Here is a 42,490-nt window from a genome sequence, read left to right as displayed (position 1 = left end):
CGGCGGTGGTGGGAGCGTGGGGCAGGGTGACGGCGAAGACCGAGCCGCGGCCGACCCGCGACCGGACCTCCAGCGGGTGGCCGAGCAGGCGGGCGGTGCGCTCGACGATGGACAGGCCGAGGCCGGCGCCGCGCGACCCGTCGCGGGCGGGGTTGCCGATCTGGTAGAACTCCTCCCAGATCGTGCCCAGCTCCGCCTTGGCGATGCCCTGGCCGCTGTCCCAGACCTCCACCCGCAGGCCGTCGCCGCGCCGCCGCACCCCGACGACCACGCCGCCGCGCGCCGTGTATTTGACGGCGTTGGACAGCAGGTTGCGCAGGATCGGCTGGAGCCGCGCGGGATCGCTGCACACCCAGGCTTTGGTGGGCATCACGGTCAGCCGCAGGCCCTTGCCCTCCGCCTCCGCCCGCAGTTCGGCGGCGAGCTGGTCCAGCAGCGGGGCGAGCGGAAAGGCGCCGATCTCCACCGGCACCACGCCGGCCTCCAGCCGGGACAGGGTCAGAAGATCGTCCAGCAGCCGCTGCCCGGCCTGGAGCGACGCCGAGGCCATGGCGCCGAGCTGCTGGAGCGTCGGGTTCGGCGCCTCCTTCAGCAGCAGCTCGTGGAAGGCGGCCAGACCCTGCAGGGGTTGGCGCAGGTCGTGGCTGACCGTCGCCAGCACCTTCATCTTGGCGAGGCTGGCCGTCTCCGCGCTGCGCAGGGCCTTCTCCAGATCCGCCGTGCGCTGGCGGACGCGCTCGTCCAGGCTCTGGTTGGCGCGCAGGAGTTCCGCCCGCACCGCCTCCTCCCGCCGGGCGCCTGCCAGCGCGAAGGCGAACAGCACCGTCGCTCCGGTCAGGATGCCGCCGCTGACCGCCGTGGTCCACAGCGCGCGTTCGCGCCAAGGGGCAAGCACCTCGGCCAGGGGACGGCTCGCGACCACAACGATCGGGAGGCCGGTCAGCATCCGCGCGGCGGTGATCCGCGTGCCCTCGATGACCGCCGGTCCGCCCGGCGGGTCCCAGGGCTGGGGCCAGGCGGCGTCGGGCGGGGCGACGGCGCTGTCCGGCGGCCACTCCGCCAGCTTCTCCTTGCCGCTGGTGAACAGGGCCAGCCGGGCGCCCTCGCCCCAGCCGGCCTCGCCGTACATCTGCGAGAAATAGGTGTTCTGGATGCCGGCGACCGCAATCGCCTGCAGCGCTCCCTCCTCGTCGCGCAGGGCGCGGCTGATGGTGAATCGCCCCTGGCTGATGCCCGGGCCCGCGGGCAGATAAGATCCGACATGGAGCGCCGGCGGTGGTCCCTGGGTGACGCCCAGATGGGCCTGGGCATAATCCCGCTCCGACAGGTCACGGCGCGGCGGCGGGTGTTCAGCGCTGTCCAGAAGCAGCCGGCCCTGCGCGTCGAGCACCCAGACTCCGGCGATCTGCGGCAGGCGTTCGGTGCGGGCGCGCATCGCCTCCTGGATGCGCCGCCCTTCGGCGGGATCGCGGCGGTCCCACCGCTCCAGCGCGTCCAGCAGCATGCGCAATTGGGCGTCCCCCGCTTCGATGGCGCGGCTGGCGTGCTCGTCGAGAAGGTGGGCGGTGGCGGTGAACTCGCGGCGGGCCTGTTCCAGGGTGGCGTGGCGGTCGCGCGACACCGACAGGGCGGACACGCCGACGCACAAGGCGGCAAAGGTCAGGAAAGCGGCCACGAGGTGGGCACGCTGCATGCCGCCGCTCCTTTACGAAAGCTAAGACAAAAGAATCGGATCGCCAAAACTATGGGCTAAGCAACAAGCCGGGGACAACTCCGCCGAAGGGCAGGGCCGACACCGACGAACGAGGCAAGAGTCGTGAGTCGAAACAAGTGCGCGGGGCTTTGTCCGAAGGGTTCGGGTTGCATCAAGGCCTTTCGATCCCCACATGAAAAGAGTCGAATTTCTTTGGGTCTACGGTCCGCTTGCAGATCGCTGCGTCTGGTCCTTCCCCTCGGTGATTTGATGTGAACCCGTGGCACGAGCGCTATGGGAAACCTCGTTCAAGGAACTGCCAGATGGCTACTGGAACCGTGAAATGGTTCAACACCACCAAGGGCTACGGCTTCATTCAGCCGGATGACGGGACGGCCGACGTGTTCGTCCACATCTCCGCCGTTGAGCGGTCGGGCATCAACATTCATGAAGGCCAGAAGCTGTCCTACGAACTCCAGCGCGACCCCAAGAAGGGCAAGAGCGCCGCGGCCAACCTGAAGGAGGCGTGATCTTCAGCCCCGGTTTTTGCCGGGGCCGCCCGTTCAGGGGCCGCCCGTTCAGAAACCGGTTGCCCCCAATCCTGTAACAGCCGCTTCACAAAAGAAACGCATGCTCCATGGACCATCGGGACCGCCCGGATGGTGCCATGGGGCACGATGACGATCACAGGAGGCATGCATGGCATCCGATAACCGCAGCGCGGATCGGAATGATCTCGACTCCATGACCCGCGAGTTTCTGGCGAAGGGGGGTAAAATCGTTCAGTGCCCGCCGGGGTCTTCGGACAGCGTGGTGTACAAGCGCACGTCCTTCCGCCGCCGCGGCGCCGCGAACGCCACGGCAAAGGACGGGACGGAGGGCGCCGCCGGCACGCCGCCGGCGGACGCGGCTCCCGCCGCCGCCGCCGCCGCCGAACCGGCCCCGACCCCGGCCAAGGAGTGAGTTGACCGGGGGGTGACGACTGGTTTCCGGTCCGGTTCCTACCGCTTCACGGCGGCGAGCCGGGCCGGCACCGGGGGCGCGAACTTCACCCGGTCCTCCTCGTCCATCATGCCCAGCATCACCTTGCGGAAGCCCTCCACGGCCTCCGCCCCGGCCATGCGGTAGGCGCGGGCGATCCGCTGCCGCTGCGTTTCGGAAAGCTGGCGTTCCAGCTCCACGCCTTTTTCCGTCAGTTCCAGCAGACGCTGCCGCCGGTCCCGCACGCCCGTCTGCTGCTGGATGAATTCCTGCCGGACCAGCTCCCCCAGCACGCGCGACAGGCTCTGCTTGGTGATCTTGAGGATCGCCAGAAGCTCCGACACGGTGATCTTCGGGTAGCGCCCGACGAAATAGATGACGCGGTGGTGCGCCCGGCCGAAGCCGATCTGCGCCAGGATCTCGTCCGGCTCCGCGGTGAATTCCCGATAGGCGTAGAACAGCAGCTCCATGCCCGTGCGAAGTTCCTCTTCGCGCAGGAAAAGCTGGTTCACGCCCGCTTTTATGTCAGCCATGTTGACGTGATCGGTGCGATTCGTTACAAATGGGTCAATAAGCCAGACATAAACGAACAAAGCCCGCGAGACAAGCGCGGCTTTCGACAATTCCATTCCAAGTCCCGAGCAACGGGCCAAAGACCAAGGTGGGAGCCGCCATGTCCATCCTTCCCTTCGACGACCGCGACGGCGTGATCTGGTACGACGGCGCGCTGGTGCCGTGGCGCGACGCGAATCTGCACGTCCTGTCGCACGGCCTGCATTACGCGAGCTGCGTGTTCGAAGGCGAGCGCGTCTACAACGGCACGGTGTTCAAGCTGACCGAGCACAGCGAGCGTCTGGCCGCCTCGGCCCGCATCCTCGGCTTCGAGCTGCCCTATTCCGTGGCGGAGATCGACGCCGCGACCAACGAGACGGTGAAGGCGATGGGCTTCACCGACGCCTATGTCCGCCCGGTGGCGTGGCGCGGCAGCGAGATGATGGGCGTGGCGGCGCAGGACAGCCGCATCCACGTCGCCATCGCCGTCTGGCAGTGGCCGAGCTATTTCAGCCCCGAGGCGAAGATGGCCGGCATCACGCTGACCTGGGCGCCGTGGCGCCGCCCGGCCCCGGACACGGCGCCGACGGCGTCGAAGGCGGCGGGCCTCTACATGATCTGCACGCTGTCCAAGCACGCGGCCGAGGCCGAGGGCTACCAGGACGCGCTGATGCTCGACTACCGCGGCTATCTGGCGGAGGCGACCGGGGCGAACCTGTTCCTGGTGATGGACGGCAAGATCCACACGCCGAAGCCCGACTGTTTCCTGGACGGCATCACCCGCCGCACGGTGATCGACCTCGCCAAGGCCCGCGGCATCGAGGTCGTCGAGCGCCACATCCAGCCCGACGAACTGGCGAACACCCAGGAGGTCTTCCTGACCGGCACGGCGGCGGAGGTGACGCCAGTCGGTCGGATCGGCGATTACCGCTTCACGCCGGGCCGCGTCTGCGAGACGCTGGTGAAGGACTACGACGCGTTGGTGCGCGGGTAAGGGGCACGCCCTTTTTTCCCTCCCCTGCATTGCGGGGGAGGGCCAGGGAGAGGGCAAGCGTTGCAAAGCGCTTATCGCTCCATCACCACGACGCGCGCATGATCCCGCGAGTCCGGTTTCGGGCGGACCGTGATTTCGACATCGCGTCCGAGCGCCACCAGCCCGCGCACCAGCCGCTCGATTGAAAATCCCGTGAGCTTCCCGCGAATCAATGCGGACACTTTGGGTTGATCCAGACCCATGCGCTCCGCAGCCTGCTTCTGCGTCAGGTCCAAGTCGCGGATGGCGAGCGCGATCTGTCCGGCCAGCCGCGCCTTCGCCATGGTTTCCTCGGCATCCGCCAAGCCCAGGTCGGCAAAGACGTTGCCGCTTCCCTCGGCGAGCGTCAGCTTGCTTTCGTCTTTCCTGTCTTCCATTGCGCGTACAACTCCTCCGCCACCTTCAACCGCTGACGGATCAGGTCGATCTCGTGGGCTGGTGTGGCAATTCCTCGTTTGGACTTCTTCTGGAAGGCATGAAGCACGATCACGGCGTCCTCGAAGCGAACCGTGTAAACGGCCCGGTAGGCATCTCCGCGATGATCCTCCACGACCTCCAGCACCGAAGCGCCGCCGAAGCCATGCAAAGGCTTGGCTTGCTCATGCTTCAGGCCGATTTGTGCCAGATGGACAGCAAAGCCGATTGTTCTTTTGACGGCGTCAGGAAACCTCAGGAGATCAGTTTTGGCGCTGGAAACCCACAAAACAGCCCTTTCTTCTGATGACATTTCTTGTTCCTTGAACTTTATCGGTTAGAGAAATTTCCTTGACCGCGGGCATGAAGGGGTCCTTCCACAACAGATTTTTTCTAATTTCTGCTTCTGCAGATTGCCCATAGAGGAATATGCCAGAACAGGCATGCGGTCAATGCCAAAAATGGCATTGGCAATGTGAAACCAACTTGCAGCAGCCCCCGGACAAGCCCACGCTCGACAGCGGGGGTGGGGTGGGCCATATACTCGGTTCCCGTTCCGTACCCCTGGCGCGAGCGCACCGGCATGTCCCATCCCGTCCTGACCGCCCTCCCGCAGAAGTCCCTGCCCAAGCTGGAGGCCGGCAAGAAGTTCGAACTGGTGTCGGAGTTCAAACCCTCCGGCGACCAGCCGCGCGCCATCGGGGAGCTGACCGAGGGGCTGCGCGCCGGCGAGAAGGATCAGGTGCTGCTCGGCGTCACCGGGTCCGGCAAGACCTTCACCATGGCGCACGTCATCCAGCACGTTCAGCGCCCCACCCTGGTGCTCGCCCCGAACAAGACGCTGGCGGCGCAGCTCTATGGCGAGATGAAGTCCTTCTTCCCGAACAACGCGGTGGAATACTTCGTCTCCTACTACGACTACTACCAGCCGGAAGCCTACGTGCCGCGCACCGACACCTTCATCGAGAAGGAGTCCTCGATCAACGAGCAGATCGACCGGATGCGCCACTCGGCGACGCGGGCGCTGCTGGAGCGGGACGACGTCATCATCGTGGCGTCGGTGTCCTGCATCTACGGCATCGGCTCCGTCGAGACCTATTCGGAGATGACCGTCGATCTGCGCAAGGGGCAGGTGGTCGCCCAGCCCGACCTGCTGCGCAAGCTGACCGAGCTTCAGTACAAGCGCAACGACGCGGCCTTCGGGCGCGGCCTGTTCCGGGTGCGCGGCGACACGGTGGAGCTGTTCCCCGCCCACATGGAGGACCGGGCCTGGCGCATCTCGCTGTTCGGCGACGAGATCGAGGGCATCCACGAGATCGATCCGCTGACCGGCGAGAAGATCGCCTCGCTGGAGGCCGTCCGCATCTATCCCAACAGCCACTATGTGACGCCCAAGCCGACGCTCAATCAGGCCATCGAGCAGATCAAGCGCGAGCTGAAGCTCCGGCTGGAGGAGTTCAACGCCCAGGGCAAGCTGCTGGAGGCGCAGCGGCTGGAGCAGCGCACGACCTTCGACATCGAGATGATGGCGGCCACCGGTGCCTGCGCCGGCATCGAGAACTATTCCCGCTACCTGACCGGCCGAGCGGCGGGCGAGCCGCCGCCGACGCTGTTCGAGTATCTGCCGGGCGACGCGCTGCTGATCGTGGATGAAAGCCACGTCATGGTGCCGCAGATCGGCGGCATGTACCGCGGCGACCGTATGCGCAAGGAGACGCTGTCCGAATACGGCTTCCGCCTGCCCAGCGCCATGGACAACCGCCCGCTGAAGTTCGAGGAATGGGAGGGCATGCGCCCGCAGACGGTCTTCGTCTCGGCCACCCCCGGCCCCTGGGAGATGGAGCGCACCGGCGGCGTCTTCGCCGAGCAGGTGGTCCGCCCGACCGGCCTGATCGACCCGGAGGTGATCATCCGCCCCACCGAAACGCAGGTGGACGACCTGATCCACGAGTGCAAGGAGGTGGTGGCGAAGGGCAACCGCGTGCTGGTCACCACGCTGACCAAGAAGATGGCCGAGGCGCTGACCGAATACATGCACGAGGCGGGTCTGCGCGTGCGCTACATCCACTCCGACGTGGAGACTTTGGAGCGCATCGAGATCATCCGCGACCTGCGGCTCGGCGCCTACGACGTGCTGGTCGGCATCAACCTGCTGCGCGAGGGGCTGGACATCCCCGAATGCTCGCTAGTCGCCATCCTGGACGCCGACAAGGAGGGCTATCTGCGCTCCAAGACCTCGCTGATCCAGACCATCGGCCGCGCCGCCCGCAACGTCGAGGGGCGGGCGATCCTCTACGCCGACAAGATCACCGGCAGCATGCAGTACGCCATCGACGAGACGGCGCGCCGCCGCGAGAAGCAGCGGGCCTACAATCTGGAGCACGGCATCACGCCCGAATCCGTGAAGAAGGCCATCGGCGACATCCTGGAGAGCGTCTACGAGCGCGGCGACCACGTCACCGTCAAGACCGGCCTGAACGCGACGGAACTGGTCGGCCACAACCTGAAGTCCGTGATGGCCGACATGGAGAAGCGCATGAAGGCCGCCGCCGCCGACCTGGAGTTCGAGGAGGCCGCCCGCCTGCGCGACGAACTCCGCCGGTTGGAGGCGATGGACCTGGGGCTGGAGCAGCCGGGCAGCATCGGCATCAGCTCCGCCCGCCAGGGCCGCGGCATTCCCGAGGGCGCTCCGAAGAAGCAGGGCCGCCGCGGACGGCGCTGACCGCGGCGTCATCCGCGGAATAATATCCCCGTTCCAGGCGTTCATCCGGTCAGTACGGCCCGCCCGCCGGGCCGCGATCCCTGGCACAGGAACGCCAATGACGACGCTCCGCTCGCTGTCCCTTCTGACCTTCGCCGCGCTTCTGCTGTCCGGGTGCTACGTCGCCGCCGGGACGCCCGCTCCCGTCTACGGCTATGGACACCGGTCCTATGGCTATGGCTATTACGAGCGCCCGCAGTATCGCCATTACGGACCCCCGCCCGTCGCCTATGGCCGGCCCTACTACGGCGGCTATTATGGCGGCTATCGCGGGGGCCATCACGGCGGTCCCGGTCCCCGTCACCATCACCGGCATCGGGGTTGGTGAGGGGCGGCCGGCGGGAAGCCGCCGCCGCCGGCAATCGTCGTTAACAAAGGCTCAATGCTTTGGTCCGATCATGACCTGAATACATTCGCTCCCGCTGATGCACGAATCCGAGGCGCGGGGAGCGACGCAGGGCAGGAAAGGGTCAGGGACCCATGAGCGACCAACTCACCAAGGACGACGTGTCCCGGCTGTTGTCGGACCCGTCGCCGAACAGCCGTTCCGAACTGGCGGTCAAGATCGCCAAGCAGTTCTCCGCAACCACCTTGTCGGACAGCGAGCGCCGGCTCGCCGAGGACATCATCCGCTTCATGGCGCGCGACGCCGTGGTGCGCGTCCGCCAGTCGCTGGCCGAGAACCTCAAGGCCAACCCGGCGCTGCCGCGCGACGTCGCGCTGATGCTGGCGCGCGACGTGGAGGCGGTGGCCATCCCGGTGCTCAGCGTCTCCACCGTGCTGACCGACGCCGACCTCGTCGAACTGGTGCGGACGGGCACGGACGCCAAGCACACCGCCATCGCGCAGCGCCCGGCCCTGTCGGCCAGCGTCGCCGACGCGCTGATCGACACCGCGTCGGAAGGGGCGGTGGCGGTCCTGGTCGCCAACGAGAGCGCGGACCTCGGCGAGCAGACGCTCGGCCGGGTCATCGAGCGTTTCGCCGACAGCGAAACCGTGCAGGAGCCGCTGGTCCAGCGCGCCCGCCTGCCGATCACCATCGCCGAGCGGCTGGTCGCCGTGGTTTCGGAGAAGCTTCAGCAGCATCTGGTGACCAACCACGACCTTCCGGCCAAGGTCGCCGCCGACTTGATCCTGCAAAGCCGCGAACGCGCCACCGTTTCGCTCTTCTCCGGAGAGAGTGACGAGGGCGCGCTGGAGCGGCTGGTCGCGCAGCTCTCGCGCAGCGGCCGTTTGACGCCGTCGCTTCTGTTGCGGGCGCTGTGCATGGGCGACAGCGCCTTTTTCGAGACGGCGCTGTCCTATCTGGCCAACGTGCCGCTGACCAACGCCCGCCTGCTGATCCACGACGCGGGGCGTCTGGGGCTGAAATCCATCTACGACAAGGCGAAGCAGCCGCCGGTCCTGCTGCCGGCCTGCCGGATCGCCTTGGACGTGCTGAAGGAAACCCCCTACGACGGCGAGGCATACGACATCGAACGCCACCGCCGCCGGGTGATCGAGCGCATCCTGACACAGTACGAGGATCTGGCGGCCGAGGATCTGGATTATCTGCTCGACAAGCTGGGCGATCTCATGCGTACGGAAACGATGTAACGCGAAGAGCTTCGAAAATTGCTCGATGCGCAGTTTTCGGTTGTGACTGCAAGCAATCGCAGCAACTTTTCATTTTTCGAAGCTTTGAGGTGATCTGATCGCTCCGCCACGATCATCTTGGGCAACCCGTTCCATGGTGCCATTTTGCGGTGCCCGCTGTTCCTAACCTTTGCGTCTGGCCGCGGTCTTTCTGCCAGAACTTTGGAAGGGAGAGCGCGTTGCCTGCTGACAGACATGGACGGGAGCCGGCGCCTTCGGACGAAACCGGCCGCGGCTTCCGGCCGGCGTCGCTGGATGCCGTGAATTTCCTGCTGGCGGACGTGCGGGGGGCGCTTGGCCCCTACCTGAACGTCTTTCTGGTGACCCAGCAGCATTGGAGCCAGTCGGAGGTCGGCTTGGTGACGAGCCTCGCCGGATGGCTCGGGCTCGCCGTGCAGACGCCGATCGGCGCGGCCATCGACGCCACCCACCGCAAGCGCGAGGCCATCGTCCTGGCGCTGGTCGTGCTGGGCGTGGGGGCGCTGTGCATCTACCTGTTCCCCAACTTCTGGCCGGTGCTGATCGCGAACACGCTGATCGCGGTGGTGGGGGACGTGTTCGGCCCGGCGGTGGCGGCCCTGACCCTCGGCCTCGTCCCGCAGCGGATGCTCGCCCGGCGGATGGGGCGCAACGCCGCCTTCGACCATGCGGGCAACGTCGCCGTGGCGGCGCTCGCCGGGCTGGTCGGCTGGCTGTTCTCGCAGCAGGCGGTCTTCCTGCTGGTCCCGGTGTTCGCCGTCCTGTCGTCGTTGGCCGTCCTGTCGATCCCGGCCGCCGCCATCGACCAGCGCCGCGCGCGCGGGGTGGAGGCATCGGCGGGGGGCGAGGCGAACGGCGGCGCGGATGACGGGGAAAAAGTGTCGGGCATGGGCATCCTGGTCCGGTGCCGGCCGCTGCTGATCTTCGGCATCTGCGCCCTGCTGTTCCATTTCGCCAACGCGCCGCTGCTGCCGCTGGTCGGGCAGAAGCTGGCGGCGGCGCATCCGGAATGGGCGACGGTCATGATGTCGTCCTGCATCATCGCCGCCCAGCTCGTCATGCTGCCCATCGCCGTCCTGGTCGGGCGGACGGCGGACCAATGGGGCCGCAAGCCGATCCTGCTGGTCGGCTTCGCCATCCTGCCCTTGCGGGCCGTCCTCTACACCCTGTCGGACAACAGCGCGTGGCTGATCGGCGTCCAGCTTCTCGACGGGGTGGGCGCCGGGATCTTCACAGCCCTGACGCCGCTGGTGATCGCCGACCTGATGCGGGGAACCGGGCGCTACAACCTCGCCTTCGGGGCGGTCGCCACGATGCAGGGGGTGGGGGCCGCGACCAGCGGCTTCGTCACCGGCGTGATCGTGGACCGCTTCGGCTATTCCGCCGCCTTCCTCACCGCCGGGGCCATGGCGCTGATCGCGCTGGCCGCCCTGTTCCTGGGGCTGCCGGAAACCGCGCCGTCCAGCCCCGCCGAAGCCGGAGCGGAACCCTTGCCGGAGCCCGGCCTCGCCGAATAGGCCGGTCGAAGCCGGCTGTCGCATTCCGCCGGAAGCGACGCGGCGTCGCTACTGCGCCCGCGCTTCCTTCAAGCCGGCGATGGGTGGAACGGTCAGGCGGGCGGCGGGCAGCAGGATGGTCACGGTCGTGCCGCGACCCGGCGCGCTGTCCAGCTCCACGCTGCCGCCGTGCAGTTCGGCGAAGCGGCGGACGATGGGCAGGCCCAGCCCGATCCCCTCATGCTGGCGCACGTGGGGGCGTTCGCCCTGGATGAACGGGCGGAAGAGGTGTTCGACGATCTCCGGCGGGACGCCGGGGCCGTCGTCGGCGACCACGATGGCGACCATTCCGCCCTGGAGCGCGATCCGCACCGCGACGTGCCCGTTGCGGTGGCCGAACTTCACCGCGTTGTCCAGCAGATGGACGATCATCTCCCCCAGGCGGCGCCGGTCGGCGCGCAAGGTGAAGGGCGGCCCCGGCTGAAGCGTGATGGTCTGCGCCTTGGCCTGCGCCTTGGGGCCGAGAAGGTCGATGCAGTGGATCAGCAGGGCGGGCAGGTCGATGGTCGATTCGGCGAGGTCGATGCCGCCCGAGCCGCGGGTGAAGTCGAGGATGTTGTTGACCATGCCGAGCAGCGCCTTGCCGCTCTCCTCGATCAGCCGCACATAGTCCAGATAGTCGCGATGCCCGAGCGGCCCATGCGCCTCGCTGGACAGCACCTCGGCGAAGCCGATGATTGCGTTCAGGGGGGTCCGCAGTTCGTGGCTGGTCACCGAGAGGAAGTCGAGCTTGGCCCGGTCGGCCTGCCGGGCGGCCTCCAGGGCGGCGCTGAGTTCCGCCGTGCGCTCCGACACGCGGCGCTCCAGCCCGCGGTTCTGCGTGGCCGCGCGCTGGTAGAGCTTGCGGATCTCCAGCACGCTGCGCACGCGGTGCAGCAGCTCCCAGGCGATGAAGGGCTTGGTGAGGAAGTCGTTGGCTCCCAATTCCAGCGAGCGCCGCCGCGTCTCCTGGTCGGTGTGGGCGGTCAGCACCAGGATGGGCACCACATCGTCGCCGTACAGGGCGTTGACGCGCTCCATCAGATCGAAGCCGCTCATGTGCGGCATGCGGATGTCGATCAGCAGGAGGTCGAAGCGCTGCGCCTCGCAGAGGGCGGGGACCCGGCGCGGGTCGGTTTCCCCCCGCACGGCGGTGTAGCCCTCATGGACCAGGATGTCGCGCACCAGATCGACGTTCGAGGCGTTGTCGTCGACGATGAGGATGGCGGCGTCCTTGACGTCCCGCGCCAAGGTGGGGTCGAGAGCGCTGCGGGTCATGGCGGAGCCGTCCCAGCCCATCGGACGCACTTTTGCATATTGCCCTCCACCTGTGCGCCGCCCCGCGGGATTTTACGGGTTTTAGATTAACCTTGTGCACAGGAGGCCCGTCAAGAACGGTTGAGACAAATGAATGCAATATTGTGCAACGTTAGCGGTATCACTCGGAACATGCTTCAAAGCATATAAAATTTGTCGGTTTTAGGCGCGCTTTTCCCAGCCGCCGCGGTCGTTTTGTTGCCAGTAGGTGAGGGAATGTCCGGCGGCCTTGCAGACTTTCCAACGGTCGCGCGCGGCGAGCACCGCGTCCCCGTCGTTGCCGTCGAACAGATCGCAGACGAGGTCGAAGGACCCCATGGCGTCGCTGGTCACCCCGTCCACCTGCACCAGGACGGTGGCCCCGTTGGGGTTCTCCTCCTCGGCGGTCAGCCAGACCGGCTGTTCCGCGGCGAAGCCGTCGCGCGCCGCGCCGTGCGGCAGGAACGAGGAGGGGTCGTAGGTCCACAAATGCTGATTGAGCGCGTCCACCCGCTCCGGCGAGCCGGCCAGGACGACGGCGCGCCAGCCGCGCTCCAGAACCTTTTCCAGGATCTTCGGCAACGCCTGTTCGAGCGTGCGCCGCTGGAGGTGATAGAAACGGACCTCGGTCATGGCCCCTCGTCGAGAAGACCCTCTCCCCTCTGGGTAGGGTGATCGCATTTGAAATCCCCTCTCCCCTCCGGGGAGAGGGTTAGGGTGAGGGGGTTGCGCTTGTGCCGGACGCACCGCCACGCGCAACCCCCTCACCGGCCCTTCGGGCCACCCTCTCCCCAGAGGGGAGAGGGCTATGAAAGTCAAATGCGATTGCCTTGCTCCTCTGGGGCGAGGGCTGGCGCTCACTTGCCCTCGTGATAGCTCGCCACGAAGCGGTCGAGCAGGCGGACGCCGAAGGCGGTGCCGCCCTTCGGCACGGTGGCCGTGTCCTTCTTCGACCAGGCGACGCCGGCGATGTCGATGTGCGCCCAGGGCAGATCCTCGACGAAGCGCTTGAGGAACTGCGCGCCGACGATGCTGCCGGCGCCGCGGCCCGACCCGACGTTCTTCATGTCGGCGATGTCGGAGTTGATGTCCTTGTCGTAGGCGTCGCCCATCGGCAGGCGCCACAGCGGCTCGCCCACCGACTTGCCGGCGGCCAGCAGGTTCTCGGCCAGCCAGTCGTCGTTGGCGAACAGGCCGGCATGCTCATGGCCCAGCGCGATGATGACCGCACCGGTCAGGGTGGCGAGGTCGACCAGCAGGCGCGGCTTGAAGGTCTCCTGCGCGTAGGTCAGGCAGTCGGCCAGGACGAGGCGGCCTTCGGCGTCGGTGTTGATCACCTCGATGGTCTGGCCGGACAGCGAGGTCACCACGTCGCCGGGCCGCTGCGCGGTGCCGGACGGCATGTTCTCCACGAGACCGACGATGCCGACGGCGTTGACCTTCGCCTTGCGGGCGGCGAGCGCGCGCATGGTGCCGATGACCACCGCGGCGCCGCCCATGTCCCACTTCATGTCCTCCATCCCGGCGGCGGGCTTGATGGAGATGCCGCCGGTGTCAAAGGTCACGCCCTTGCCGATGAAGGCGAGCGGGCGGCGGTCCTCGGCGTCGGGGGCGCCGTCCCAGCGCATCACGACGACGCGCGGCTCGAAGGCGCTGCCCTGGGCGACGCCGATCAGCGCGCCCATGCCGAGCTTCCTCAGCTTCTTGAGGTCAAGCACCTCGACCTGCAGGCCGACGTCGGTCAGATCCTTGCAGCGGTCGGCGAGGCTTTCCGGATTCAGGACGTTGGCCGGCTCCGACACCAGATCGCGGGTGTATGCGACGGACTCGGCCAGCGGCTCCAGACGGCCATAGGCGCGCTTGGCGGTGTCCGGCTCCGCGGTCAGGACGATGATCTTCTTGAGGGAGGGCTTGGCCTCCTTCTTCTCGGTCGTCCGGTACTTGTCGAAGCGGTAGGAGCGGAGCTGCGCGCCGAAGGCGAGTTCGGCCGCAGCGTCTTCGGGGGCCACGGTGCCGCCGTCCGGCAGGTCGAGCAGGACGGAAACCTCCGTCTCGCCGGACTTGTCAAGGGCGGCGACGATGGCGCCGCCGACGGCCTGGAGGGTGGCCTCGGACAGATCCTCGCCCTTGCCGACGCCGACCAGGAGGATTCGGTCGAACTCGACCCCGGCGGGGGCGAGGATGGCCAGCGTCTCCTCCCGCTTGCCGGTGAAGCGGCTGGCCTTCATGGCGCGGGACAGCGTGCCGCCCGTCTTCTGGTCAAGATCCCGCCCCGCGGCGCCGAGCGCGCGATCGGTGGCGACGGTGACGGCGACGGTGCCGGACTTGGGCAGCGCGGGCTTCGCAAAGGCGAACTTCATCGGCTCCTCTCGGGCTCCTCTCGGCTGGGACGGCCGGCGCGCGGGCGCCGGGGCGGGTGGGATCGATCCGCAACCACCCTGGGATAAAGACCTTCCCGTGCGCCCTGTCAAGGCGCGGACCGGTTGTTTCCCGCGCCCTTCCGCAGTACATAGCCCCGGCACGCCGTGGTGGAAACCCCCGGCGCGCCGCGTACCGCCCGTCGATCGGCCGGGGAGGCCGGAGCCCATGTATTCATCCGCCACGCTGTCGCGCTACATCGGGCGCCAGTTCGTCACTTGGTTCCTGCTGCTGCTCGGCATCCTGCTGTCGATCATCCTCCTGCTCGACGTCGTGGAGCTGCTGCGCCGCGCCGGAACCAAGCCGGACATCACCTTCTGGCTGGTCCTGCGCATGGCCTTGCTGAAGCTGCCGGAGATCGGCCAGCAGATCTTCCCCTTCGTGATCCTGTTCAGCGGCATGTTCACCTTCTGGCGGCTGACGCGCAGCGCGGAGCTGGTGGTGGCCCGCGCGGTCGGCGTCTCGGCGTGGCAGTTCCTGACCCCGGTGCTGATCGCCGCCCTGATGATCGGTGCTGTGAAGGTGACGATGATCAACCCGGTGGGCGCCGTCTTCATCGCCAAGTACAACCAGCTCCAGGACCGCTATCTGAAACTGAAGTCGAGCAGCTTCGACGTCTCGCGCAGCGGTCTCTGGCTGCGCCAGCAGGAGGCGGGGGAGCAGTATTTCATCCACGCCGACGGGGTGAATCCGCTGTCCTTCGAGATGTCGCAGGTCATCGTCCTGCGCTTCGACAGCAACATGACCTACATCGGCCGGGTGGACGCGCCGCGCGCCGTGCTGCGCGACCGGAAGTGGGAGCTGCAGGACGCGACGATCAACCTCGGCCGGAAGGAATCGGAGGCGGTCCCGACCTACGTCATCCCGACGGAGCTGAACCGGACCACCATCGAGGAGAGCTTCGCCGCGCCGGAGACGATCTCCTTCTGGGAGCTGCCGCAGTTCATCCGCACGCTGGAGGCCACCGGGTTCCCGGCGGTCCGCCACCGGCTGCACTACCAGTCGCTGCTGTCGCAGCCGCTGCTCTACGTGGCGATGGTGCTGTTCGCCGCGGCCTTCTCGCTGCGGCTGCCGCGGCGCGGCGGCACGATGACGATGGTGTCGGGCGGTGTGCTGACCGGGTTCGTGCTGTTCGTGATGACCGACGTGATCCGCACCTTCGGCATCTCCGAAACCATCCCGCTGGCCATGGCGGCCTGGAGTCCGGCCTGCGTCAGCGTGCTGCTGGGCACCGCGGCGCTGCTGCATCTCGAGGACGGCTGAAGCCGGATCTGGAACGACGCCGACGCCGGCCGCCCGGTCTTTGGACACAATTCCGTTCCAGGATGCGGCCCACGATTCCGTTTACACGCGCCCGGGGGGGCCGTATTAAACGGCAACCACCTCTGGAGTCTGGAGCACCATGCAGAGTTTGCGAGCCGTCCGGTCTGCCTTCGCCGTGGCGACCGCCTGCGCCCTTCTTGCCGCCGGCGCGCCCGCCGCGGCCCAGACGCGGGCTCCCAACGCTCCAAACAGCCCGGCGGCGGGGACGCAAGGCCCCGCGGAACGCATCGCCGCCGTCGTCAACGACGAGGTCATCTCGCTGTCCGACGTGCACGCGCGCATCCGCCTCGCTCTGCTGAACGCCGGTGCCCAGGACAGCGCGGAGACGCGCCAGCGCCTGACTCCGCAGGTGCTTCGCCAGCTGGTCGATGAGCGGCTCCAGCTCCAGGAGGCCAAGCGGCTCGGCGTCTCGGTCCCTTCGAAGGAGATCGACGAGGCGATCGGCCGCATCGCCGAACAGAACCGCATGGGCCGCCCGCAGCTCGAAGCCTTGCTGAAGACCCAGAACGTCCCGCTCTCCACCCTGCGCGAGCAGGTGCGGGCGCTGCTGTCCTGGCAGCGGGTGATGCAGCGCCGCATCCGCCAGGAGGTGGTGATCGGCGACGAGGAGATCGACGCCGTGATGCAGCGCATCAAGGCGAACATCGGCAAGCCGGAGTATCTGGTGGCCGAGATCTTCCTGGCCGTCGACAGCCCCGACCAGGACGAGGAGGTGCGGCGCAACGCCGACCGGCTGGTCGAGGAGGTCCGCCGCGGCGGCAACTTCGCCGCCCTGGCCCGCCAGTTCTCGCAGTCCGCCGGCGCCGCCTCGGGCGGCGACATGGGCTGGGTCCGCACGGGCGAGCTGAACGCGGAGCTGGACAAGACCCTGTCCACCATGCGCGCCGGCCAGCTCTCCGCGCCGGTCCGCACGGCGACCGGCTATCACGTCCTGCTGGTGCGCGACCAGCGGCCCTTCGGCAGCACCGCCTCCACCGCTCCGCCGCCGGCCCCGCCGCCGCGCCCGCGCGCCCAGCCGAAGCCCGATCTGGCCAAGGCCAAGGTCAACATGAAGCAGATCGTCATCCCGGCCCCCTCGAAGGAGGAGCTGAAGGCGGTCCAGGCCCAGGCGGAGAAGCTGCGCAAGTCGATCAAGAGCTGCGGCGACTTCGACGAGAAGGCCCGCGCCATGGGCATTCCGGAGTCGGGCGACATGGGCACGCTGCGGGTCAAGGACCTCGCTCCGGGCCTGCAGCAGCTCGCCGTCGGCATCCCGCTCGGCCAGCCCAGCCCGGTGCTGATGAGCCCGGGCGGCGCCGTCATCCTGATCGTCTGCAAGCGCGACATGCCGATGATCGAGCCGCCGCCGGAAGCCGAGCCGCAGCCGGTGGCCGCCCCGGCCCCGCCGCCGATCGACCCGAAGGACATCAAGATGCCGCCGCGCGAGGAGATCGAGCGCGACCTGATCAACGAGCGCGCCGACCTGCTGGCCCGCCGCTATCTGCGCGACCTGCGCCGCACCGCCTTCGTGGAGATCCGCAACTGATGACCGAGTCCGGCGTCCGTCCGCCGCTCGCCCTGACCATGGGCGAGCCGGCGGGGATCGGCGGGGAGATCGCACTGAAGGCCTGGTTGACAGCCAGGGGGGCGGCCCGCGCGGATGGCGCGGTGCCGCCCTTCGTCCTTCTGGACGATCCCGCCCGCCTGGAGTCGCTCGCCGCCCGGCTTGGCCTGCCGGTTCCGGTGAAGGCGGTGGGCAGCATGGCCGAGGGGGCTGCGCTGTTCGGCGCGGCTTTGCCGGTGCTGCCCCAGCCGCTGGCGGCGCCGGTCACGCCGGGCCGGCCCGACCCGGCCAACGGGGCGGCGGTGATCGCCAGCATCGACCGCGCGGTCGAGCTGGTCCGCCGGGGGGAGGCGTCGGCGGTCGTCACCAACCCGATCCAGAAATCGGCGCTCTACGCCGCCGGCTTCCGCCATCCCGGACACACCGAATATCTGGCCCATCTGGCCGGGCTCTCCGAAGAGCCGGTGATGATGCTGGCCGCGCAGGACCTGCGCGTCGTGCCGGTGACCATCCACGTCTCCGTCCGCGACGCCGTGCCGCTGGTGACGCGGGAGGCGATCCTCCACGCCGGGCGGGTCACCGCGGCGGCGCTGGCCCGCGACTTCGGCATCGCCCGGCCCCGGCTGGCCGTCGCGGCCCTGAACCCCCACGCGGGGGAGGGCGGCGCCATGGGGCGGGAGGAGATCGACGTCATCGCCCCGGCGGTCGCCGACCTGCGGGCGGAGGGAATCGACGCGGTGGGACCGAAACCCGCCGACACGCTGTTCCACGCGGCGGCGCGGCGCGGCTACGACGCGGCGCTGTGCATGTACCACGATCAGGCGCTGATCCCGCTGAAGACCATCGACTTCGACACGGGGGTCAACATCACGCTGGGGCTGCCCTTCGTCCGCACCTCGCCGGACCACGGGACGGCGCTGGACATCGCCGGGACGGGCAGGGCCGGCGCGTCGAGCCTGATCGCCGCCCTGACGACGGCGGAGGCCATGACGGCCCGCCGCCGCGCCTGACCTTCGCCGTGCGTCAGCGTCAGAGGCGGACCGAGCTGCTGGAGAAGCGGCTGGCCGAGCTGTGGTCGATGGAGGTCAGCGCGACCGACGCGCCGACGGCGATGACGATGGCGGCGGCGAAGCCGAGCAGCATGGCTTTCATGGGGAGCGCTCCTGGAACCTGATTTTGGTTGTGGTTTCGGCGCAAAGGCGCCTTTTTCCAAGACCATAAGCGGGGCGGGGCGCGCTTTCAACCACACTCGGGACTCGGCCGGGAGCGGGTAGTGCCTAGGCCGCGGAGGTCAGGGCATTGCGCAGCACCTCGGGCGCCACCGGCTTGTGCAGCAGACGGTGGCCGCTCTGCTGAACCTCGGCGATCCGCGCGGGGTCGGTGTCGCCGGTCAGCACCAGCGCCGGCACCCGCACCCCGCAGACGCCGTAGATGTCGCGGATGGCCTGAAGCCCGGTCCGCCCCTCGCGCAGACGGTAATCGGCGACGATCATGTCGGGGCGCTGGCCGAGGCTGGTCAGCGTGCCCACCGCCTCGTCGGCCGACACGGCGGCCACCACCTCGTAGCCCCATTCCTCCAGCATGGTCCGCATGGAGAGCAGGATGATGGCGTCGTCCTCGACCACCACGACCAGACCCTTGCCGCCGTTGGCGGGGGGCTGGGCGCCGGACTGGGGGGCCGGGCGGCAGGTCTTCATCACCCGGCGCGGCGCGACCGACGGCACGGTCAGGCCGAAGGCGCTGCCCCGCCCCGGTTCGGAGCGCAGGGTGACCTCGTGCCCGAGCAGACCGGCCAGCCGCCGCACGATGGCGAGCCCCAGCCCCAACCCCTTGCGCCGGTCGCGCTCGGGGTTGGCAAGCTGGGCGAATTCCACGAACACCTCGTCGCGCTTGTCCTCGGGGATGCCGATGCCGGTGTCGAGAACCTCGATCCGCAGGCCTTTGCCGGTGCGGCGGCAGCCGATCAGGATCCGTCCGGTCTCCGTGTAGCGGATGGCGTTCTCGACGAGATTGCGCAGGATGCGCTCGACCAGCGCCGGATCGCTGCGCGTCCAGGCGTCGGTGGGGACGAGGCGCAGGGCGATGCCCACCTCGGCGGCGCGGCCCCGGTACTCGTCGGCCAGGCGCTGCAGCAGCGGGCCCAGCGCGAACTCCGTCACCGCGGGGGAGACCACCCCGGCGTCCAGCCGCGACACGTCCAGCAGGCTGTCCAGCAGCGTGCGCAGGCCGTTCAGCGACTCGCTCATGCTCGCCAGCAGGGGCGAGGCGGGATGGCCGTCGAGCCGGTCGGACAGGGCGTGGGCGAAGAAGAACAGCGACTGCACGGGCTGGCGCAGGTCGTGGCTGGCCGCGGCGAGGAACTTGGTCTTCGCCATGTCCGCCCGCTCGGCGTTGTCGCGGGCGGCCAGGGCCTCCTCGCGGGCGCGCTCCGCCTCCGCCTTGGCGCGGTGCAGGGCGTCCTCCGCCGCCTTGCGGGCGGTGATGTCGCGCATGATGCCGGTGAACAGGCGCTGCCGCCCGTCGTGCCATTCGGCAACCGACAGCTCCAGCGGGAAGAGGGAGCCGTCCTTGCGCCGGCCCTCGACCTCGCGCCCGATGCCGATGATCCGCCGCTCCCCCGTCTTGCGGAAATGGGTCATGTAGCCGTCATGGGCGGAGTGGTGCGGCTCCGCCATCAGGATGCGGACGTTCGCCCCGACGGCCTCCTCCGCCGCGTAGCCGAAGGTCGTCTCGGCCGCCCGGTTGAAGGACTGGATGGTGCCGGTCTCGTCGATCACCACGATGGGGTCCACGGCGGTGTCGACGACGGCGCGGTAGCGCGCTTCCTGCCCCGCCGCGCGCTCCGCCGAGCGGCGCCGGTCGAGCAGGACGGAGAGCAGGCCCAGCGAGAGGATCAGCAGCGTTCCGACGCCGGTCCAGACGGCCAGGGAGGGCGTCGACAAAACGAAGCCGAGATCGTCGCCGGCCGGAACTGCGCCCACACCGATGGCGTGGCCCATGGCGCTCTCGGCCGCGCTGGCGGCGGCCATGCCGACGTAATGCATGCTGACCACCGCGGCGCCGAGCACCAGCGCGCCGGACAGGCGCTGCAGGGGGCTGGCCGTGCGGAAGGCGAGCCAGAGCGCGGCGGTGGAGGCGGCGACGGCGATGACCACCGAGGCGGCGACCAGAAGCGCGTCGTAGACCAGCGGCACCGGCAGCCGCATGCCGGCCATGCCGACGTAATGCATGGCGACGATCCCGAACCCGGTCAGCAGGCCCGCCGCCGCCAGGGTGGTCCGGCCGCCTCCGCCGTGGGCGACGGCGAACAGTCCGGTCCCGGACACCCCGACCGCCAGAAGGAAGGATAACGCGGTCAGCAGGATGTCGTAGGACACCGGAACGGGCATGCGCATCGCCATCATGCCGATGAAGTGCATCGACCAGATCCCCGCCCCGAGCGCGACCGCAGCGGCGCCCAGCCAGCCGTTCCGTCCCCGCCCGGCATCCCGCGCGTGGGAGGCGAGGTCCAGAGCCACATAGCCGCCGAAAGAGGCCACGACAACGGACAGCGCAACGAGGTAAGGATCGTAATGGCCGAGCACGATGGGGCGCACCGAGAGTGGACGAGGGAACGGACGCGCAATGGCAGAAACGTTAGATAGTGGAAATCCGCGGCGAACCCAAGCCGGCGAAACGCCCCTGTACGCCTGACGAAAGACCTAATGGCTACCTCGAACGGAAATTCCTCCCCTCGGACTTTGGATCGGAGCTTGGGGCGGAGGCTGGGAGCGCTGCTGCGCCGTGTCGTGCTGCGCCCTTTGCTGACCGCCGCGGCGCTGGTCTATTTCCTGATCGACGCGGTGGCGCTGGAGGCGTTGCGTCCGCTGGCCGCCTGGATCGGACGGCAGCGCTTCGCCGAACGGCTGGCCGCGCGCATCCGCCGGCTCGGCCCCTATCCGACGCTGGCGCTGTTCGTGATCCCGCTGGTGGTCCTGGAGCCGCTGAAGCCGGTCGGTCTGTACCTGATGGGGACCGGGCACGCCGTCCAGGGCGCGCTGCTGCTGGGGGCCGTGGAACTGGTCAAGGTCACTCTGGTGGAGCGGCTGTTCCACATCGGCAAGGACAAGCTGCTGACCATCCCGGCCTTCGCCTGGTGTTACGTCCGGGTGGTGCGCTGGCTGGCCTGGCTGACCGCCCTGCCGCCCTGGCGGGCCGCCAAGCGGGTGGTGGGGCGGGTGCGCGCGGCGATCCGCCCGGCTCTGGCGGTGACCCGCGGCTGGGCGCGGTCGCTGCGCGACCGCCTGCGCGCTGTGTCGAAAAGAGGGTAACCCTGCCCTGCGCTTGCCGTGTCCTGCGGGCAGCCTCATATCAATGCGGTTTTGCAGACCGCTCCAAGGCCAACCCGTGCGTTTTCTCCCCCTGACCTTCGCCCTTTTCGTCGCCTTGGCGGCCCCCGCCGCCCTCGCCGCGGGCAAGTCCGGCTCCGTCTCCTCGCGCGAGTCGCGCATGGCCGACTGCGAGGCGGCGGAGAAGGGCGATCCGGAGGCGTCCTACCGCATGGCGCGGCGCTTCCTGTTCGGCGTCGGGGTGAAGCGCGACCAGCGGGTCGGCACGGCATGGCTGCGCGCCGCGGCGTCGCGCGGCCACAAGGAGGCGCGGCGGCTGGTCGCCTATGTGCCGGGCCGCATGGGCCATGTCCGCCCCTGGTGCCGTCCAGGCGCCGCCCCCCTGCGCGAGGCGTCGCCCCCGCCGCCGGAGATCATCGCGCTGGTCCACAAGACCGCGCCGCAGTACGGGCTGGACCCGGCGCTGGTGATGGCGGTGATCCGGGTGGAGAGCGCCTTCCGTTCCGACGCGGTGTCGCCCAAGGAGGCGGCCGGGCTGATGCAGCTCATCCCCGACACGGCGGAGCGGTTCGGCGTGTCCGACGTCTTCGATCCCGCCCAGAACATCCGCGGCGGCGTGCGCTACCTGCGCTGGCTCTTGGCCTATTTCCAGGGGGACGTTACGCTGGCCCTGGCCGGCTACAACGCGGGGGAGCGGGCGGTGGACCGCTACCGGGGCGTTCCGCCCTACGAGGAGACGCGGAACTACGTGCGCTCCATCCGCCGTCTGTACGACGCGCCGCGCCATCCCTTCGACGCCGCGGCGGCGGACCCGTCGCCCATGGTCGTCCGGCAGGCGGCGGAGCTGGCGAAGCCCGGCAAGGGCTGAAGACGAACCAACAGGGGAGGGGCCACCCGTGCCGATGTCCGAACGCAGCTTTCTCGGCCTCAGCGCGGCGGGGTTCCACCGCGTCGCCTACACCCAGTGGGGGCGCGAGGACGCCGCCCGCACCGTGGTCTGCGTGCATGGCCTGACCCGCAACGGGCGCGATTTCGACGCGCTGGCCCTCGATCTGGCCGACCGCTGCCGCGTCGCCTGCCCCGATGTGGTGGGGCGCGGCAAGAGCGGCCGGCTGGCCAACCCGACGCTTTACGGCTACCCGCAATACTGCGCCGACATGGCGGCGCTGATCGCCCGGCTGGGGGTGGAGTCGGTGGACTGGGTCGGCACATCGATGGGCGGGCTGATCGGCATGCTGCTGGCCGCCCAGCCCGACAGCCCGATCCGCCGTCTGGTCGTCAACGACGTCGGGCCCTTCATCCCGAAGGCGGGTTTGCAGCGCATCGCCGATTACGTCGGCAAGGACCCGGTGTTCGAGGATCTGGCGGCGGTGGAGTCCTACCTGCGCTTCACCCTGATGGGCTTCGGGCGGCTGCCCGACGAGGCGTGGCGGCATATGGCCGAGCACAGCGCCCGCCTGCGCCCGGACGGCTGCTACGGCCTCGCCTACGACCCGGCCATCGCCGAGGCCTTCAAGGCGCAGCCGATGGCGGACGTGGACCTGTGGGCCGTCTGGGACGCCATCCGCTGCCCGGTGCTGGTGCTGCGCGGCGCCACCTCGGACATCCTTCCGGCGGAGACCGCGGCGGAGATGACCCGCCGCGGCCCCAAGGCCCGTCTGGTGGAGTTCGCCCACACCGGCCACGCCCCGGCGCTGATGACCGGGGACCAGATCGCCGCGGTGCGCGACTTCCTGCTGGAGGACTGACGGGGGTACCCCGGCTTGGGCGTGGCAGGCGGCCCGGATTCCGGCTGGCGATGGCCGCGCTCCTGGCTTAGCATCGCGGGTGCGGCTGCGCCGCAACGATGCTCCGGAGGCCCGACGCCATGAGGTGTTTCGCCGCGCTCGTCCTGTTGCTGTCCGTGGTCTCGGGACCGGTCCAGGCCCGCGACGCGCTGGAGTGGCTGGCGCGGGAGCCGGTGACCCTGCTCGACTGGGGCATGACCCGGCTGCGCGGCGACCTGCACGACACGGTGGACGGGCTGTCCCGCGATCTGCGGACGGAGGTGTCGCGCAGCGGCGTCTTCTACCGCTTCCAGGACCGGCGGATCGTCGCCTACGCCAACTTCGTCGATCTGCCGCGCAACCGGACCGAGGAGGTCTGCAAGGACGTCTACACCCGGCTGGCCGGCGCGCTGGTCCGCGGCGGGCCTCAGGGGGCGGGTGGGGCGGCCTGGTATCTGGAGAGCGTGTTCAGCCATGACTCGCAGGGCGGCGACCGGCCCCAGGACCTGGGCGACCAGCTGGCCGACAAGGTGGTGTTGCAGGTGACCATCGGGCCGAAGCCGTCCCAGGCCTTCGACGACGGGCGGCGCATCACCTGCACGGGCCGTCTCGACGCCACGCCGGAGAACATCGCGCTCAAAAGCGAAGGGTGACGGTGACGCGCGGCAGATGACGGCGGGCCCGCGCCGTCCTATAAGTGCCGCCATGACCGACGCCACGCCCGACTCCGCCCCCATGCCCACCGCCTTCGACCCGCAGGCCCTGCCGCCGCTGCGCGAGGTGATCGCCCGCTTCGGGCTGGACGCCCGCAAGGCGCTGGGGCAGAACTTCCTGCTCGACCTCAACCTGACGGGGCGCATCGCACGCTCGGCGGGCGACATGACCGGCGTGACGGTCGTGGAGATCGGCCCCGGTCCGGGCGGTCTGACCCGCGCCCTTCTGGCGACCAAGGCGAAGCAGGTGATCGCCATCGAGCGCGACCACCGCTTCATCGAGGCGTTGCAGGACGTGGTGCAGGCAGCCGACGGGCGGCTGTCCATCGTCGAGGGCGACGCGCTGGAGGTCGATCCCATCCAGATCGCCCCGGCCCCGCGGGCCATCGTGGCGAACCTGCCCTACAACGTGGCGACTCCGCTGCTGATCGGCTGGCTGGGGCGGATCGAGGAGTTCGTCAGCCTGACGCTGATGTTCCAGAAGGAGGTCGCCGACCGTCTGGTCGCCAAGCCGGGCAGCAAGGCCTACGGCCGCCTGTCGGTCATCACGCAGTGGCGGTCGGACGCGCGGGTGCTGTTCAACCTGCCGGCCAAGGCCTTCACCCCGCCGCCCAAGGTGGAGTCCACCATCGTCCATCTGACCCCGCGCGCCAACCCGGAGCCGGCGGAGTGGAAGGCGCTGGAGCAGGTGACCGCCGCCGCCTTCGGCCAGCGCCGCAAGATGCTGCGCCAAAGCCTGAAGAGCCTGGGAAACGCGGAAGCGCTGCTGGCCGCCGCCGGCATCGAGCCGACCGCGCGCGCGGAGGAGGTGGACGTGGCGGGGTTCGCGGCGCTGGCGCGGGCGTATCGGGGGAGGTAGGTCCTTGCCCCCTCCCTGACCCTCCCCCGCTATCGCAGGGGAGGGGATTGAACTCCCTCCCTTGCGAAGCGGGGGAGGGAATGGGCCCACGCGGAGCGTGGGAAGGGTGGGGGCAATGCGCCGGCGCCTTACAGCGCCGCCTGCACGCTCTGCACGAAGGCCGGCAACCCGACCTGCCGCGTCCGGCGCAGCCGCTCGGCGCGCAGGATGGCCTGGACCGCCTGCACGCTCTCGTCCACGTCGTTGTTGACGATCACGTAATCGTATTCGGCCCAGTGGCTGATCTCGTCCGACGCCTTGGCCATGCGCTGGGCGATCACCTCCGCCGAATCCTGGGCGCGGGTGTGCAGGCGGCGCTCCAGCTCGGTGCCCGAGGGCGGCAGAACGAAGACGCTGACCAGATCGTTGCGGGCGTTCGCCGCCAGCTGCTGCGTGCCCTGCCAGTCGATATCGAACAGCACGTCGCGCCCGGCGCCAAGAGCCTGTTCCACCGTGCTGCGCGGCGTGCCGTAGCAATTGCCGAACACGCGGGCGTGCTCCAGAAGCTCGCCCTGCTCCGCCATGCGGTCGAACTCCGGCATGTCGACGAAGTAGTAGTCGACGCCCGGCTGCTCGCCGGGGCGCATCGGCCGGGTGGTGACGGACACCGACATGGTGATGCCGGGGTCGCGGTCCAGAAGGCGCCGCGAAATGGTGGTCTTTCCCGCCCCGGACGGGGAGGACAGCACGAGCATCAGGCCGCGTCGGGAGATTTTCGCGTTCATCGTCTTCAGCATCACTCGATGTTCTGGACCTGCTCGCGAAGCTGCTCGATGGAGGCTTTCAGCGACAGGCCGATGCGGGTCAGCTCCACGTCGGCGGACTTGGAGCACAGGGTGTTGGCTTCGCGGTTGAATTCCTGGCACAGGAAGTCGAAGCGGCGGCCGATGGCGCCCCCTTCCGCCAGCATGTCGCGGGCGGCCTGGATGTGGGCGCGCAGGCGGTCCATCTCCTCGCGCACGTCGGCCTTGGCGATCAGGATGGCGGCCTCCTGGGCGAGCCGTTCCTCCGGCAGGGCCGGGGCAGCGTCGAGCAGGGCGGCGACCTGGCTGCGCAGCCGTTCGCGCAAAGCCTCGGGCTGGGTGCTGGCGCAGGCGGCGGCGGCGGTGATCAGCCGTTCGATCTCGTCGAGATGGCCGTTCAGGACGGTGACCAAACGTGCCCCCTCCGACAGGCGGGCGGTGACCAGCTCGCCGATCAGCCGGCCGAGGTCGGCCTTCAGCGCGGCCTCCACCCGGTCGCGCGCGTCGCCCTCGTCCTCCTCCACCGGCTCGATGATGCCACGGACGGACAGCAGCGAATCGAGCCGCGGCGGGGCGGCCCCGGCGCCCTCGATCTCGCGCGCCAGCTCCAGCACCTGGGCCAGGAGCGCGCGGTTGATGCGGAGTTGCGACACCGACTGGCTGCGGGTGACGGTCAGGTTCAGGTTGACGCTGCCGCGGGCCAGCCGCTTGGGGATCTCGGCGCGGGCGGCGGCCTCCAGCGTGTCGAAGCCGGCGGGCTGGCGGCAGCGGATGTCGAGGTTGCGCCCGTTGACGCTCTTCACCTCGAAGGTCCAACTGTAGCCGTCGGCATGCCCGTCCACACGTGCGAAACCGGTCATGCTGGATACGGCGGAGCGTTGGGCGGGCAAAGCGGCCTCGACGAGTCTTTGTGGGATTGGGAGGCTCACGTTATAGCGTCGGGCGGCCAAGGCAACAAGCGTCAGGGACATAGGACAAGGAAGGGGGGACAGGGGCATGCGCGATCCGCGCTCGATCGTCATCACCGGGGCGTCCAGCGGCATCGGGGAGGAACTGGCCCTGGCCTACGCCGCCCCCGGAGTCGCGCTGGCCCTGAGCGGGCGCGACTCCGCAAGGCTGGAGGCGGTGGCGGAGCGCTGCCGCGCCGCCGGGGCGGCCGTGGAAACGGCGCTCGTCGACGCGGCCGACCGCGCGGCGATGGCGGGGTGGCTGAGCGCGCTGGACGCCCGCGCGCCGGTCGATCTGGTCATCGCCAACGCCGGAATCTCCGCCGGCACCGGAGGCGGGGTGGAGAGCGCGGAGCAGGCGCGGCGCATTTTCCAGGTCAATGTGGACGGCGTGCTGAACAGCGTCCACCCGCTGCTGCCCGGCATGCAGGCGCGGCGGCGCGGGCAGATCGCCCTGATGGCCTCGCTGGCCGGCTTCCGCGGCATGCCCGGCGCGCCCGCCTACTGCGCCAGCAAGGCGGCGGTGCGGGTCTATGGCGAGTCGCTGCGCGGCGATCTGGCGGGGCAGGGGATCGGCGTGACGGTGATCTGTCCGGGCTTCGTGAAAAGCCGGATGACTGCGGTGAACCGCTTCCCCATGCCCTTCCTGATGGAGACGGACCGCGCCGCCCAGGTCATCAAGAGCGGACTGGCCCGCAACAAGTCGCGCATCGCCTTTCCCTGGCCGATGGCCGCCACGGTATGGCTGCTGGCGGCTCTGCCGGTGGGATTGACGGACGTCCTGCTGCGGCAGGCGCCCCGTAAAGGGTGATGGGCAAGGAATGAAGAAAGGGGATTAGGGCTTGGCCTTCCAATAGCCCCAGACGGAGGCCGGCGGGACGTTCAGCGGAGTGAAGCCCAGCCGCTTGCCCTTGACGCCCAGCGCGCGCTGGTTCAGCGGCGACACGAGGCCGTAGGTGTAGAGAACGAAGCGCCCGCCTTCGGGCAGGATGCGGAAGCAGGCATCGACGACCTCCTTCTGGGCGCGCATCGGCAGGTTCAGCATGGGAATGCCGATGACCACCGTGCCGACCTTGCCGACCAGCTCCGGGCCGAGGATGTCGGCGGCCTTGCGGCAGTCGTCATGGACGACGTTGACGTCCGGGTAATGGCCGCGCAGGAAGCGCGACAGGTGGTCGTCGATCTCGAAGGTGAAGATGCGGTTGCCCGGAATGCCGCGCTGGAGCAGGGCCTTGGTGATGGCGCCGGTGCCGCCGCCGAACTCGACGACGACTTGGTCCGGCCCGCACAGCACCTGCTCGCCGATCAGTCGGCAGAGCGCGCCCGAGGATGGTGTAACGGAACCCATGGAAAGGGGATTTGCCAACCAACGCTGGAAGAAAAGCCACGCGGCCGGCGGCGTCTTGCCGCTTTTCTGCTTCTCCGCGACGGTGATTTCCGTTGGTGTCATGATCGGCCTTTCGCCGTTGGCTGTTGAGCGTTTTACCCCGGGGCTAAACAAGCTGGAGCCTCAGGGGGTCCCGAACCTAACAATCCCAGAGCGCACTTATGTCGCATCCGGGGTTCCCCCGCAACCGGCCGAAGCGGCGGGAGCTATGCCATGAACGCGGGATATGACGTGGCGGCCAGCAGGGTCTGGCCGGCGTAGGACAGGCTGCTGGCGACCAGCGCGAAGAAGACCAGGGCGGCCACGGTGAGGGCGAGGCTGACCGCGACGGCGGCGCCGTCGCGCTCGATCAGGCCCAGGGACAGCAGGACCAGGGCGAAGCCGGGCAGCCAGCCGGTCAGCGGCAGCGGCACCACGCAGGTCAGCGACAGCAGAAGGACCAGCACGCCGAACCAGCGTTCCCCGTCGATGCTGGCGAAGCGGCTGTGGCGCGGCTTCAGCATCCGCTCGATGGCGGTCAGCCGCGGCATCGCCTTGTCGATCATCCGGGCTGCCAGGGAGCGGCTGACCGAGCGGCGCAGAATCCAGCCGGGCAGGGCGGCGCCGCGCTTGCCGAAGGCCATCTGGGCGGAGAAAAGCAGGATCGGCAGGTCGAACAGGCAGGACACGCCCAGCGGCACCGGCGCGATGGTGGGCAGCGACAGGGCCAGCAGGATGGTGCCGAGAGAGCGGTCGCCCAGCGCCTGGATCAGGTCGCCCAGCGACACCCGCCCGTCCGGCAGGTTGGCGCGGAAGGCCGCCAGGACGTCGGAGGTCCGCTCCTCCCCATGGTCCTGCCGCCCCCGGCGGGCGACGGTCGCCGGAAGCGAGGCGCCTCCGGTGAAAGCCATGTCGCGCGGCACGCTCATACGCCGGCCTCCGCCGCCGCCGACTCATAGGCTTCGAGATGCTCCAGCCACGCCTCCTCGGCGGCGGACAGCTTCTTGTCCACGACGCCGAGATCGATCTGGAGCTTCTGCAGCTTGTCGCTGGGGCCGCTGTAGAGGGCGGGATCGGCCAGCTTCGCCTCGATCTTGCGCTTCTCCTCGGTCAGCTTGTTGACCTGCGACTCCGCGTCGGTGGCCTTCTTCTTCAGCGGGGCCAAGGCGGCGCGGGCCTCCGCCGCGGCGCGGCGCTGGTCCTTGCGGCTGGCCCCGGCGTCCGCCGCCTCGCCGCCCTTGGCGGCGGCGCGCTCGGCCCGCGCGCGGTCGAGCAGGAAGCGGCGGTAGTCGTCGAGGTCGCCGTCGTAGGGCTGCACCGTGCCGTCGGCGACCAGCAGCAGCCGGTCGGCGGTCAGCTCGATCAGGTGCGGGTCGTGGCTGATGAGGATGACCGCGCCCTCGAACCCGTTGATCGCCTCGATCAGCGCCTCGCGGCTGTCCACGTCGAGGTGGTTGGTCGGCTCGTCGAGCATCAGGATGTGCGGCGTCTCGCGGCTCATCAGCGCCAGCAGCAGCCGGGCCTTCTCGCCGCCGGACAGGTCGGAGATGCGGGTTTCCGCCTTGCTCTGCTGGAAGCCGAAGCGGCCGAGATGGGCGCGGACCTTCTCCTCCGGCGCCAGCGGCATGATGCGCTGGGTCTGCTGGATCGGGGTCAGCGACAGGTCCAGCTCGTCCTGCTGGTGCTGGGCGAAATAGCCGACGCGCAGCTTGGTCGGGCGCTTCACCTCGCCGGCCATCGCCTCCAGCCGCCCCGCCAGCAGCTTCACCAGCGTGGACTTGCCGTTGCCGTTGGCGCCGAGCAGGGCGATGCGGTCGTCCATGTCGATGCGCAGGTTGACGCGGCGCAGGATGGCGCGGTCGCCGTAGCCGATGGTCACCCCGTCCAGCGCGATCAGCGGCGGGGCCATCTCGTCCGGCTGGGGGAAGTTGAAGACGACCTCCGCGTCGTCCTCCATCAGCGTGATGGTCTCCAGCTTCTCAAGGGCCTTCAGCCGGCTTTGCGCCTGCCGGGCCTTGGTCGCCTTGTAGCGGAAGCGTTCGACGAAGGCCATCATGTGCTTGCGCTTGGCCTCCTGCTTGGTCGCCATGGCCTGCAGCCGCTCCATGTTGGCGCGGCGCTGCTTGAGGAACTGGTCGTAGTTGCCGGCGTAGGTCACCAGCTTCCCTTGGTCCACATGGATGGTCGTCGTGGGGACCGAGTTCAAGAGGTCGCGGTCGTGGCTGACCAGCAGGATCGTGTGGGGGTAGTTCTTGAGGTACCCCTCAAGCCAGATGGTCGCCTCCAGGTCGAGGTGGTTGGTCGGCTCGTCGAGCAGCAGCAGGTCGGGCCGGGCGAACAGCACGCCGGCCAGCGCCACGCGCATCCGCCAGCCGCCCGAGAAGTCGGAGCAGGGCCGCGCCTGCGCGTCGGCGTCGAAGCCCAGGCCGGAGAGCACCTGGGCGGCGCGCGACGGCGCCGAATGCGCCTCGATGTCGGCCAGCCGGGCGTGGATCTCGCCGATGCGCATGGGGTCGGTGGCCGTCTCGGCCTCGGCCAGCAGGGCGGTGCGCTCCGTGTCGGCGGCCAGGACGGCGTCGATCAGGGTGGTGGCGCCGCTCGGGGCCTCCTGCGCCACCATGCCGATCTTGGTGCCGGTCGGCACGCCGATGGCTCCGGCGTCCGTCTGGAGCTGGCCGGCGATGAGCTTGAGGAGGGTGGATTTTCCGGTGCCGTTGCGGCCGACCAGCGCCACGCGGTGGCCCTTCGACACGACCGCGGTGGCGCGGTCGAACAGCACACGTCCGCCGTAGCGGAACGTCAGGTCGTTGATGTGCAGCATATCGGCGCCGGTTTACCACGGGGAAACCGCGATTTGAAGCGGGACCCGCGGGGCAACCCTTCATGGCAGCCGCGCGAAGCAACGCGAAACGGCCTCACGAAGCGGTTGCCGTGGCCGAAAAGCGGCTATATAACCCCGCGCAATCGGCGCCCCGGCCAAAGCAGCGGCGCCCATAACGCATTTCCAGCAGGAGCCCACCGCCATGGCCGTCGAACGCACCCTCTCGATCATCAAGCCCGATGCCACCCGCCGCAACCTGACCGGCAAGATCAACGCCAAGTTCGAGGACGGCGGCCTGCGCATCGTCGCGCAGAAGCGCGTCCAGCTGTCCAAGGCCCAGGCCGAGCAGTTCTACGGCGTGCATCGCGAGCGTCCGTTCTTCAACGACCTCGTCTCCTTCATGATCTCCGGCCCGGTCGTGCTCCAGGTCCTGGAAGGCGAGAACGCCATCGCCCGCAACCGCGAGATCATGGGCGCCACCAACCCGGCCAACGCCGCCGAGGGCACCATCCGCAAGGAGTTCGCCGAGTCGATCGAGGCCAACTCGGTGCACGGCTCGGACGCCCCGGAGACCGCCGCGCAGGAGATCGCCTTCTTCTTCGCCGGCATCGAGCTGGTGGGCTGATCGCGGTTTCTCCGCGTCGCAGTCTTGCGCGAAGGGCCGTCCCGACCGGGGCGGCCCTTTTCGATTCAGGACCTTGCGTTTCGGGCCTGCCGCCCGCAACTTGTCGCCCGCGCCGGGGCACGGCGTCGTGGACAGGCGTGGCGAAGTCGAGTATTCGGGGATTCTACCGCTAGGAGTACCCCCGCCATGGAAAATCCGCACGTCAAGCCGATCGTCGCGGCCCTGCTGGAGCCGCTGCCGTCCCTCGTGAAGGGCAGGAACGACCTGAGCGATCCCGGCGTGGTGGAGTTGCTGGTGCGCGGCTACGTCGACCAGTGCCTGGCGGCCTTCCAGGAGGTGCTGCGCGGCAACGTCGAGCAGGACGCGGCCATCGACGCGATCAACGCGCAGGCGACGGCGCTGAACGCGGTGTTCCTGGGGACCAGCGGATTCGACACGGTGGTCGTCCATCCCTGGAACGCCGCCGATCAGCTCGGCCAGTTCCTCCAGGACACGGTGGGGCTGGATTTCCCGGCGGAGGATTGCGTGCGCGCCGCGCTGATCCATCTCGCCACCCACGTCATGCACGCCATCCAGGGCGGCACCGAGGCGTGGGAGCAGCAGGTGGACGCGCTGGTCGGCGAGATGCGCGACCTGCTGCTCGGCCGTCTGCCGGACGGGGCGTAAGCGCCCCGCCGCGGCGGTCCGGAAGGCAGGCGACCGGCTGGCTGCTTGGAAAGGCCGTCAGACCAGGAAGATCGCCATGAAGACCAGCACGGCGATCACGCCCGCGGTCGCCAGCGTCATGAAGCGGGTGAAGGCGTGCCAGCCCGCCTCGTGGCGGCGGACGACATCCTCGCTGACCGGATTGTGGCCGTGTTCCGTAACCGTCATCGCCCTCTGCCTCCCCTGTTATGGTTCCGGCGGAGAATGTGGGGAGCGCGGACGGTTGCGGCAAGGGTTCCGCTTGGCCGAGGGGCGCCTTTGGAGCGACTCAGGCCGGCGGGTTGATGAGCGTCGGCAGGTTCTCTGCCGGACCTGACAGGGTCACCCGGCCATCCTCGACGCGGGCGCGGCCCTCGGCGATCAGGCGCAGCGCCTGGGGATAGAGCCGGTGCTCGGCCTCCAGCACGCGGGCGGACAGCCGGTCGGCGTCGTCGCCGGGCAGGACCGGGACGGCGGCCTGGGCGATGATCGGCCCCTCGTCCATCTCCGGGCGCACGTAATGCACGGTGCAGCCGTGGAAGCGCACCCCGGCGTCCAGCGCCCGCTGGTGGGTGTCCAGCCCCTTGAAGGAAGGCAGCAGCGACGGGTGGATGTTGATCATCCGGTCGTGCCAGCGCTCGACGAACCAGGGCGACAGCAGCCGCATGAAGCCGGCCAGACAGATCAGCTCGACGCCCGCCTCGCGCAGGCGCGCGTCCATGGCCTCTTCGAAGGCGCGCTTGTCGCCGGGGAAGTCGCGGTGGCTGACCACGGCGACCGGGACCCCGGCGGATGCCGCGCGCTCCAACCCGTAGGCGTCGGCCTTGTTGGAGAGTACCAGGGCGATCTTCGCCGGAAAGTCCGGGGCGGCGCAGGCGTCGATCAACGCCTGCAGATTGCTGCCGCGCCCGGAAATCAGGACTCCAACCTTCAGGGCGTTGGAGGTCAGGCCGACCATGCCGTGTCCATGCCGGTCACGGTGACGCGGGCGTCGCCGTCCTTGACCGCGTGGACGGTGCCGACGGTGAAGACCGTCTCGCCGCCCTGGGCCAGGATCCCGGCCGCCTGCTGCGCCTTGTCCGCCGGGACCACGACGACCATGCCGAGGCCGGTGTTGAAGGTGCGCGCCATGTCCAGCGGGGTCAGCCCGCCCGTCTTCATCAGCCAATTGAAGACCGGCGGCAGCGGCCAAGCGGAGGCGTCGAGCGTCACGCCCAGCCCGTCCGGCAGGACGCGCGGGATGTTCTCGATCAGGCCGCCGCCAGTGATGTGGGCCATCGCCCGCACCGTGCCGGCGCGCACTGCGGCCAGCGTGCTCTTCACATAGATGCGGGTCGGGGTCAGCAGGGCCTCGCCCAGCGTCTTGCCGGCGTCCCAGGGGCAGGGCGAGTCGTAGCCGAGGCCGGACTTTTCGACCAGCTTGCGGACCAGCGAATAGCCGTTGGAGTGCACGCCGGAGGAGGCGAGGCCGAGCACGACGTCGCCGTCCTGAACCGTGGCGCCGGTCAGCGCGTCCTTGCGCTCCACCGCACCGACCGAGAAGCCGGCGAGGTCGTAGTCGCCCTCGGCGTACATGCCCGGCATCTCCGCCGTCTCGCCGCCGACCAGCGCGCAGCCGGCCTGACGGCAGCCTTCCGCGATGCCGGCGACGATGGCGCGGCCCGCGGCGACGTCCAGCTTGCCCGTGGCGTAATAGTCGAGGAACAGCAGCGGCTCCGCGCCCTGGACGACGAGGTCGTTCACGCACATCGCCACGAGGTCGATGCCCACCGTGTCGTGACGGTTCGCCAGGATGGCGACCTTCAGCTTGGTGCCGACGCCGTCCGTGGTGGCGACGAGCAGCGGGTCGTGATACCCGGCCGCGCGCAGGTCGAACAGGGCGCCGAACCCGCCCAGCCCGGCGTCGGAGCCCGGGCGCGCGGTGGAACGGGCGAGCGGCTTGATCGCGTCAACGAGCGCGTTGCCCGCATCAATGTCCACGCCGGCCTGCTTGTAGGCGTCGGACGTGTTATTAGACTGGGTGCTGATGGTATCCTCGCTTGGGCTGAGCTATATACCTGGGCCACCTGAACCGGGTCAATTTGGGCCGGGTCAATAGGGAACGGGCCGAACATACTCGAATCGGAAGGCTTTGCAATGCTCCACCGCCGCCATGCGCCGCTGTTTGCGGGCTTCGCCGCCATCACCGTGGCCCTGGCCGTTCCGGCCGGCCCCGTGGACGCGCAGGTGCCCGGCGCCGCGCCACCCGCGGTGGCGGCCCCGGCTGTACCTGGGACGGCCCCCGCGGCGGTTCCGGCGGCGGACCCCTTCACGGTGTCGGGCGTGAAGGTGGACGTCAGCGCCGCCAACGCCAACGCCGCCCGCGATCAGGCGATCCGCGACGCGCAGGTGAAGGCCTGGGCGGAGCTCTACAAGCGCCTCGTCCCCACCGCCACCAGCGTGCCGCGGGTGTCGGACATCGAACTCGCCCGGCTGGTCCAAGGCTTCGAGATCGACGACGAGAAGGTGTCGGCCACCCGCTATGTCGGCAGCATCACCGTGCGCTTCCGCCCCAACCCGGTGCGCGAGACGCTGGCCGGCGGCGGCCAGCAGTATGTCGAGCCGCCGGCCCGGCCCTATGTGATCCTGCCGGTGACCGTCGTGGACGGGCGCCCCGTGCTGTGGGAAGACCGCACCGAGTGGCGCGAGGCCTGGGAGGGCCGGCAGACCGCCGCCTCGCTGGTGCCGCTGGTCGTCCCGGACGGGGAACTGGCCGACATCTCCGCCATCGGCGTGAACGAGGCGCTGTCCGGCGATCCCGAGGCGCTGGCCCGCATCGCCCAGCGCTACAACGCCGGCGGCGTGATCGTCGCCAAGACCGACCTGCCGGCGGGCGGGCTGGATCTCGGCCGTCCGCTGGCGGTCGAGGTGACCCATTACACGCCCGACGGCGCGCGCGACCAGCAGACGGTCAACGTGAAGGCCGACATGGCCGACCGGGCCGGCGATTTCCTGACCCGCGCGACGACCTTCGTGTCGGCCGCCATCGACGAGTCCTACCGCCGCGACAACACGGTGGCGAGCGGGCCGGAGCAGGCGACCCTGGTGCGCGTGCCGCTGGCCAGCCTCAACGACTGGGTGGAGACGCGCAAGCGGCTGGGCATGGTCAACGCCGTGACCCGCACCGACGTGCTGTCGATCAGCCGTTACGAGGCGCTGGTCGCGCTGACCCACCGCGGCGACGTGGAGCGGTTGCGCCAGGCGCTGGCCCGCCGCGACCTCGGTCTCGCCCGCACCGGCGCGGTCGCGGCACCGATGCCGGCCCCCGTTCCGGGCCAGCCGGTTCCGCCGGTCGCCCCGACGCCGGAATGGCAGCTCCAGGTGCTGGCGAGGGGCGCCGGGGCGGCTTTGGCGCAGCCCGCCGCGGCGTCTCCGGCGTCCATCCCGGCGGCTCCGTCCGCCTTCTCGCCGGCCACCGCCGCGCCGTCGGCCTATCCCGGCGTGGCGCCGGCGCCGGTCGGCGTTCCGCAGGCCGCTCCGGGGGCGCCGCCGCGCATTCTGGGCACGCTGCCGGCTGGCACCGCGCGCCCGTGACAGTGGAGGGCGTGGCGGCGTTACAGACGGGCCGGGACCGGCCCTTGACGGGACGCCGGCGCAAGGGACAACGGCAGAAGGCACCGCGGTGAGCATCCCGAACATCATCACCTTCGGCCGCATCCTGGTGGTGCCGGTCGCCGTCTACTTCATCCTGGCCGGGGAGCTGGGGGTCGCCTTCTGGCTGTTCGTCGGGGCGGGGGTGTCCGACGCCGTCGACGGCGCGGTGGCCCGCATGTTCCGCGCCCGCACGGTGCTGGGCGCCTATCTCGACCCGATCGCCGACAAGGCGTTGCTGGTCAGCGTCTACGTCTCGCTGGGCCACATCGGCGTGCTGCCGCTGTGGCTGGTCATCCTTGTGGTGTTCCGCGACCTGATGATCATCGGCGGGGTGATGCTGCTCTACACGCTGAAGGAGTCGCTGGCCATGCAGCCGCTCTATGTCAGCAAGATCAACACGGCGGTGCAGCTCTCCCTGGCGGCGGCGGTGCTGGCCCCGGCGGGGCTGGGGTTGCCCGACTTCCACCTGTTCGGGCAGGAGCTGGTGCCGCTGCTCATCTGGGCCTGCGCCGCGACGACGGTGCTGTCGGGGCTGGCCTACGTCTATCGCGGCGGGCTTCTGTTCAGCCGGCACGGAGGGGTGCCGTGACGGCGGGCAAGCAGATGCGCTTCTGGCTGATCGGGCTTGGCCTGTTCGTCCTGGCGCTGTGGCTGCTGTCGGGGATGCTGCTCCCTTTCGTGGTTGGGCTGGCGATCGCCTATCTGCTCGATCCGGTGGTTGACCGGGTGGAGCGCTGGCGCCTGCCGCGCTGGCTGGCGACGACGCTGGTGCTGCTGTCCTTCGTCCTGGTCCTGGTGCTGATGGGGCTTCTGCTGCTGCCGCTGGTGCAGGCGCAGGTGTCCCACCTGATCGAGGTGCTTCCCAACTACGCCAACGCCGCGCGGGACCGGCTGATGCCGATGCTCGACCGGCTGGTGCACCGCCTGTCGCCGGAGGATGTGGAGCGGCTGCGCGGTGCCGCCGGCAATTACGCCGGGGACGTCGTCGGGTGGATCGGCCGGGTGCTGAAGCACATCCTGTCCGGCGGGCTGGCGCTGTTCGACGTGCTGTCGGTGATGTTCATCACGCCCATCGTCGCCTTCTACCTGATGCGCGACTGGGACATCCTGGTCGCCAAGGTGAACGGCTGGCTGCCCCTGCACCACGCCGCGACCATCCGCGAGCAGGCGCGCGAGGTGGACGAGACGCTTGCCGGATTCGTCCGCGGGCAGGCGTTGGTCTGCCTCGTGCTGGGGGTGTTCTACGCGGTGGCGCTGTCGCTGGCCGGGCTGGATTTCGGGCTGGTGATCGGGCTGATGGCCGGGCTCTTGTCCTTCATCCCCTATGTCGGCTCGCTGTTCGGATTCGTGTCGAGCACCGGGTTGGCCCTGCTGCAGTTCGACGACCCGTGGCGAGTCGCCATCATCATCGCGATCTTCCTGTTCGGGCAGGCGGTGGAGGGCAATGTCCTGACGCCGAAGCTGGTGGGCGAGAAGGTCGGGCTGCACGCGGTCTGGGTGATCTTCGCCCTGCTGGCCGGCGGGTCGCTGTTCGGTTTCGTCGGCGTTCTGCTGGCGGTTCCGGTGGCGGCGGTGATCGGGGTGCTGACACGCTTCGCGTTGGGGCGCTATCTTGACAGCCCCTACTACCGCGGTACCCCTTCCTGATGGCCTCCGCCTCATGACCTCTGCTCAATGACATTAGCGGCCCAGATCCCGCTCGACCTCGGACACCGCGCCGCCATGGGCTGCGAGGATTTCCTCGTGGCGCCCAGCAACGCCGAGGCGGTGGCGTGGCTCGACCGCTGGCCGTCCTGGCCGGCGCCGGCCCTGACGCTGTACGGGCCGGACGGTTGCGGCAAGACCCATCTGGGCCATGTCTGGCGGGCGCGCAGCCACGCCCCCATCGCCCTGGGCGAGGCGCTCGACCGGATCGACCCGCACGCCCTGCTGGCCCGCGCCAACGCCGTGGTGGTGGAGGACGCCGACCAAGTGGCCGGCGCCCCGGCGCGGGAGGAGGCGCTGTTCCACCTCTACAACCTCGCCCGCGACTCGGGCGGGCATCTGCTCCTGCTGTCGCGCCGCCCGCCGTCGCGCTGGCGGATGAAGCTGGCCGACCTGCGCTCCCGCATCAAGGCGGCCCCCGCGGTGGGGGTGGAGGCGCCGGACGACGCGCTGCTCGCCGCCGTGCTGGTCAAGCTGTTCGCCGACCGCCAGTTGCGGCCGGGCATGGACCTCATCACCTACCTGCTGGCCCGGATGGAGCGGTCGTTGGAGGCGGCGGGGCGGGTGGTCGCGGCGCTTGACCGCGCCTCGCTGGCCGCGCACCGTCCCCTGACCGTGCCGCTGGCCCGCGAGGTGCTGGCCGGTCTGGAGGCCGGGAAGGGAGGAGACGAGGATGGATCTGGGAATCGCCGGACGCCGCGCCATCGTGTGCGCAGCCAGCAAGGGACTGGGTAAGGCCTGCGCCCTGGCGCTGGCGCGCGAGGGGGTTGCGGTCACCATCACCGCGCGCGGTCGCGACCTTCTGGAGGCCGCCGCCGAGGAGATCCGCAAGGAGACCGGCGCCACCGTGACCACCGCCGTCGGCGACATCGCGACGGAGGAGGGGCGCGCCGCCGCTCTGGCCGCCTGCCCGGAGCCGGACATCCTGGTCAACAACGCGGGCGGCCCGCCGCCGGGCGATTTCCGCGACTGGGAGCGCGACGACTGGGTCCGCGCCGTCGAGGCCAACATGCTGGCCCCGATCTTCCTCATCAAGGCGACCGTGGACGGCATGATCGGCCGCCGCTTCGGGCGGATCGTCAACGTCACCTCGGCGGCGGTGAAGGCGCCGATCCCGATCCTTGGCCTGTCCAACGGGGCGCGGGCCGGGCTGACCGGCTTTGTCGCCGGGCTGTCGCGCCAGACCGTGCGCCACAACGTGACGATCAACAACCTGCTGCCCGGCCCCTTCGAGACCGACCGGCTGCGGGCCACCATGGAGGGCGGGGCCAAGGCCAACAACCGCAGCCTGGACGAGGAGATGGACCTCCGCCGCGCCGGCAACCCGTCCGGCCGCTTCGGCGACCCGGCGGAGTTCGGCGCGGCCTGCGCCTTCCTCTGCTCGGCCCACGCCGGTTTCATGACCGGGCAGAACGTGCTGCTGGACGGCGGCGCCTACGCGGGGACGCTGTAGGCGGCGGGTCGAGGCTTCCGATGGGCTCTGTCCGACCGCCATCCCAGGGCCGTCGGACAGGCCCCGGCAAAGCGACCTTTAGAAACCGCAACGCGGATCAAGGGCCGAGAGGGCCTCGAACGCGGCCCGCGTGCCGCTTTCCCGGTGCGCGTCGCTGACGGCAAGACCGTCCGCGGCGATCACATCGAGCCTCGTCACACCGATGAAGGCGAAGATCGACCGAAGGTAGGATTCGGCGTGTTCGGACGCCGTCAGGGACGTGCCCTGGCGATACTGACCGCCCCGCGCCACGTCAAGGATCACCCGCTTTTCCTGCGCCAATCCTTCCGGGCCGTTCTCCGTGTAGCGGAACGTCTTCCCCGCGATGACGATCCGGTCGATCCACGCCTTGAGCTGGCTGGAAATGGTCAGGTTGTAGAGCGCGACGCCGATGACGACGACATCGGCATTGATGAACTCGTCCAGAATCTTTTCACCGAACGCGATCTCGTCCATCACGGCCGGGGACGCCGCCAGATGGTCGCCGGTGAGATGGGGAACGGGAACAGCGGCCAGATCGCGATGGATGATGTCGATCGCTGGATTGTGTTCCTTCAACCGTTCGACGGTGGCTCTGGACAGCATGCGGCTGACGGATTGCTCACCGAGAATGCTGGAGTCGATGTGAAGCAGTTTCATAAGTGATCTTTCTTAAGATGTCGGCGAGAGCGTCGAGCCGTCACGAGCCGGCGGGCGGCTTCACGCCGAGCGTCGGCACCTGCATCACGATCAGCCCGAGAAAGATCAGGCCGAGACCGGCAAGACGGGACAGCGAGACGGGCTTTCGGGGGAGGCCGACAAGCCCCCATTGGTCGATGATGATCGACGCCAGCATCTGCCCGGCGATGACCGCCGTGATGAAGCCGGCGGCGCCGAGTTTCGGCGCCAGCATGAGCGCGCCGGTGATGTAGACGACGCCGACGACACCGCCGATCCAGATCCAGCGGGGGGCTTGCGCCAGATTCGAGAGGGTTGGCGCTTCCACCCTTGCCAAGGCCATGACGGGCAGGATGCAGGCGAAGCTGACGCACAGGGATACGGCCGTCCCCCACAGCGGATGGCCGAGCGTCCGTCCCAGGACGGCGTTGGCCCCGGCCTGAAACGGAACGACCGCACCGGTGATGATCGCGGCCAGGATGAGAAACAGCGCGTTGGTTTGCATGGTCGAACCTCCATGCATCACCAGATGCCGCATTCATGACATAGATGGAAATTCTGATATGATATCTTGATCATGCACGACATGAATACCCTTCGCGGCGTCGATCTCAACCTGCTGGTGGTCCTCGATGCGTTGCTGGCCGAGCGGCATGTGTCGCGCACGGCGTCCCGCCTGAACATGAGCCAGCCGGCGGTCAGCCATGCGCTCGGGCGTCTGCGGCATCTGTTCGATGATCCCCTGTTGATTCGCCGCGACGGGCAGCTGGTTCCGAGCGCCAGGGCGCTTGAACTTGCTCCGGCGCTGACCGAAGCCTTGCGACAGGTGCGGGAGGTTCTCGGGCCGGGTGGCTTCGACCCGGCCAAGGAAAAACGGACGTTTCGGCTGGCGATGTCGGATTACGGCTCCGCTGTCGTCCTTCCCGGCCTGCTGAGGAGGCTGCGCCTCGACGCGCCGGGGATCGACGTGGTGATAACGCAATCGAACCGGGAGGCGATGCTTCGGCAGATACTCGACGGGGACTGCGATCTGGCGGTCGGCGTGTTTCCCGATCGTCCCGAACGGATCGAATCGGAGCAGCTTTTCGTCGAGCGCTTCGCGTGCCTCGCGGACCGGACGAGTCTGGGAGGGCGCGACCGTCTGGATATCGGCGCCTACCTCGCCCGGCCGCATGTTCTCGTTGCGATGAAGGACCAAACCAGCACCGAAATCGACACGGCCTTGCGCGCCGTCGGCCACACGCGCCGCATCGCCGTCACGCTGCCGCATTGGGGAAATGCGCCACGGTTGATCCAAGGGACGGACCTCGTTCTGACCGTGGCCCGGAAAGCCCTTGCGCTCCATGAGCAGGACCCGGCCGTCGTCGTCTTCGAGCCGCCGTTTCCGATACCGCCATTTCCCTTCGTCCAGGTTTGGCATGAACGGCGCGGCGGCGATCCCGCACACCTGTGGCTGCGCAATGCGGTTGCAGGCGTTTCGATGGCTGTGTGATCGACCACCATCCAGCGGTGGCGCCGTTCCCGCTGGACTGCGAAGCGGCGGCGGGTCAGGGAGGGGGCAAGGTCACGCCCTCACCAGAACACTGGTCCGTCCCGATACGCCTTCCACAGTCCCGGCAGCGCCTTGCGGCGTTTGTCAGCCTGCTTGGCGAGCCAGCGGGCGGTCGATTCGGCGGCGGGCCGCTGCTCCGGCCGGTCCGCCGACAGGCCGCGCAGACGATCGCCGGCCACCGCGGCGTCGTGCTCGGCGTCCAGCGCGCCCAACAGGGCGTCGAGCGCGGCGATGAAGGGCACCGTTGCGGTTTCGGCGTAAAGGCCGCGGAAGAACTCCGCCGTGTGGCGCAGCTTGCGCAGGCGGCGGCGCAGCCGGTCACGCGTCGCGGCGTCGGCGCCGTCAAGGTCGCGGCCCGCCTTCAAAGCCCCAGCCTTCAGGGCCTTGGCGTGCTGGGCGGCCAGCCAGGGGCCGGACAGCTCGGCCATCGGACGGTCGAGCTGGGCGCGGACCTCCGGCGCGGCGCCGGACTGCCACGCCCCATCCTCCAGCCAGGCGCCGAGCGCCAGGATCAGCCCGGTGCAGCGCGGCGACTGGATCGCCTCCACCGCCGCCAGCGCGGGCGCCCGACGGGCTTCGCGAACCGCACCGGTCAGCGCGGCGATGTCGTCGGCGGAAGCCTTCTCCGTCGCCGCGAAGGGCGCGATCCCGTGGGACAGCAGCACGTCCCAATCGCGAGCCGGGCCGAGCTGGCGGGAGAACCAGCGGATGTCGTTCCCGGCGCGGCAGGCGTCCGGCACTCCGGCCAGCGGGCGGAACAGACGGATGGCGGTGCGCAGGCGGCGCAGCGCGACGCGCATCTGGTGCAGCCCCTCCACGTCGCCGCCGGCCAGGGCGCAGGCCTCGTTGGCGAGCAGCAGGCGCAGACCGTGCCGCACGATGTGGCGATAGGCCTCGGCCACCGTGGTGACCGGGGTCAGGCCCAGCGGCTCCGGCAGGATGGGAGCGGGCAGGCGCCCGGTGACGAGACGGTCGCCGATCTCCGCCTTGCTCTCCGTCCCGATGCGCATCGGGACGCGGCGCTGGAGCGTCAGCGCGAGGTCGAACAGGCGCCCGATGCGGCCCGACTTCAGTTCCAGCTCGACCTCGCTGATGCGGGCGCAGGCGTTGCCGGCGGTGATCTGGCCATCGTCCACCGCCACCTCGATGGAGGTCAGGGCGTCCGGGCGGACGAGCAGGGTGGTGCGCCGGAACTCCGTCGTGAACTGCGGCACCAGCGCCGCCCGCGCGTCGGCTGGCACCAGGGCGGCGACACCCTCGGCGTCGAGGGGCGTCATGTCGGGAGCGGCCGTGGGGATGGTCCAGTCCCATTTCTTGCGGATGGCCACCGCCGCCGAATCGCCGGGGGTGGCGGCGTTGATGGTCTTCAGCGTCTGGACGAAGCGGTCGCCGTCCTGC

44 protein-coding genes (1 of these 44 running past the window's edge) are annotated in these 42,490 nt (G+C 69.5%); 24 read left to right on the top strand and 20 right to left on the bottom strand.

Annotated elements, in window-relative coordinates; genetic code table 11:
• Positions 1-1,693 (bottom strand): sensor histidine kinase (locus DXK32_RS08975; RefSeq protein WP_162801119.1); only part of this gene is annotated, 1,693 nt, incomplete at its 3' end.
• Between the two features lie 323 nt (positions 1,694-2,016).
• Here DXK32_RS08975 and DXK32_RS08970 point away from each other — a divergent pair.
• Positions 2,017-2,223 carry a cold-shock protein gene (locus tag DXK32_RS08970; protein ID WP_014197503.1) on the top strand — a complete coding sequence of 69 codons (207 nt, stop codon included), beginning with the start codon at positions 2,017-2,019 and terminating at the stop codon, positions 2,221-2,223.
• Between the two features lie 169 nt (positions 2,224-2,392).
• Positions 2,393-2,656 (top strand): hypothetical protein, encoded by a 264-nt coding sequence (locus tag DXK32_RS08965; RefSeq protein WP_114858184.1) that lies wholly within the window; start codon positions 2,393-2,395, stop codon positions 2,654-2,656.
• 38 nt (positions 2,657-2,694) lie between these two features.
• On the opposite strand, the gene DXK32_RS08960 is transcribed toward DXK32_RS08965, so the two are convergent.
• Positions 2,695-3,207, bottom strand: coding sequence for a MarR family winged helix-turn-helix transcriptional regulator (locus DXK32_RS08960; RefSeq protein WP_035676767.1), 513 nt, complete (start codon positions 3,205-3,207; stop codon positions 2,695-2,697).
• Positions 3,208-3,347: 140 nt separating this feature from the next.
• Between DXK32_RS08960 and DXK32_RS08955 the strand changes: the two genes are divergently transcribed.
• Positions 3,348-4,220, top strand: coding sequence for a branched-chain amino acid aminotransferase (locus DXK32_RS08955; protein WP_114858183.1), 873 nt, complete (start codon positions 3,348-3,350; stop codon positions 4,218-4,220).
• A gap of 71 nt (positions 4,221-4,291) precedes the next feature.
• Here DXK32_RS08955 and DXK32_RS08950 read toward each other — a convergent pair whose 3' ends face one another.
• Together DXK32_RS08950 and DXK32_RS08945 are read right to left on the bottom strand one after the other, a co-directional pair.
• A complete protein-coding gene (locus DXK32_RS08950; RefSeq protein WP_114858182.1) occupies positions 4,292-4,636 on the bottom strand; it encodes a helix-turn-helix domain-containing protein in 345 nt (114 codons plus the stop codon).
• A complete protein-coding gene (locus DXK32_RS08945) occupies positions 4,606-4,986 on the bottom strand; it encodes a type II toxin-antitoxin system RelE/ParE family toxin (RefSeq protein ID WP_114858181.1) in 381 nt (126 codons plus the stop codon). The genes DXK32_RS08950 and DXK32_RS08945 overlap by 31 nt, the downstream gene beginning before the upstream one ends.
• A gap of 270 nt (positions 4,987-5,256) precedes the next feature.
• Here DXK32_RS08945 and uvrB point away from each other — a divergent pair, with 270 nt between their 5' ends.
• The 4 genes from uvrB to DXK32_RS08925 all read left to right on the top strand — a co-directional run bounded on the left by uvrB (position 5,257) and on the right by DXK32_RS08925 (position 10,565).
• Positions 5,257-7,395, top strand: a complete 2,139-nt coding sequence (uvrB, locus tag DXK32_RS08940; protein ID WP_114858180.1) for an excinuclease ABC subunit UvrB — start codon at positions 5,257-5,259, stop codon at positions 7,393-7,395.
• A 97-nt stretch (positions 7,396-7,492) separates the two neighbouring features.
• Positions 7,493-7,762, top strand: coding sequence for a neuropeptide-like protein 29 (locus DXK32_RS08935; RefSeq protein ID WP_114858179.1), 270 nt, complete (start codon positions 7,493-7,495; stop codon positions 7,760-7,762).
• Positions 7,763-7,914: 152 nt separating this feature from the next.
• Positions 7,915-9,030 carry a DUF2336 domain-containing protein gene (locus tag DXK32_RS08930; RefSeq protein WP_114858178.1) on the top strand — a complete coding sequence of 372 codons (1,116 nt, stop codon included), beginning with the start codon at positions 7,915-7,917 and terminating at the stop codon, positions 9,028-9,030.
• Positions 9,031-9,248: 218 nt separating this feature from the next.
• Positions 9,249-10,565 (top strand): MFS transporter, encoded by a 1,317-nt coding sequence (locus DXK32_RS08925; protein ID WP_114858177.1) that lies wholly within the window; start codon positions 9,249-9,251, stop codon positions 10,563-10,565.
• Positions 10,566-10,613: 48 nt separating this feature from the next.
• On the opposite strand, the gene DXK32_RS08920 is transcribed toward DXK32_RS08925, so the two are convergent.
• The 3 genes from DXK32_RS08920 to DXK32_RS08910 all read right to left on the bottom strand — a co-directional run bounded on the left by DXK32_RS08920 (position 10,614) and on the right by DXK32_RS08910 (position 14,239).
• Positions 10,614-11,861, bottom strand: a complete 1,248-nt coding sequence (locus tag DXK32_RS08920; protein WP_114858192.1) for an ATP-binding response regulator — start codon at positions 11,859-11,861, stop codon at positions 10,614-10,616.
• Between the two features lie 201 nt (positions 11,862-12,062).
• Complete coding sequence (locus tag DXK32_RS08915) at positions 12,063-12,512, bottom strand: DNA polymerase III subunit chi (RefSeq protein WP_114858176.1); 450 nt, start codon at positions 12,510-12,512, stop codon at positions 12,063-12,065.
• 224 nt (positions 12,513-12,736) lie between these two features.
• Entirely contained in the window at positions 12,737-14,239 is a 1,503-nt protein-coding gene (locus tag DXK32_RS08910) for a leucyl aminopeptidase (RefSeq protein ID WP_114858175.1), read from the bottom strand.
• Positions 14,240-14,465: 226 nt separating this feature from the next.
• Here DXK32_RS08910 and lptG point away from each other — a divergent pair, with 226 nt between their 5' ends.
• The 3 genes from lptG to pdxA all read left to right on the top strand — a co-directional run bounded on the left by lptG (position 14,466) and on the right by pdxA (position 18,173).
• Positions 14,466-15,560, top strand: coding sequence for an LPS export ABC transporter permease LptG (gene lptG, locus DXK32_RS08905; protein WP_114858174.1), 1,095 nt, complete (start codon positions 14,466-14,468; stop codon positions 15,558-15,560).
• Positions 15,561-15,699: 139 nt separating this feature from the next.
• Positions 15,700-17,145 (top strand): peptidylprolyl isomerase, encoded by a 1,446-nt coding sequence (locus tag DXK32_RS08900; RefSeq protein ID WP_114858173.1) that lies wholly within the window; start codon positions 15,700-15,702, stop codon positions 17,143-17,145.
• Positions 17,145-18,173, top strand: coding sequence for a 4-hydroxythreonine-4-phosphate dehydrogenase PdxA (gene pdxA, locus DXK32_RS08895; protein WP_114858172.1), 1,029 nt, complete (start codon positions 17,145-17,147; stop codon positions 18,171-18,173). The genes DXK32_RS08900 and pdxA overlap by 1 nt, the downstream gene beginning before the upstream one ends.
• Positions 18,174-18,192: 19 nt before the next feature.
• Here the strand turns inward: pdxA and DXK32_RS33430 are convergent, their stop codons facing one another.
• The gene (locus DXK32_RS33430; protein ID WP_257722160.1) at positions 18,193-18,315 is read right to left on the bottom strand and encodes a hypothetical protein; all 123 of its coding nucleotides are present in this window, start codon (positions 18,313-18,315) and stop codon (positions 18,193-18,195) included.
• A 125-nt stretch (positions 18,316-18,440) separates the two neighbouring features.
• Entirely contained in the window at positions 18,441-20,747 is a 2,307-nt protein-coding gene (locus DXK32_RS08890; RefSeq protein ID WP_114858191.1) for a hybrid sensor histidine kinase/response regulator, read from the bottom strand.
• Between the two features lie 168 nt (positions 20,748-20,915).
• On the opposite strand from DXK32_RS08890, the gene DXK32_RS08885 reads away from it, so the two are divergent.
• From DXK32_RS08885 to rsmA, 5 genes are all read left to right on the top strand, one after another.
• The gene (locus DXK32_RS08885; protein WP_114858171.1) at positions 20,916-21,473 is read left to right on the top strand and encodes a hypothetical protein; all 558 of its coding nucleotides are present in this window, start codon (positions 20,916-20,918) and stop codon (positions 21,471-21,473) included.
• 76 nt (positions 21,474-21,549) lie between these two features.
• On the top strand, positions 21,550-22,359 hold the full coding sequence (locus DXK32_RS08880; RefSeq protein WP_114858170.1) for a lytic transglycosylase domain-containing protein: 810 nt from the start codon (positions 21,550-21,552) through the stop codon (positions 22,357-22,359).
• A gap of 28 nt (positions 22,360-22,387) precedes the next feature.
• Complete coding sequence (locus DXK32_RS08875; RefSeq protein WP_114858169.1) at positions 22,388-23,239, top strand: alpha/beta fold hydrolase; 852 nt, start codon at positions 22,388-22,390, stop codon at positions 23,237-23,239.
• Between the two features lie 119 nt (positions 23,240-23,358).
• Positions 23,359-23,910 carry a hypothetical protein gene (locus DXK32_RS08870; RefSeq protein ID WP_114858168.1) on the top strand — a complete coding sequence of 184 codons (552 nt, stop codon included), beginning with the start codon at positions 23,359-23,361 and terminating at the stop codon, positions 23,908-23,910.
• Between the two features lie 52 nt (positions 23,911-23,962).
• Positions 23,963-24,829, top strand: coding sequence for a 16S rRNA (adenine(1518)-N(6)/adenine(1519)-N(6))-dimethyltransferase RsmA (gene rsmA / locus DXK32_RS08865; protein WP_114858167.1), 867 nt, complete (start codon positions 23,963-23,965; stop codon positions 24,827-24,829).
• A gap of 128 nt (positions 24,830-24,957) precedes the next feature.
• Here the strand turns inward: rsmA and gmk are convergent, their stop codons facing one another.
• Both gmk and DXK32_RS08855 read right to left on the bottom strand, forming a co-directional pair.
• Positions 24,958-25,605 carry a guanylate kinase gene (gmk, locus tag DXK32_RS08860; RefSeq protein WP_114858166.1) on the bottom strand — a complete coding sequence of 216 codons (648 nt, stop codon included), beginning with the start codon at positions 25,603-25,605 and terminating at the stop codon, positions 24,958-24,960.
• The gene (locus DXK32_RS08855; RefSeq protein ID WP_114858165.1) at positions 25,605-26,471 is read right to left on the bottom strand and encodes a YicC/YloC family endoribonuclease; all 867 of its coding nucleotides are present in this window, start codon (positions 26,469-26,471) and stop codon (positions 25,605-25,607) included. Before DXK32_RS08855 ends, gmk begins: the two co-directional genes overlap by 1 nt.
• A 136-nt stretch (positions 26,472-26,607) precedes the next feature.
• Here DXK32_RS08855 and DXK32_RS08850 point away from each other — a divergent pair, with 136 nt between their 5' ends.
• Positions 26,608-27,369: an SDR family NAD(P)-dependent oxidoreductase gene (locus tag DXK32_RS08850; protein WP_114858164.1), complete on the top strand. Its 762-nt coding sequence runs from the start codon at positions 26,608-26,610 to the stop codon at positions 27,367-27,369.
• A 24-nt stretch (positions 27,370-27,393) separates the two neighbouring features.
• Here the strand turns inward: DXK32_RS08850 and DXK32_RS08845 are convergent, their stop codons facing one another.
• The 3 genes from DXK32_RS08845 to DXK32_RS08835 form a co-directional block, all read right to left on the bottom strand.
• Positions 27,394-27,906: a class I SAM-dependent methyltransferase gene (locus DXK32_RS08845; RefSeq protein ID WP_247877056.1), complete on the bottom strand. Its 513-nt coding sequence runs from the start codon at positions 27,904-27,906 to the stop codon at positions 27,394-27,396.
• Positions 27,907-28,151: 245 nt separating this feature from the next.
• Positions 28,152-28,853, bottom strand: a complete 702-nt coding sequence (locus DXK32_RS08840) for an exopolysaccharide biosynthesis protein (RefSeq protein ID WP_114858162.1) — start codon at positions 28,851-28,853, stop codon at positions 28,152-28,154.
• Complete coding sequence (locus DXK32_RS08835; protein WP_114858161.1) at positions 28,850-30,745, bottom strand: ABC-F family ATP-binding cassette domain-containing protein; 1,896 nt, start codon at positions 30,743-30,745, stop codon at positions 28,850-28,852. Before DXK32_RS08835 ends, DXK32_RS08840 begins: the two co-directional genes overlap by 4 nt.
• A 202-nt stretch (positions 30,746-30,947) precedes the next feature.
• Here DXK32_RS08835 and ndk point away from each other — a divergent pair, with 202 nt between their 5' ends.
• The gene (ndk, locus tag DXK32_RS08830) at positions 30,948-31,370 is read left to right on the top strand and encodes a nucleoside-diphosphate kinase (protein WP_014197473.1); all 423 of its coding nucleotides are present in this window, start codon (positions 30,948-30,950) and stop codon (positions 31,368-31,370) included.
• A 186-nt stretch (positions 31,371-31,556) separates the two neighbouring features.
• The gene (locus DXK32_RS08825; RefSeq protein WP_114858160.1) at positions 31,557-32,036 is read left to right on the top strand and encodes a hypothetical protein; all 480 of its coding nucleotides are present in this window, start codon (positions 31,557-31,559) and stop codon (positions 32,034-32,036) included.
• A gap of 57 nt (positions 32,037-32,093) precedes the next feature.
• Here the strand turns inward: DXK32_RS08825 and DXK32_RS08820 are convergent, their stop codons facing one another.
• The 3 genes from DXK32_RS08820 to purM all read right to left on the bottom strand — a co-directional run bounded on the left by DXK32_RS08820 (position 32,094) and on the right by purM (position 34,034).
• Positions 32,094-32,243, bottom strand: coding sequence for an aa3-type cytochrome c oxidase subunit IV (locus DXK32_RS08820; RefSeq protein ID WP_114858159.1), 150 nt, complete (start codon positions 32,241-32,243; stop codon positions 32,094-32,096).
• Positions 32,244-32,343: 100 nt separating this feature from the next.
• On the bottom strand, positions 32,344-33,012 hold the full coding sequence (purN, locus tag DXK32_RS08815; protein WP_114858158.1) for a phosphoribosylglycinamide formyltransferase: 669 nt from the start codon (positions 33,010-33,012) through the stop codon (positions 32,344-32,346).
• Entirely contained in the window at positions 33,000-34,034 is a 1,035-nt protein-coding gene (purM, locus tag DXK32_RS08810) for a phosphoribosylformylglycinamidine cyclo-ligase (RefSeq protein WP_432612341.1), read from the bottom strand. The genes purN and purM overlap by 13 nt, the downstream gene beginning before the upstream one ends.
• A gap of 156 nt (positions 34,035-34,190) precedes the next feature.
• Between purM and DXK32_RS08805 the strand changes: the two genes are divergently transcribed.
• The 5 genes from DXK32_RS08805 (at position 34,191) to DXK32_RS08785 (ending at position 38,844) form a co-directional block, all read left to right on the top strand.
• Positions 34,191-35,627, top strand: coding sequence for a DUF2066 domain-containing protein (locus tag DXK32_RS08805; protein ID WP_114858156.1), 1,437 nt, complete (start codon positions 34,191-34,193; stop codon positions 35,625-35,627).
• Between the two features lie 88 nt (positions 35,628-35,715).
• Positions 35,716-36,276 carry a CDP-alcohol phosphatidyltransferase family protein gene (locus tag DXK32_RS08800; protein ID WP_114858155.1) on the top strand — a complete coding sequence of 187 codons (561 nt, stop codon included), beginning with the start codon at positions 35,716-35,718 and terminating at the stop codon, positions 36,274-36,276.
• Entirely contained in the window at positions 36,273-37,334 is a 1,062-nt protein-coding gene (locus tag DXK32_RS08795) for an AI-2E family transporter (protein WP_114858154.1), read from the top strand. Before DXK32_RS08800 ends, DXK32_RS08795 begins: the two co-directional genes overlap by 4 nt.
• 27 nt (positions 37,335-37,361) lie before the next feature.
• Positions 37,362-38,126, top strand: coding sequence for an HdaA/DnaA family protein (locus DXK32_RS08790; RefSeq protein ID WP_247877055.1), 765 nt, complete (start codon positions 37,362-37,364; stop codon positions 38,124-38,126).
• Positions 38,065-38,844, top strand: coding sequence for an SDR family oxidoreductase (locus DXK32_RS08785; RefSeq protein ID WP_114858152.1), 780 nt, complete (start codon positions 38,065-38,067; stop codon positions 38,842-38,844). The genes DXK32_RS08790 and DXK32_RS08785 overlap by 62 nt, the downstream gene beginning before the upstream one ends.
• 78 nt (positions 38,845-38,922) lie before the next feature.
• Here the strand turns inward: DXK32_RS08785 and DXK32_RS08780 are convergent, their stop codons facing one another.
• Together DXK32_RS08780 and DXK32_RS08775 are read right to left on the bottom strand one after the other, a co-directional pair.
• Positions 38,923-39,522 (bottom strand): FMN-dependent NADH-azoreductase, encoded by a 600-nt coding sequence (locus DXK32_RS08780; protein ID WP_114858151.1) that lies wholly within the window; start codon positions 39,520-39,522, stop codon positions 38,923-38,925.
• A 40-nt stretch (positions 39,523-39,562) separates the two neighbouring features.
• Positions 39,563-40,045, bottom strand: coding sequence for a DMT family transporter (locus DXK32_RS08775; RefSeq protein WP_114858190.1), 483 nt, complete (start codon positions 40,043-40,045; stop codon positions 39,563-39,565).
• Positions 40,046-40,117: 72 nt separating this feature from the next.
• On the opposite strand from DXK32_RS08775, the gene DXK32_RS08770 reads away from it, so the two are divergent.
• Positions 40,118-41,032: a LysR substrate-binding domain-containing protein gene (locus DXK32_RS08770; RefSeq protein WP_114858150.1), complete on the top strand. Its 915-nt coding sequence runs from the start codon at positions 40,118-40,120 to the stop codon at positions 41,030-41,032.
• 80 nt (positions 41,033-41,112) lie between these two features.
• Here DXK32_RS08770 and DXK32_RS08765 read toward each other — a convergent pair whose 3' ends face one another.
• A protein-coding gene (locus tag DXK32_RS08765) for a CYTH and CHAD domain-containing protein (protein WP_247877054.1) crosses the window boundary here: on the bottom strand, positions 41,113-42,490 show its 3' portion. It continues 236 nt past the right edge of the window; only the last 1,378 of its 1,614 coding nucleotides appear in the window; its start codon lies beyond the right edge, outside the window; it ends in the stop codon at positions 41,113-41,115.

It is taken from the genome of Azospirillum brasilense, assembly GCF_003349955.1.
Classification (GTDB): domain Bacteria; phylum Pseudomonadota; class Alphaproteobacteria; order Azospirillales; family Azospirillaceae; genus Azospirillum; species Azospirillum brasilense_B.
Note: the sequence above shows the minus strand (reverse complement) of the source record. Positions and strands in the feature narration are given on the sequence as shown.

Coding starts and splice junctions, on each gene's coding strand:
- DXK32_RS08930 (WP_114858178.1), top strand. CDS start 7,915: ATGAGCGACCAACTCACCAAGGACGACGTGTCCCGGCTGTTGTCGGAC.
- DXK32_RS08950 (WP_114858182.1), bottom strand. CDS start 4,636: ATGGAAGACAGGAAAGACGAAAGCAAGCTGACGCTCGCCGAGGGAAGC.
- DXK32_RS08935 (WP_114858179.1), top strand. CDS start 7,493: ATGACGACGCTCCGCTCGCTGTCCCTTCTGACCTTCGCCGCGCTTCTG.
- DXK32_RS08770 (WP_114858150.1), top strand. CDS start 40,118: ATGCACGACATGAATACCCTTCGCGGCGTCGATCTCAACCTGCTGGTG.
- purN (WP_114858158.1), bottom strand. CDS start 33,012: ATGGTCGGCCTGACCTCCAACGCCCTGAAGGTTGGAGTCCTGATTTCC.
- DXK32_RS08835 (WP_114858161.1), bottom strand. CDS start 30,745: ATGCTGCACATCAACGACCTGACGTTCCGCTACGGCGGACGTGTGCTG.
- DXK32_RS08805 (WP_114858156.1), top strand. CDS start 34,191: ATGCTCCACCGCCGCCATGCGCCGCTGTTTGCGGGCTTCGCCGCCATC.
- DXK32_RS08775 (WP_114858190.1), bottom strand. CDS start 40,045: ATGCAAACCAACGCGCTGTTTCTCATCCTGGCCGCGATCATCACCGGT.
- rsmA (WP_114858167.1), top strand. CDS start 23,963: ATGACCGACGCCACGCCCGACTCCGCCCCCATGCCCACCGCCTTCGAC.
- DXK32_RS08920 (WP_114858192.1), bottom strand. CDS start 11,861: ATGACCCGCAGCGCTCTCGACCCCACCTTGGCGCGGGACGTCAAGGAC.
- lptG (WP_114858174.1), top strand. CDS start 14,466: ATGTATTCATCCGCCACGCTGTCGCGCTACATCGGGCGCCAGTTCGTC.
- uvrB (WP_114858180.1), top strand. CDS start 5,257: ATGTCCCATCCCGTCCTGACCGCCCTCCCGCAGAAGTCCCTGCCCAAG.
- DXK32_RS08780 (WP_114858151.1), bottom strand. CDS start 39,522: ATGAAACTGCTTCACATCGACTCCAGCATTCTCGGTGAGCAATCCGTC.
- DXK32_RS08960 (WP_035676767.1), bottom strand. CDS start 3,207: ATGGCTGACATAAAAGCGGGCGTGAACCAGCTTTTCCTGCGCGAAGAG.
- gmk (WP_114858166.1), bottom strand. CDS start 25,605: ATGCTGAAGACGATGAACGCGAAAATCTCCCGACGCGGCCTGATGCTC.
- DXK32_RS08870 (WP_114858168.1), top strand. CDS start 23,359: ATGAGGTGTTTCGCCGCGCTCGTCCTGTTGCTGTCCGTGGTCTCGGGA.
- DXK32_RS33430 (WP_257722160.1), bottom strand. CDS start 18,315: ATGAAAGCCATGCTGCTCGGCTTCGCCGCCGCCATCGTCATCGCCGTC.
- DXK32_RS08845 (WP_247877056.1), bottom strand. CDS start 27,906: ATGGGTTCCGTTACACCATCCTCGGGCGCGCTCTGCCGACTGATCGGC.
- DXK32_RS08945 (WP_114858181.1), bottom strand. CDS start 4,986: ATGTCATCAGAAGAAAGGGCTGTTTTGTGGGTTTCCAGCGCCAAAACT.
- DXK32_RS08785 (WP_114858152.1), top strand. CDS start 38,065: ATGGATCTGGGAATCGCCGGACGCCGCGCCATCGTGTGCGCAGCCAGC.
- ndk (WP_014197473.1), top strand. CDS start 30,948: ATGGCCGTCGAACGCACCCTCTCGATCATCAAGCCCGATGCCACCCGC.
- DXK32_RS08840 (WP_114858162.1), bottom strand. CDS start 28,853: ATGAGCGTGCCGCGCGACATGGCTTTCACCGGAGGCGCCTCGCTTCCG.
- DXK32_RS08955 (WP_114858183.1), top strand. CDS start 3,348: ATGTCCATCCTTCCCTTCGACGACCGCGACGGCGTGATCTGGTACGAC.
- DXK32_RS08970 (WP_014197503.1), top strand. CDS start 2,017: ATGGCTACTGGAACCGTGAAATGGTTCAACACCACCAAGGGCTACGGC.
- DXK32_RS08850 (WP_114858164.1), top strand. CDS start 26,608: ATGCGCGATCCGCGCTCGATCGTCATCACCGGGGCGTCCAGCGGCATC.
- DXK32_RS08915 (WP_114858176.1), bottom strand. CDS start 12,512: ATGACCGAGGTCCGTTTCTATCACCTCCAGCGGCGCACGCTCGAACAG.
- DXK32_RS08820 (WP_114858159.1), bottom strand. CDS start 32,243: ATGACGGTTACGGAACACGGCCACAATCCGGTCAGCGAGGATGTCGTC.
- DXK32_RS08900 (WP_114858173.1), top strand. CDS start 15,700: ATGCAGAGTTTGCGAGCCGTCCGGTCTGCCTTCGCCGTGGCGACCGCC.
- DXK32_RS08965 (WP_114858184.1), top strand. CDS start 2,393: ATGGCATCCGATAACCGCAGCGCGGATCGGAATGATCTCGACTCCATG.
- DXK32_RS08790 (WP_247877055.1), top strand. CDS start 37,362: ATGACATTAGCGGCCCAGATCCCGCTCGACCTCGGACACCGCGCCGCC.
- pdxA (WP_114858172.1), top strand. CDS start 17,145: ATGACCGAGTCCGGCGTCCGTCCGCCGCTCGCCCTGACCATGGGCGAG.
- DXK32_RS08910 (WP_114858175.1), bottom strand. CDS start 14,239: ATGAAGTTCGCCTTTGCGAAGCCCGCGCTGCCCAAGTCCGGCACCGTC.
- DXK32_RS08855 (WP_114858165.1), bottom strand. CDS start 26,471: ATGACCGGTTTCGCACGTGTGGACGGGCATGCCGACGGCTACAGTTGG.
- DXK32_RS08825 (WP_114858160.1), top strand. CDS start 31,557: ATGGAAAATCCGCACGTCAAGCCGATCGTCGCGGCCCTGCTGGAGCCG.